The organism is Anaerolineales bacterium (assembly GCA_015075725.1).
In the GTDB taxonomy this organism is placed as follows: Bacteria; Chloroflexota; Anaerolineae; order Anaerolineales; family Villigracilaceae; genus Villigracilis.
In genome coordinates this window covers 1,441,791-1,499,165 of sequence record JABTTV010000001.1, presented here as the reverse complement: position 1 = coordinate 1,499,165, position 57,375 = coordinate 1,441,791, and the positions used below count along the sequence as shown (strand labels likewise).

General features: G+C 54.2%; 59 protein-coding genes (2 of these 59 running past the window's edge). 32 read left to right on the top strand and 27 right to left on the bottom strand.

Translation table 11 applies throughout. The features are described from left to right. From HS100_07185 to HS100_07165, 5 genes are all read right to left on the bottom strand, one after another. Positions 1–249, bottom strand: the start of a protein-coding gene (locus tag HS100_07185; GenBank protein MBE7433683.1) for a (Fe-S)-binding protein. Its footprint begins 1,077 nt before the window's first position; the window shows 249 of its 1,326 coding nt (coding positions 1–249); it begins with the start codon at positions 247–249; the stop codon falls past the left edge of the window. A 7-nt stretch (positions 250–256) separates the two neighbouring features. After that, entirely contained in the window at positions 257–895 is a 639-nt protein-coding gene (locus HS100_07180) for a hypothetical protein (protein ID MBE7433682.1), read from the bottom strand. A 55-nt stretch (positions 896–950) separates the two neighbouring features. Beyond that, positions 951–1,187, bottom strand: coding sequence for a sulfurtransferase TusA family protein (locus HS100_07175; GenBank protein ID MBE7433681.1), 237 nt, complete (start codon positions 1,185–1,187; stop codon positions 951–953). Positions 1,188–1,263: 76 nt separating this feature from the next. Continuing rightward, the gene (locus HS100_07170; GenBank protein MBE7433680.1) at positions 1,264–1,746 is read right to left on the bottom strand and encodes a DsrE/DsrF/DrsH-like family protein; all 483 of its coding nucleotides are present in this window, start codon (positions 1,744–1,746) and stop codon (positions 1,264–1,266) included. A gap of 47 nt (positions 1,747–1,793) precedes the next feature. Then, positions 1,794–2,126: a winged helix-turn-helix transcriptional regulator gene (locus HS100_07165; GenBank protein ID MBE7433679.1), complete on the bottom strand. Its 333-nt coding sequence runs from the start codon at positions 2,124–2,126 to the stop codon at positions 1,794–1,796. 277 nt (positions 2,127–2,403) lie between these two features. Between HS100_07165 and HS100_07160 the strand changes: the two genes are divergently transcribed. Beyond that, on the top strand, positions 2,404–3,162 hold the full coding sequence (locus HS100_07160; protein MBE7433678.1) for a hypothetical protein: 759 nt from the start codon (positions 2,404–2,406) through the stop codon (positions 3,160–3,162). An 82-nt stretch (positions 3,163–3,244) separates the two neighbouring features. On the opposite strand, the gene HS100_07155 is transcribed toward HS100_07160, so the two are convergent. The 3 genes from HS100_07155 to amrS are packed head-to-tail and all read right to left on the bottom strand — an operon-like array spanning position 3,245 to position 6,188. Next, positions 3,245–4,123 (bottom strand): GNAT family N-acetyltransferase, encoded by an 879-nt coding sequence (locus tag HS100_07155; protein MBE7433677.1) that lies wholly within the window; start codon positions 4,121–4,123, stop codon positions 3,245–3,247. A 1-nt stretch (position 4,124) separates the two neighbouring features. After that, on the bottom strand, positions 4,125–5,078 hold the full coding sequence (locus HS100_07150) for an NAD(P)H-binding protein (GenBank protein MBE7433676.1): 954 nt from the start codon (positions 5,076–5,078) through the stop codon (positions 4,125–4,127). 45 nt (positions 5,079–5,123) lie between these two features. Next, positions 5,124–6,188, bottom strand: coding sequence for an AmmeMemoRadiSam system radical SAM enzyme (gene amrS, locus HS100_07145; GenBank protein MBE7433675.1), 1,065 nt, complete (start codon positions 6,186–6,188; stop codon positions 5,124–5,126). A gap of 18 nt (positions 6,189–6,206) precedes the next feature. Between amrS and HS100_07140 the strand changes: the two genes are divergently transcribed. Then, on the top strand, positions 6,207–6,848 hold the full coding sequence (locus tag HS100_07140) for a molybdenum cofactor guanylyltransferase (GenBank protein MBE7433674.1): 642 nt from the start codon (positions 6,207–6,209) through the stop codon (positions 6,846–6,848). Positions 6,849–6,860: 12 nt separating this feature from the next. Here the strand turns inward: HS100_07140 and HS100_07135 are convergent, their stop codons facing one another. Next, complete coding sequence (locus tag HS100_07135) at positions 6,861–7,283, bottom strand: universal stress protein (protein MBE7433673.1); 423 nt, start codon at positions 7,281–7,283, stop codon at positions 6,861–6,863. Positions 7,284–7,358: 75 nt separating this feature from the next. Between HS100_07135 and HS100_07130 the strand changes: the two genes are divergently transcribed. Beyond that, positions 7,359–8,618 carry a cysteine desulfurase-like protein gene (locus HS100_07130; GenBank protein ID MBE7433672.1) on the top strand — a complete coding sequence of 420 codons (1,260 nt, stop codon included), beginning with the start codon at positions 7,359–7,361 and terminating at the stop codon, positions 8,616–8,618. Between the two features lie 160 nt (positions 8,619–8,778). On the opposite strand, the gene HS100_07125 is transcribed toward HS100_07130, so the two are convergent. From HS100_07125 to HS100_07085, 9 genes are all read right to left on the bottom strand, one after another. After that, on the bottom strand, positions 8,779–10,728 hold the full coding sequence (locus HS100_07125) for an alpha-glucosidase C-terminal domain-containing protein (protein ID MBE7433671.1): 1,950 nt from the start codon (positions 10,726–10,728) through the stop codon (positions 8,779–8,781). Positions 10,729–10,733: 5 nt separating this feature from the next. Next, positions 10,734–11,642: an ROK family protein gene (locus HS100_07120; protein ID MBE7433670.1), complete on the bottom strand. Its 909-nt coding sequence runs from the start codon at positions 11,640–11,642 to the stop codon at positions 10,734–10,736. Beyond that, positions 11,639–13,237: a maltose alpha-D-glucosyltransferase gene (treS, locus tag HS100_07115; protein MBE7433669.1), complete on the bottom strand. Its 1,599-nt coding sequence runs from the start codon at positions 13,235–13,237 to the stop codon at positions 11,639–11,641. The genes HS100_07120 and treS overlap by 4 nt, the downstream gene beginning before the upstream one ends. A gap of 65 nt (positions 13,238–13,302) precedes the next feature. After that, positions 13,303–14,652, bottom strand: coding sequence for a beta-glucosidase (locus tag HS100_07110; GenBank protein ID MBE7433668.1), 1,350 nt, complete (start codon positions 14,650–14,652; stop codon positions 13,303–13,305). A 44-nt stretch (positions 14,653–14,696) separates the two neighbouring features. Beyond that, complete coding sequence (locus HS100_07105) at positions 14,697–15,800, bottom strand: carbohydrate ABC transporter permease (GenBank protein ID MBE7433667.1); 1,104 nt, start codon at positions 15,798–15,800, stop codon at positions 14,697–14,699. A gap of 1 nt (position 15,801) precedes the next feature. Continuing rightward, positions 15,802–16,965 carry a sugar ABC transporter permease gene (locus HS100_07100; GenBank protein MBE7433666.1) on the bottom strand — a complete coding sequence of 388 codons (1,164 nt, stop codon included), beginning with the start codon at positions 16,963–16,965 and terminating at the stop codon, positions 15,802–15,804. Between the two features lie 92 nt (positions 16,966–17,057). Next, positions 17,058–18,410, bottom strand: a complete 1,353-nt coding sequence (locus tag HS100_07095; protein ID MBE7433665.1) for a carbohydrate ABC transporter substrate-binding protein — start codon at positions 18,408–18,410, stop codon at positions 17,058–17,060. Between the two features lie 248 nt (positions 18,411–18,658). Next, complete coding sequence (locus HS100_07090; GenBank protein ID MBE7433664.1) at positions 18,659–19,669, bottom strand: LacI family DNA-binding transcriptional regulator; 1,011 nt, start codon at positions 19,667–19,669, stop codon at positions 18,659–18,661. 73 nt (positions 19,670–19,742) lie between these two features. Next, positions 19,743–20,441 (bottom strand): metal-dependent transcriptional regulator, encoded by a 699-nt coding sequence (locus HS100_07085; GenBank protein ID MBE7433663.1) that lies wholly within the window; start codon positions 20,439–20,441, stop codon positions 19,743–19,745. Positions 20,442–20,622: 181 nt separating this feature from the next. Between HS100_07085 and HS100_07080 the strand changes: the two genes are divergently transcribed. The 5 genes from HS100_07080 to HS100_07060 all read left to right on the top strand — a co-directional run bounded on the left by HS100_07080 (position 20,623) and on the right by HS100_07060 (position 26,627). After that, positions 20,623–21,705 carry an extracellular solute-binding protein gene (locus HS100_07080; GenBank protein MBE7433662.1) on the top strand — a complete coding sequence of 361 codons (1,083 nt, stop codon included), beginning with the start codon at positions 20,623–20,625 and terminating at the stop codon, positions 21,703–21,705. Between the two features lie 132 nt (positions 21,706–21,837). Then, positions 21,838–23,472, top strand: coding sequence for an iron ABC transporter permease (locus HS100_07075; GenBank protein ID MBE7433661.1), 1,635 nt, complete (start codon positions 21,838–21,840; stop codon positions 23,470–23,472). After that, on the top strand, positions 23,469–24,509 hold the full coding sequence (locus HS100_07070) for an ABC transporter ATP-binding protein (GenBank protein ID MBE7433660.1): 1,041 nt from the start codon (positions 23,469–23,471) through the stop codon (positions 24,507–24,509). The genes HS100_07075 and HS100_07070 overlap by 4 nt, the downstream gene beginning before the upstream one ends. A gap of 177 nt (positions 24,510–24,686) precedes the next feature. Beyond that, positions 24,687–25,991, top strand: coding sequence for a BCD family MFS transporter (locus HS100_07065; protein MBE7433659.1), 1,305 nt, complete (start codon positions 24,687–24,689; stop codon positions 25,989–25,991). A gap of 6 nt (positions 25,992–25,997) precedes the next feature. Further along, positions 25,998–26,627, top strand: coding sequence for a helix-turn-helix domain-containing protein (locus tag HS100_07060; protein MBE7433658.1), 630 nt, complete (start codon positions 25,998–26,000; stop codon positions 26,625–26,627). Positions 26,628–26,759: 132 nt separating this feature from the next. Here the strand turns inward: HS100_07060 and HS100_07055 are convergent, their stop codons facing one another. The 5 genes from HS100_07055 to HS100_07035 all read right to left on the bottom strand — a co-directional run bounded on the left by HS100_07055 (position 26,760) and on the right by HS100_07035 (position 31,978). Continuing rightward, positions 26,760–27,581, bottom strand: a complete 822-nt coding sequence (locus HS100_07055) for a hypothetical protein (protein ID MBE7433657.1) — start codon at positions 27,579–27,581, stop codon at positions 26,760–26,762. 13 nt (positions 27,582–27,594) lie between these two features. After that, complete coding sequence (locus tag HS100_07050) at positions 27,595–27,744, bottom strand: hypothetical protein (protein ID MBE7433656.1); 150 nt, start codon at positions 27,742–27,744, stop codon at positions 27,595–27,597. 160 nt (positions 27,745–27,904) lie between these two features. Next, positions 27,905–30,454, bottom strand: coding sequence for a DEAD/DEAH box helicase (locus HS100_07045; GenBank protein MBE7433655.1), 2,550 nt, complete (start codon positions 30,452–30,454; stop codon positions 27,905–27,907). Between the two features lie 5 nt (positions 30,455–30,459). Continuing rightward, positions 30,460–31,470: a flippase-like domain-containing protein gene (locus HS100_07040; protein ID MBE7433654.1), complete on the bottom strand. Its 1,011-nt coding sequence runs from the start codon at positions 31,468–31,470 to the stop codon at positions 30,460–30,462. Between the two features lie 103 nt (positions 31,471–31,573). Further along, a complete protein-coding gene (locus tag HS100_07035; GenBank protein MBE7433653.1) occupies positions 31,574–31,978 on the bottom strand; it encodes an Rrf2 family transcriptional regulator in 405 nt (134 codons plus the stop codon). A 266-nt stretch (positions 31,979–32,244) separates the two neighbouring features. On the opposite strand from HS100_07035, the gene HS100_07030 reads away from it, so the two are divergent. The 4 genes from HS100_07030 to HS100_07015 are packed head-to-tail and all read left to right on the top strand — an operon-like array spanning position 32,245 to position 35,957. Further along, entirely contained in the window at positions 32,245–33,240 is a 996-nt protein-coding gene (locus tag HS100_07030) for a substrate-binding domain-containing protein (GenBank protein ID MBE7433652.1), read from the top strand. Next, positions 33,237–34,214: a phosphate ABC transporter permease subunit PstC gene (gene pstC / locus HS100_07025; GenBank protein MBE7433651.1), complete on the top strand. Its 978-nt coding sequence runs from the start codon at positions 33,237–33,239 to the stop codon at positions 34,212–34,214. Before HS100_07030 ends, pstC begins: the two co-directional genes overlap by 4 nt. After that, positions 34,211–35,155, top strand: coding sequence for a phosphate ABC transporter permease PstA (gene pstA / locus HS100_07020; GenBank protein ID MBE7433650.1), 945 nt, complete (start codon positions 34,211–34,213; stop codon positions 35,153–35,155). The genes pstC and pstA overlap by 4 nt, the downstream gene beginning before the upstream one ends. 43 nt (positions 35,156–35,198) lie before the next feature. After that, complete coding sequence (locus tag HS100_07015) at positions 35,199–35,957, top strand: phosphate ABC transporter ATP-binding protein (protein MBE7433649.1); 759 nt, start codon at positions 35,199–35,201, stop codon at positions 35,955–35,957. Between the two features lie 80 nt (positions 35,958–36,037). Here the strand turns inward: HS100_07015 and HS100_07010 are convergent, their stop codons facing one another. Further along, positions 36,038–36,736, bottom strand: coding sequence for an isoprenylcysteine carboxylmethyltransferase family protein (locus tag HS100_07010; GenBank protein ID MBE7433648.1), 699 nt, complete (start codon positions 36,734–36,736; stop codon positions 36,038–36,040). Between the two features lie 47 nt (positions 36,737–36,783). On the opposite strand from HS100_07010, the gene HS100_07005 reads away from it, so the two are divergent. The 11 genes from HS100_07005 (at position 36,784) to HS100_06955 (ending at position 46,779) form a co-directional block, all read left to right on the top strand. Next, positions 36,784–38,088 (top strand): nodulation protein NfeD, encoded by a 1,305-nt coding sequence (locus HS100_07005; protein MBE7433647.1) that lies wholly within the window; start codon positions 36,784–36,786, stop codon positions 38,086–38,088. Positions 38,089–38,191: 103 nt separating this feature from the next. Next, the gene (gene lipA / locus HS100_07000; protein MBE7433646.1) at positions 38,192–39,163 is read left to right on the top strand and encodes a lipoyl synthase; all 972 of its coding nucleotides are present in this window, start codon (positions 38,192–38,194) and stop codon (positions 39,161–39,163) included. Positions 39,164–39,297: 134 nt separating this feature from the next. Next, positions 39,298–39,828 carry a hypothetical protein gene (locus HS100_06995; protein MBE7433645.1) on the top strand — a complete coding sequence of 177 codons (531 nt, stop codon included), beginning with the start codon at positions 39,298–39,300 and terminating at the stop codon, positions 39,826–39,828. Between the two features lie 6 nt (positions 39,829–39,834). Beyond that, positions 39,835–40,131 (top strand): hypothetical protein, encoded by a 297-nt coding sequence (locus HS100_06990; protein MBE7433644.1) that lies wholly within the window; start codon positions 39,835–39,837, stop codon positions 40,129–40,131. 38 nt (positions 40,132–40,169) lie between these two features. Further along, a complete protein-coding gene (locus HS100_06985; protein ID MBE7433643.1) occupies positions 40,170–40,604 on the top strand; it encodes an NADAR family protein in 435 nt (144 codons plus the stop codon). Between the two features lie 347 nt (positions 40,605–40,951). Beyond that, the gene (locus HS100_06980; GenBank protein MBE7433642.1) at positions 40,952–41,752 is read left to right on the top strand and encodes a sigma-70 family RNA polymerase sigma factor; all 801 of its coding nucleotides are present in this window, start codon (positions 40,952–40,954) and stop codon (positions 41,750–41,752) included. Between the two features lie 50 nt (positions 41,753–41,802). Continuing rightward, positions 41,803–42,255: an SRPBCC domain-containing protein gene (locus HS100_06975; protein MBE7433641.1), complete on the top strand. Its 453-nt coding sequence runs from the start codon at positions 41,803–41,805 to the stop codon at positions 42,253–42,255. Positions 42,256–42,266: 11 nt separating this feature from the next. Further along, the gene (locus HS100_06970; GenBank protein MBE7433640.1) at positions 42,267–42,668 is read left to right on the top strand and encodes a hypothetical protein; all 402 of its coding nucleotides are present in this window, start codon (positions 42,267–42,269) and stop codon (positions 42,666–42,668) included. A gap of 330 nt (positions 42,669–42,998) precedes the next feature. Beyond that, entirely contained in the window at positions 42,999–44,126 is a 1,128-nt protein-coding gene (gene phnD, locus HS100_06965; protein ID MBE7433639.1) for a phosphate/phosphite/phosphonate ABC transporter substrate-binding protein, read from the top strand. Positions 44,127–44,201: 75 nt separating this feature from the next. Then, complete coding sequence (gene phnC, locus HS100_06960) at positions 44,202–44,954, top strand: phosphonate ABC transporter ATP-binding protein (protein MBE7433638.1); 753 nt, start codon at positions 44,202–44,204, stop codon at positions 44,952–44,954. Between the two features lie 946 nt (positions 44,955–45,900). Then, on the top strand, positions 45,901–46,779 hold the full coding sequence (locus HS100_06955) for an ABC transporter permease subunit (protein ID MBE7433637.1): 879 nt from the start codon (positions 45,901–45,903) through the stop codon (positions 46,777–46,779). A gap of 36 nt (positions 46,780–46,815) precedes the next feature. Here HS100_06955 and HS100_06950 read toward each other — a convergent pair whose 3' ends face one another. From HS100_06950 to HS100_06940, 3 genes are all read right to left on the bottom strand, one after another. Beyond that, positions 46,816–47,598, bottom strand: coding sequence for an alpha/beta fold hydrolase (locus HS100_06950; GenBank protein ID MBE7433636.1), 783 nt, complete (start codon positions 47,596–47,598; stop codon positions 46,816–46,818). After that, positions 47,595–47,879 (bottom strand): hypothetical protein, encoded by a 285-nt coding sequence (locus HS100_06945; protein ID MBE7433635.1) that lies wholly within the window; start codon positions 47,877–47,879, stop codon positions 47,595–47,597. The genes HS100_06950 and HS100_06945 overlap by 4 nt, the downstream gene beginning before the upstream one ends. A gap of 143 nt (positions 47,880–48,022) precedes the next feature. Next, positions 48,023–48,628, bottom strand: coding sequence for a hypothetical protein (locus HS100_06940; protein ID MBE7433634.1), 606 nt, complete (start codon positions 48,626–48,628; stop codon positions 48,023–48,025). Positions 48,629–48,809: 181 nt separating this feature from the next. Between HS100_06940 and coaBC the strand changes: the two genes are divergently transcribed. The 9 genes from coaBC to HS100_06895 form a co-directional block, all read left to right on the top strand. Continuing rightward, a complete protein-coding gene (gene coaBC, locus HS100_06935) occupies positions 48,810–50,015 on the top strand; it encodes a bifunctional phosphopantothenoylcysteine decarboxylase/phosphopantothenate--cysteine ligase CoaBC (protein MBE7433633.1) in 1,206 nt (401 codons plus the stop codon). Position 50,016: 1 nt separating this feature from the next. After that, the gene (locus HS100_06930) at positions 50,017–50,748 is read left to right on the top strand and encodes a metallophosphoesterase family protein (protein ID MBE7433632.1); all 732 of its coding nucleotides are present in this window, start codon (positions 50,017–50,019) and stop codon (positions 50,746–50,748) included. A gap of 112 nt (positions 50,749–50,860) precedes the next feature. Then, positions 50,861–51,799, top strand: a complete 939-nt coding sequence (locus HS100_06925) for a DUF4349 domain-containing protein (GenBank protein MBE7433631.1) — start codon at positions 50,861–50,863, stop codon at positions 51,797–51,799. Between the two features lie 394 nt (positions 51,800–52,193). After that, complete coding sequence (locus HS100_06920) at positions 52,194–52,790, top strand: 4Fe-4S dicluster domain-containing protein (protein MBE7433630.1); 597 nt, start codon at positions 52,194–52,196, stop codon at positions 52,788–52,790. After that, positions 52,787–53,800 carry a CoB--CoM heterodisulfide reductase iron-sulfur subunit B family protein gene (locus tag HS100_06915; protein MBE7433629.1) on the top strand — a complete coding sequence of 338 codons (1,014 nt, stop codon included), beginning with the start codon at positions 52,787–52,789 and terminating at the stop codon, positions 53,798–53,800. The genes HS100_06920 and HS100_06915 overlap by 4 nt, the downstream gene beginning before the upstream one ends. Then, positions 53,797–55,794: a CoB--CoM heterodisulfide reductase iron-sulfur subunit A family protein gene (locus tag HS100_06910; GenBank protein MBE7433628.1), complete on the top strand. Its 1,998-nt coding sequence runs from the start codon at positions 53,797–53,799 to the stop codon at positions 55,792–55,794. Before HS100_06915 ends, HS100_06910 begins: the two co-directional genes overlap by 4 nt. 12 nt (positions 55,795–55,806) lie before the next feature. Continuing rightward, a complete protein-coding gene (locus HS100_06905; protein MBE7433627.1) occupies positions 55,807–56,310 on the top strand; it encodes a hydrogenase iron-sulfur subunit in 504 nt (167 codons plus the stop codon). Continuing rightward, positions 56,307–57,299, top strand: coding sequence for an oxidoreductase (locus HS100_06900; protein ID MBE7433626.1), 993 nt, complete (start codon positions 56,307–56,309; stop codon positions 57,297–57,299). Before HS100_06905 ends, HS100_06900 begins: the two co-directional genes overlap by 4 nt. Before the next feature lie 52 nt (positions 57,300–57,351). Beyond that, positions 57,352–57,375, top strand: the 5' portion of a protein-coding gene (locus HS100_06895; protein MBE7433625.1) for a hypothetical protein. 228 nt of this gene lie beyond the right edge of the window; the window shows 24 of its 252 coding nt (coding positions 1–24); the start codon lies at positions 57,352–57,354; its stop codon lies beyond the right edge, outside the window.

Below are 57,375 nucleotides of genomic sequence, written 5' to 3'. Positions count from 1 at the left end.
TTCGTCAAGTTTTTTCGCGCGCGTCCAAACGGGGAACAGCCTGCTGATGAAATCGTGTTCGTAGCGGTACACATTCCGCAACTGCTCGGCACGATAGGCCGGGATGTGTTCCACTTTCGGTTCGGCGCGGTAATAGTGACAAGCCTCCGCGCAAATACCGCAGCGGGCGCAGGCTTCGAGCGCGGTCTCCAACGGCTGATTGAGCTGCGCTTCAAGGGTTTTCAAGGCAAGTTCGATCGTTTCGGTCATGGCAACCTCATTTCAGCGCTTCGCGGTACGGAGTACCGTGGGGGAATACGGCGCGCCGCCCGAAGAATTTCCCAAAGAAAGTGCGCGAAAAGAAGAAATAAAGGCAGTGACGGATCTTTCCGAGCGGAATGTACGCGAACGTCACCGCGCTGACGATATACATCGGAACGACAAACGCTTCAAAGACCAAACCCAAGCCTGTTACGGCGATAAAAAGCGTCGTCAGCCAGACGGCAAAATGGTCGTCGGGCAGGGACAAACCGCGCAGGTTATGTTCGGCGAGTCGCATGAGTCCACCCGCGGCGCCGAGCAAGGCTCCGGGGATCAGGACCCAGAACAAAGTCGAGGAAAGAAGCGGGGGGAGGAATCCCCACAACGGGCTGAGGATCACCGTCCCAATGGCAGTAAAGATCCCGATGTGAAATCCTATCCCGCGCAGGTATGCGATCAGGTGAATGCGCGTGGATTCTTTTGCCCAGGGCATCATGCCTGTTGTGAACGCGTAGGCGATCCCGTGCGGGATGTTTCCCTTGACCGGGGATTTGTCGATGGGCAGAGCACGGCGTTTGGTCTCGGCGTAGCGAAGGTAGATTCCGAAGAGACCGGCCGCAAGTCCCACGAGAGCGAGCAGTTGGAAGATGAGCATCTGGATTCCTCCGTTATGACAGGACTCTCTTGATCAGTCCCGTCATGACACCGATCTACTTGAGTCTCTTCACTACGAACTTGAAGATCTTGTCCTGTTTTTCGAGCGTGACCAATTCATGGCCGGTGGAACGCGCCCAGGCTGGGATGTCTGCCATGACGCCGGGGTCGGTGGCGATGGCTTCGATCAATTCGCCGACCTGCACCTGTTTGATCGCCTGCGCGATCTTGACGACGGGCATCGGGCACAACAAACCTTTGAAATCGAGGGTGAGTTTTGGGGTCTCGGTCATTTTGAATTCCTTTTGATTATGCGTAGCAGGCTTTTAATGCTGATGTCGCCGAAGAGGGCGCACACTACGCAGCAGGTTAGATGAAGAACTGGATGCTGGATTCCTTCGCGTGTTCCAGCATGGTGGCCACGCCGACGGGTTCGGTCGTTTCGGCGATCAGATGATCGCAGTTGATCTCCATAACGTCCATGCTCATCTGGCAAGGCATCAATTTAACCCCGAGATCGATCGCCGCCTGACGAAGTTCGGGCAGTTGCGTGACGCCCTTCTGCTTCATCATCAGTTTGAACATCCAGCGCCCCATGCCGCCCATGTTCAGGCGGGAGGGACCGATGGCGTTGAGTCCGCCGCGGTTCATCACACCGAGCATGCGGCCGAACAAGCCCTTGCCGGTGAATACGCCGTCGCGTTGAATGGCTTTCAATCCCCAAAAGGTGAAGAACATGACCACTTCCATGCCCGCCGCCGCCGCGCCGGATGCTATGATGTATGAAGCCATCACCTTGTCCAGGTCGCCGCTCAAGACTACCAATGTAAGTTTTTCCTTCTTCTCGAACATTTCAGCCTCCATTTGATTTGATCGCGCTCCCGCGAACACGGGATGCGTTATGCCAGCGCTTCGACCAGTTCTGCACGTTTCGCCAGCCCATCGCGCATCACTGCCCGCAACAGATCCAGAGCCTGGATCAAACGTATATCGGCAAGGAAATATTGGATGACCGTTCCCTGGCGTTTGAAGACCACCATGCCGCGCTCGCGCAAAACCTTCAGGTGGCGCGAAACCAGCGGTTGCGGCATATTCAACTCGTTGCACAGTTCGGTCACGTTGCGGGTACTCTGCGACAGAGCGTAGAGGATCAAGATGCGGTTCGGGTCTGCCAAGCCAGCGCAGATTTCGGCATGTAATTGAGTGATTTCGCTTTCAAGAGTTGAGTTCATACGTTCACCTTGGCATCTATCCGGATATTCATATATTCTTGTGAAAATTGTAACAATCAGGTTATACCCTTTCAAGTATGTTCAATCACCTTGTCAGGGTGATGGATGTAACAGGAGTAATTTTGTGATATTCGTCATCAAACAGAACTGGTCAAACCATTCCAACAGGAGGTGGGCAATGGTTCTGCAAGGATTCCCCATTGACAAATTAGAACAAGTGTTCTATATTTATAGGCAGACACCCTTTCCGTATCTGGTTCCAAAATGGAGTGATCCCATGAACCGTTCCTTCCAAATCCAACTGACGCCATTCTTGAAGAACATGTCGCTTAAGCGCGGCGCGATCTTTGGCGGTTTGATTCTCTGCGCCCTGTTCGCGTTCGAGATCTTCAACTTCGGCACCACCTCATTCGCCTTGCGCGATGTATTGGGCGATCTGAAATTCGGGGGCATGTACTGGTATTCGGTGCTGGCATTTGCATTTTGCGCCATCGACTTTGCCGGCATCGCCCGCATATTCACTCCGGAGCAGGGACGCGATGAACCAGCCGAGGTCTGGTATCTCTTTGGAGCATGGCTCCTTGCCGCCGCGTTCAACGCCATGCTCACCTGGTGGGGCGTGTCGGTCGCCATTCAAAACCACAATGCATTGGGCGGCTCCCTGGTCGGCCAGGAAGCGATGACGAAACTCGTCCCCATCTTAGTCGCGTGCATGGTCTGGCTGATCCGTGTACTGTTGATCGGTACTTTCTCACTGGCTGGCGAGCGTCTCTTTACGCTTGCGGATATTTATGACCGGAACTCGGCCTATCGCAATGCCCCGGCATCTTCCTACCCCGCGCCTCAACCTCGGACCGTTCAACCCTTCCCGCGGCAGGAAGTGAATCCTCCCCCAGTCAATTATCCCCGCCCCACGTCCAAGCCGCGTCCTGCGCCCATGCCGTCCTACGGCGTCAACCGCCCCGAACCGACGTATCATCCCGTCGGCATGGCAGCAATGAGCAACCGCGATAACAATCCTTCCGTTCGGAGGTAATCCTTGCAAAGCAAGGTTTCGTTTCCTCTCCCCCATCCAACCGCTGGGCCGCCCGCAAGGGCGGCTCATGCGTTTAATGACGTTACTCGAACTCGTCCAGCGTGCTTTCCCCATGCGTCAATACATACATTCCGCGCGGATGTTCCCCGGTGCTGTCGTACACAAAATCGGTGACTATGTATCCCCTGGCAAAAGTGGTCTCGAAAAGTTCGCGGCTGAAGAAACGCCAGTCGCGGGCGAGGGCAAAATCCTTTGCTTTGAGTCCGATGAAATCGTGAGGAATCTCCGCCAGCAGGATGCGCTCCTCGAACGGAGGGAGATGCTCGGGTGGGCGGACCAATCCTGCGTCCGAAAATTGAGGCGGGTAAAAGGGGCGGAGTCCGCTTTTGGATACATGGGTCATTGTGAGCGTGGGGCGCGGATTCTTACTGAGGCGCTTTTCTACGCGGCGCGAATTGATCCACCAATCCACTTGAAAACGATCGGAGGGAAGCCCGGCATTAAGACCGTCGCGCATCTCGCCGTATTCGGAGCGGCGGTAGGTGCTGCAGACCGCGCCGAGCTTGGAGATGTTGAGACGCGCATTGCGGCTGAGCAATGGATCGTACGTCCAGGTGATGTGGTCGAGTCCCTGATGCCGCACCATCTGCCATTGCGCGCGTTTCAGCGCGAAGCCGATTCCCCCGTCGCGATATTCGGGATGAATGCCCATCATATGCGAGCAATGTTTGGCGCGGGGTCCGTCAGGCGTTTCCTCCAAACCGGGGAAGCCGAAAACAAAACCGATGATCTTCTCTTCTTCAAATGCGCCAAACACCAGCCCGCCGTTATGGACGGCGGTGATGAGCATGTGCATGGGCACGATGTCCGTTTCCGAGCCGGGCCACACCGCGCGTTGAAGTTCCTCCACGAGGCGGAGGTCTTCCGGCGTTTCAAGCAGGCGAATGTTCGGCAGCGACATCTTAATTCGTTTTCTGAGGGGAAAGGCGTTCCGTGATCGCGCTCCACAAGCGCTCATACCAGCGTTTATGTTTGAGATATTCGAGCCGGTAGGAGAAGCGCGCCGGCATCAAGCCGAAGTAACGCGGCATCGAATCGACGGCGGTGGTGCGATTGACGGCGAAATAATCGAGAAAGAAGGATGAGATGGGGAAACGCGGTAGGGCATTTTCGAGAAATACGGTTATGGCGCGCAGAGTGATTGGCGATAACGGCACAAGATACCGCCTTCTGCGCGTCACGTCCATGATGGTCTCGATGACCTGTTGAATGGTGAAGAATTCGTTGCCGCCGACTTCATAGACCTGGTGCAGCGTGGATTCGTTTTGGAGAGCCCAGATCATGCAGGTGACAAGGTCTTCGACCCAGACCGGCTGTACGACGACACGCCCGCCGGTGGGAATGGGAAAGAATCCGACCGAAGAACGGATGAGCCGCGCGATGTTGTTGGTGAAGTGATCCTCGGGTCCGTACACCAATGAAGTACGGATGATGGTATAGGGTGTTTTCCCCGCGCGGATGCTTTCCTCGGCGATCCCCTTTGCCTTGAAGGCGGGATATCCCGACGCACGCGCCGCCCCAAGATGGCTGAGATAAATGATTCGATTCACGCCCGCATCTGCCGCGGCATCGACGAGATTTTGCGTCCCTTGAATATCTGTGGCGAGAAGATTGCCGCGCGACCCTTGATTCTCCGCGCTGGCAAGATGGAAAATGGACACCACATCGCGCATGGCAGCGCGCAGACCACGCGTATCGGCGAGCGAAACCACCGCCACCTCCACAGGGACACCTTTCGGTAAACGCGGAGTCCGTGCCGATGGACGGATGAGCGCGCGCACCGGATAGCCCGTCGAAGATAACTGCCGCACAAGGGTGCGCCCGATAAACCCGGTTGCGCCGGTGATGAGAATCATGGAAAAGATTATAAAAGATTTGGGCGCTTTATAGGCTGCCGAGACCTATCGTTTCGACCACACACCGGGGATGGCTTCGCCACACTTCGGGCATTTCCCCTCCCCCGTCAATCGATTTTCCAGGATGAAATATCCGCGCCTCTTGACCAGCCGATGACTGCAATTCGGGCAGACGGTATCCTCGTACTCCCCGACCGTGCCGGGCAAATTTCCCGCGTACACGAATTTGAGTCCCGCCTCGCGCCCGATCTCCGCAGCGCGGATGAGAGTCTTCGCATCGGTGTTATCCGGATCGGTCATTTTGTAATCCTTATGGAATGCCGTGACATGCCAGGGAATATCGGTCGAGACTTCAGCAAGGAATCGCGCTGCATCCCACAACTCTTCGTCCGAGTCATTGAAGCCGGGGATGACCAGCGTGACCACCTCCACCCAGAGTCCATGTTGCCTTGCCCGTTTGATCCCGTCCAGCGTGCTTTGCAGGGTCCCGCCGAGTTTGCGGTAGTTCTTGTCGTCCATGCACTTGAGATCGACTTTATACGCGGAAAGATACGGCGCGAGGTAATCCATTACTTCAGCGGTGTTGTTTCCGTTGGAGACATAGGCGCACATCAAACCGTTAGCCTTCGCCACCTTGAAGATATCCACCGCCCATTCGCTGGTGATCAGCGGTTCGTTATACGAGGAAACCACCACCGAGGCCTTCACCTTGAGGGCATGGTCCACAATCGCCTGGGGAGTCACTTCGCGTATGAATTGAGCCGAAATATCCGATGCCGGGTCGCGCATGGCTTGCGAGGTGAGCCAGTTCTGGCAGTAACCACAATGGTAGTCGCAACCAAGCATTCCGAAGGTCAATGCATTTGCGCCGGGTAATACATGCGCGAACGGTTTTTTCTCGATGGGGTCGTTCTGCAGTGCAGCGACGTAACCGTGCGGAACCATCAACCTCCCGCCCTTGTTGAAGCGCACCTGGCAGATTCCCCGCTTCCCCTCGCGGATGAGACAGCGATGCCCGCACGCGAAACAGCGCACGGAATCATCGGCAAGTTTCTCATACAACTCGCCTTCGACGGTCAATTGGTCAAGTAGGGTAGCCAGAGGACTCATTTCATCTATAATATACCCATGTTATCGGTTGTAATTCAAGCCGGTGGGCAGTCCTCCCGCATGGGCGAGGACAAGGCGCTCAAGCCGTTTTTGGGAAGGCCGCTCATTCAGCGGGTGATCGAACGGCTTGCGTCCATCGCGGACGAATTGATTGTAACGACGAATCGCCCCGCAGACTATGAATTCCTTAACGCTTCGACAAGCTCAGCGCAGCGCGTGCGCCTCATGCCGGACCTCAAACCGGGCCGCGGCGCCCTGGGCGGACTCCACACCGCCATCGCATCCGCCAGTCATCCGTTCGTCGCAGTGGTCGCATGCGACATGCCCTTCGCGAGTAAAAATTTCTTCGAAAGCGCGCACAGGCTCATCATCGCGGAAGAGGTGGACGTGGTCATCGCCCGCGTCGAGGCGGAAAACGAAAAAAGCGCAGGGTACGAGCCGCTCCATGCCTTATATCGAAAAGAGACCTGCCTGCCAGCCATCGAATACGCAATTGAAAAAGACCTGTGGAAAGTGATCGTCTGGTTTCCACAGGTCAGGGTGCGGACGGTGACCGAAGAAGAATTGAAAATTCTTGACCCATCCGGTTTGTGTTTTTGGAATGTCAACACCCCCGGGGAATTTCAAAAAGCCGAACAACTTGCCGGACTAAACGACTGACCGACTCTTCGACTATCTGACTATCAAAACCGGGCAGGGCGCATGCGAGACGACCTTCTGACTCGTGCTTCCCAGCAGCAAACCTGCCAGCCTTCCCAGGCCGCGCGAACCCATCACGATCACATCACTTTTGCAGACGTTCGCCACTTCGATGATCGCACCGGCTGCGTCGCCTTCGATGATCTCGGTGTGGATGCCGCAAGGCACCTCGCCGATTTCCTTGACGGCCATGTTCAAAATTTCCTCGGCTTCACCTTTGCGGTTGGTGATCGCGATCTGCATATTCGGTTCGCCGAGATAAACCGGTATGGGATCATAGGCTACAACAATGCGAAACTCTTCGGGTTTCATCAGGCGCGCCAGTTCGGCGGCTTTGCGCGCTGCGCGGAGGGCGTGCTCGGAACCGTCCACAGCGAGCAGGATTCGTTCGAACATGGATGCTCCTTTCCGTGAGGTACAATTTAAGTATACAACCCAAATATCTGAAAAGCGTTGGAGGAGTTTTCTCTCATGTCATTGAATCTGGATGTCATTCGTCAGCAATTTCTGTCGCTGAACCGCCCGGCGATCTTCTTCGACAATCCCGGCGGGACTCAGATCGCAAAACAATCCCTCGACCGCATCACAAATTATCTGCTTGAGAACAATGCCAATCATGAAGGCGCATTCGCCACCAGCATTGCTTCTGATGCAATTCTCGACGAAGCGCATCAAGCCATGGCGGATTTTTATAACGCCGCCTCTCCCGAAGAGATTGTCTTCGGCAACAACATGACCACCCTCACCCTGCACTTAAGCCGCTCCATTTCGCGCGACTGGAAGGAAGGCGATGAAATCGTCTTGACGAGGCTCGACCACGACGCCAATGTCACGCCCTGGGCGCTGGCGGCGCAGGATAAAGGCGTGAAAGTCAACTGGGTGGATTTCGATGTGGAAGACGGCACACTCAAACTGGATGATCTACAAAAAGCGCTCGAACGCAAGCCGAAACTGGTGGCTGTCGGATATGCCTCCAATTCGCTGGGAACGGTCAACCCGATAACAAAGATCACGAAGATGGCGCACGACGTTGGCGCACTCGTCTATGTGGATGCGGTGCAATACGCCGTGCATGGTCCCATCGATGTGCAAAAGATCGGCTGTGATTTTCTGGTCTCTTCATCGTACAAATATTTCGGTCCGCATGCGGGAATCTTGTACGGCAAACACGACCTGCTTGAAAAGCTTTTCGCTTATAAAGTCCGCCCTGCCACGAATCATCTGCCCGGCAAATTCGAGACCGGCACGCAAAACCACGAAGGCATCGCGGGGGTTCTCGGCGCCATCGAATACTTTGAATGGCTGGGAAAGGAATTCGGCGGGCGTTATGTGGACGGCCTGCGCGAGGATGGATACAGCGGACGAAAACTTTCACTCAAACAGGCAATGACCGCCGTCCACGCGTACGAATTCGAGTTGAGCCGCGCGCTTCTTTCCGTGCTCGAAGCGGTTCCGAACCTGCGCATCTTTGGTCTCACCGACCCCCGCCGACTCGACGAACGCATCGCCACCTTCTCCTTCCGCATCGGGGATATGCACCCAAAAATTGTGGCGGAGAAACTCGCTGCGGAGAACATCTACGTTTGGGATGGGAACTACTACGCCATCAACGTCACCGAACGCCTTGGCTTGGAAGACAAGGGCGGCATGGTCCGCGTGGGAGCGGTGCATTACAACACGTTGGATGAAGTGGCGAAGTTGGGGGAGGTATTGAAAAGGATCGCTGGATAAAAGAAACATGTCTCACCCGGAAATTATGGTTTCGTGGGTGAGTTCGTTTTTAAGAGCAAATGGGGCGCGGATTATCGCTGAAAACGGGTTTTTTATAATCCTTTTCCACGTTCATCTGCGTCCCAAATTAAACTCTGGGTTAATTATGTTTTGAACTTCATCAACCAAACACCACAAAATCCAACGGCTCGAGGACAAGAGTATTCTTGGGGGAAACATGATTCCGTCCGTGAAGTTTCTTTAGCGAGGTGATCGAGTACTGTTCGATGACGCGGCGCATAATGGGTTGAGGCACTTCGGAGAAATTGGCAAAGACCACGGCGCGTTTGCCTGCATAGGTGCGCATATAGGCAAGGACGTGTTCATTTTCGGTCGGGATGACTTCCATTTCGCCGTCTGCAAAGACCTTGTGAACCTTTCGTAGTTCGATCAACGTGCGAAAACCGTGATAGATGTGTCCTTCGATGGAGTGGGGATTCTTTCTCCGCTTGTATTTCTCCCAATCCGCGCGCGGACGATGCACCCAGCGGCTGTCGCGTTCGCGGGCGGGGTCGTCGCGGTAGGAGTAATCGTTCAGGGTGCCGATCTCATCGCCAAGGTAAATGAGCGGGATCCCGCCCACGGTGAGAATGATCCCGTGGATCAACAGGATACGGCGGATGGCAAGTTCCACTTCTTTTTCGCCTTCTTCATGCAAAGCCTTTTCGAGCCCGGCAAGGGAGGCGCAGGTCCCGCTGATGCGGCAATCGCCGGTGGAGGGATTTTCCTGAAAGGGAAGCCCGCGCGCGAAACTGCCGGGGAAACGTCCGCGGTAGAACTCGTTGAGGAAACGGCGGTGGTCGTAGCCATTGATTCCCAATTGGGCAGCGTCTTCATCCGAAAATGTCCAACCGATGTCGTCATGCACACGGACGTAATTGATCCATGCCGTCCCCTGCGGGAGTTTAAAGCGGGTCGCAAGGGCTTGTGAAAGCAAGCGCGTCTTCCGCGTGGCAAGCGAGTTCCAAAGCAATGCCATTATGAGCGGGTTATAGGATACCTGGCACTCATCGGGCGAAACGTATTTCACCACCTCGTCGGGATGCACGATGGCTTCGGATTTGAAAATGAGCGCAGGGGCGGCGATGCGCGCCACGGCACTAAAGGCTTTGATGAGCATATGCGCCTGCGGCAGGTTCTCGCAGTTGGTGCCGAGTTGTTTCCAAATAAAAGCGACCGCGTCGAGCCGCAGCGCTTCCACGCCTTGATTCGCGAGGAAGAGCATTTCCTCCGCCATGCGGTTGAAGACGGCCGGGTTGGCATAGTTCAAATCCCATTGGTAGGAGTGGAAGGTAGTCCACACCCAATGTTCTTTTTTCCTGATGATGAACGGTGAAAAGGCGCCTGCATCGCCTTCGGGAAAGATTTCCCTGAGATTCTGCTGGTAGCGGCCGGGCAGGTCACGGTCCGGGAAGATGCGGTAGAAATCCATGTGGTCTTCATCGCCCTGTTTGGCACGTTCCGCCCAGAGATGTTCATCCGAGGTGTGATTGAAGACCAGGTCCAAAACAAGGCTGATGCCCGCCCGGCGCAATTCACGCGCAAGTGAAGACAGTTCCTTCATCGTGCCAAGTGCGGGATTCACTTCGCGGTAACTGCTGACGGCATATCCGCCGTCGTTCTCGCCTTCGGGGGATTTGAAGAGCGGCATGAGGTGAAGATAGGTGAGACCGAGTTCCTTGAAGTACGGGATTTTCCTGCGGATCCCATCGAGGTCGTCCGCAAAAAGATCCGCATAACAGACTGCTCCGAGCATTTGATTGGATTGAAACCAGAGCGGGTCGCGCTCGCGCGCATCGTCGAGTTCGCGCAGGTCGAGCGGGCGGTTGAACCATGAACGCGCCATGCTTGCCACAAGGTCTTCGAGTTGATAGGCAAGGTCGTAACGGTCGCCATACAACTCAGCATACAACGCCAGCAGGGAAGGGAAGGTCTTATTGAGTCGGCTTGTGAATTGCTGCCAACCTTGCAGGTCCCTTGCGATCAGGCGTTTAAGGTCGGCTTCCACTCGCGGAAGAATTGATCTCAATAGTTTATGAGAGTTACGTTCGAGGAGTTTGGATTGATTCATTGAATTTATTGTAACGCTTCTTCAGCCAGGGCAAACGCGCCAAGTATACCCGAACGGTTCCCCAAGCCGGGATGGACGATATAGGTTTCGATATTTTCAAGGATAACGGGAGATTGAACATACCCGTTGATGTAGCTGCGCGTCTTTTCCTGGACCTTTGGCAGGAGATGCTCCAGCGAGCCGACTCCTCCGCCGATAATGATGCGCTGAGGCGAGAGGGTCATCACATAATTGCTGAGCGCCTGCGCAATGTAATCGGCTTCGAGGTCCCATACCGGGTGATCTGCCGGGAGCAAAGAGCCGCGTTTGCCCCAGCGCTTTTCGATGGCAACGCCCGACGCAAGCCCCTCGAAACAATCGGCATGGAACGGGCAGGCTCCCTTGAAAGGATCCCTTTCCGTATCGTGCCGGACGATTACATGGCCCATCTCCGGGTGGATCAATCCATGCAGGAGGTTCCCCTCCACATATGCGCCTCCGCCGATGCCCGTGCCCACGGTGAGATAAATAAAGGTTTTCAGTCCCTGCGCAGCACCCCAGCGCCACTCGCCCAGGGCGGCGCCGTTCACATCGGTATCGAGTGCGACGGGAACATCGAACGAGTCGCGCAGCATGCCGACGACATTTGCGTTCGACCAGCCGGGTTTGGGCGTTGGCAGAATAAAACCGAATGTGTGTGAAGCCGGATCCGGGTCGAGCGGTCCGAAGCAGGCAAACCCAATGGCGGAGAGCTTGCCCATAATCTCCTCCTGTTGTTTGAAGAAGTCGACCACCTGCGCCATGGTTTCTTCAGGCGTGGTCGTTTCAAACCTAGCCTCAGCCCGGATATTTTTCGGCGCCGCGCCGACCGCGCAGATAAACTTCGTGCCGCCGCCTTCGATGGCGCCGTAGAGAGGACCATGATCGTTCTTCATCGCTGCATCTGCATCCAATGGTAGGCATAAGGCGCGATCTCAAGGGTTTCGGTCAGGGATTGTGAACGGCCCGTGAACAGGTCGATACAGGGCATTCGAAAATCCAATGGGATGTCCACGCATTGATTCGAGCCGCTCAGGTTATTGAAAATAAGCATCACATCCCCGCCATGTTCGCGCACATACACAGCAACCGCCGGATTGCCCGTCTCCACCCATTGCATTTCACTGCCGCCAAATGCGGCGTGTTTTTTTCGCAGGGAGATCATCTTTTGCAGGGTATGGAACAGCGAGTTCGGATCCTTCAACTGGCTGGCAACGTTGATAAGTTCGTATCCCATCGATCCGCGCACCGGCTCGGTAAACGGTTCGGCAAGCGTGAAACCCGCATTAAGTGAATCATTCCATTGCATCGGCGTGCGGACCCCGTTGCGGTCCGGCAGATCGAGGTTGTCGCCCATGCCGATCTCATCGCCGTAATAGATGATGGGCGCGCCGGGCAGGGTGAATAATAATGAGTTCGCCAGTTCGATCTTGCGGCGGTCGTTATCGAGCAATGGCGCGAGTCGGCGGCGAATGCCAAGGTTGAGTTTCATGCGCGGCTCGGGCGCATATTCCTTCCACATCCACTGACGTTCTTCTTCGGTGACCATTTCTAAAGTCAATTCATCGTGGTTGCGCAGGAAGGTGCACCACTGACAATTTTCGGGAATGGAAGGCGTGCGGCGCATGATCTGCGCCATATCTTCGTAAAGTCCCTTTTTGATCGCCATGTAAATACGCGGCATGATCGGGAAGTGAAAGCCCATGTGGAATTCATCGCCGTTGCCGAAGTAGGGACGCACATCTTCAGGCCATTGATTCGCTTCGCAAAGCAGAATCCGCCCGGGATAATGCTCGTTCATGAAGGCGCGTAATGTTTTCAAGTACACGTGAGTTTCGGGCAGGTTCTCACAATTGGTCCCTTCGCGCTCGAAGAGATACGGAACCGCATCGGCGCGGAAGCCGTCGATTCCCATATCCAGCCAGAAGCGCGCCACGTTGAGCATTTCGTCCCGCACTTTGGGATTGTCAAAGTTCAAGTCCGGCTGGGTGGAATAAAAACGATGCCAGAAATATTGACCGGCTTGTGCGTCCCACGTCCAGTTCGATGTTTCGGTATCCACAAAGATGATGCGCGCATCTTTATATTTTTCGTTCGTGTCGCTCCACACGTAATAATCGCGATAGGGCGAGTTCCTGTCGGAGCGCGCGGCTTGGAACCAGGGATGGGCGTCGGAGGTGTGATTCAGGACAAGGTCCATGATGAGGCGGATATTGCGTTGATGCGCCGCCTCGATCAGGACTTTGAGATCGTCCAGCGATCCGTAGGCCGGGTCCACGCTGTAATAGTCCGCGATATCATAGCCGTCATCGCGCAAAGGCGAAGGGTAGATGGGCATGATCCAGATACAATCCACACCGAGGGTTTGCAGATAATCGAGCTTCTGCGTCAGCCCGCGCAGGTCGCCGCGCCCGTCGCCGTTACTGTCTTTGAATGCACGGACGGAAATTTCATAAAAAACTGCGTTCTTGTACCAAAGGTTGTTGGTCATAAATTTAGTGTCATTGCTCCAGACGGCATCCTCGCCGCCGAGGACGGCAGCATAAGTGAAATTGATTAGACCGTAATGGAATTTTGTCTGATGACTTCCCCGAACCAATACGCGCTTTGCTTGGGAGTACGTTTCAGGGTTTCGAAATCCACACGCACCAGACCGAAGCGTTTGCTGTAGCCGCGCTCCCATTCGAAGTTGTCGAAAATGCTCCAGACGAAATATCCATGCACATTCGCCCCTTCCTGAATTGCTTCATGCAGGGCTTGCAGGTGTGCCTGCAGGAACCGGATGCGGTCCCAGTCTTCTACAAAACCTTCCGGGTTCGGAGCATCCGGCATGGCACAGCCGTTTTCCGTAAGATAAAGGACGGGGTTGCCGTAATTCTCCTTGAGATACATGACTTCGTTCTTCAACCCCATCGGGTGGATGCCCCAATTCATTTCCGTTCGTCCCCAACCGGCGGCTGAATACGGCGTAAGGCGGGCTTTGTTCAATCCGCCGAAAAGGTCGAACGAAACAAGGTCGGTATTATAGTGATTGAGACCGAAAAAATCGATCGGCTGATGAATGATATCCAGATCGTTCGCGTGAACCTTCGGCTGGTGGACGCCAATGTAGTCGAACAACGCCTGCGGATACGTTCCTTTGAAAACGGGATCGAGAAACAATGCATGGGTCTCGTCATGGACGCGCTGCGTCGCCGCCACATCCTCTTTGCTGTCGGAGGCGGGAATCAACCCGTTCAAATTAAGGATGAATCCGATCTTTCCATCATGCCCGCCCTGCCGGTAGACTTGCACGGCTTTGCCGTGCGAAAGCAATAAATGATGCGCGGCTTGATATGCTTGCGAGTAATCGCAAATCCCGGGCGCGTGCAATCCTTGAGCATGACCCAAAAAGGCGGCGACCCATGGCTCGTTGTGGGTTGCCCAAAGTTTTACCCGGTCTGCCAGATGGTCGAAGACGATGCGGGCATAGTCGGCGAAATAGTCGGCCGTATCGCGCGAGGTCCATCCACCCAGGTCTTGAAGCGCCTGGGGAAGATCCCAATGAAAGAGCGTGCCCTTGGGTAGTATGCCTGCATTCAGAAGTTCATCCACGAGGCGGGAGTAAAAGTCCAGTCCCTTTTTGTTGACCGTCCCGCGTCCCTGCGGCAGGATGCGTGCCCAGGCGATGGTGAATCCATAACAAGGAATGCCCAGCGACTTGATGATCGCCACATCCTCCTTGTAACGGCGGTAATGATCACAAGCCACGTCGCCATTATCGCCGTTAAGAATGTGCGCCTCCCAACGGGTAAAACGGTCCCAAATACTCTCGCCTTTACCGTCCGCATTGTATGCGCCTTCGATCTGGTATGCCGAGGCGGCCGCGCCCCAAAGAAAATCTTTTGGAAAATTCAATATTCTCATGATAAAAAAAGTGGACTGGTCTGCCCAGTCCACTTGTCTCCAGATTAACCTTTGACTGAGCCCGCCAACAATCCGCGCACGAAGAACCGCTGCAAGGTGAAGAAGACAGTGAGCGGCAGGATCATGGACACGAACGCGCCAGCCGTCAGCAGGTGCCAATCCTGGCCGCGTGCCCCGACGATGGCGGCCATACGCTGGGTCACAAGTTCGAATTCGGGGTTGCCACCCAGAAAGATCAACGCCACGAGGTAATCGTTCCAGACCCATAGGAACTGGAAGATGGCAAAGGAGGCAAGCGCGGGTACGGAGAGGGGTAATACGAGCGTTGTGAACACCGTGAAATGGGAGGCGCCGTCAATGAACGCCGATTCCAAAATATCGCGCGGCAATGAGCTGATGTAGTTGTAAAGCAGATACGTTGCCAGCGCCAGACCGAACCCGGTATGCGCAAGCCAGATCGCAAGAAAGGTTCCATTGAGGTTCAATGCCCTATAGTCGCGCAGGATCGGCACCAGGGCGATCTGGAGAGGCACAACCAGAAGAGCAACGACCATGATGAACATGCTGCGGCGACCAGGGAATTTCATCCATGCAAAGGCATAGGCCGCAAATGCGGCGATCAAGATCGGGATGACCGTGGATGGAATCGCCACTGCCAGGCTATTAAGGAAGGCATTGACCATGTTGTCACCGGGGACCACTTCCACCGAGCCATCCGGCCGTCTGAATTCGAAATCCTGCCCGCCAAGGACCTGTTCGTAATTATCGAGGGAAAAATCCCAATCTATCGTCCATGCATTTTCCTGCACTTCGACCTTTCCAAGCCGCTTATTGCCAATCCAGGCTACTCGTTTGCCATCCGGGGTTTCAATGCCTTTACGGAATTGATCGAATGTGCCGGAGACGCCTTCGATCTCCATGACTTCATCAGGATTGAGACCTAGCGCCTTCGGGTCCAATTCGCTGACCGGCCGCCATTCACGATGTGGAAAAACGTTCCACCAGCCTGTTGTGGCGATCTTATCCCTGTTGCGAAAGGACGAAATGAAAATGCCAAGTGTTGGGATGGTCCAGATCAGAACAAGGAGGAGAAGCGTGAGATTGACCAGCCATTTGCCAAGCCGCTTTTGATTTTTTCCGCTGCTCATCTTAGAATGCCTCCTGTTCCCTGAAGCGTTTCAAGTTGTAGATCATGACCGGGATCACGGCGATGAGAAGCACAATGGCGATCGCCGAGCCAAATCCCGAATTGCGGTTTGTGAATGACTGGCGGTAGAACTGCGTGGCAATGACGTGCGTGCCGAATTGCCCTCCCGTCATTACCCAGACAACGTCGAATATTTTGAGGGTAAAGATGATAATCGTGGTCCAGACCGAGATGAGGGTGCCCTGAATGTAAGGCATCATGATGCGAAAGAAGATCTGAAATTCATTTGCGCCGTCGATGCGTCCAGCTTCCAGCAGCTCCTCCGGTATGCCCTTGAGCGCCGCGGAGAAAAGCACCATTGAAAAACCTGCCTGCAGCCAGACCACGATCACGATTAGGAATAGGTTGTTCCAGGGCGATATGGCCACCCATTGCGGCCACGCCTCGGGAGTTCCGCCAAGGCTGGTGACAATGGAATTCAATAAACCGATTTGTGTCTGACCTTCGGGTCTGTATTCGTAGATGAAATTCCAGATAATTCCTGCGCCCACGAATGAGATCGCCATCGGCAAAAAAATGAGCGACTTTGCCAGTTTCTCGAAACTGCTGCGGTCGGCAAGCACCGCAATCAGAAGTCCGAAGATGACCGAGAATGTGCTTCCGAAGATGATCCACATCAGGTTGTTACGGAAGGCTTCGACCATCAAATCCTGGGTGAAGACGGAAGCATAATTGCCGAAGCCAACGAAAGCAGCACTGGAGATCTGCTGGATGAAACTCAACCCCTCCGGCGGGCCGTCGCGTCCGAACAGGCTGAGATAAAATGTGCGCAGGGTCGGAATTGCCAGGTACCAGGAAAGGATGGCGATGGCGGGTCCCACGAACACAAAAGGAAGCAGTCTTCCCTTCCATTGGTCGGGAAGCTTTTCTACAAGCCAGTTGAAGACCCAATACAAAATGCCTACGCCGCCAACACCCCATATGATGGCAATCAGGACGATGATCTCGCGCGGGGCATTACTGTCCCGCAGGAAAAGGAATCCGAGATAGAGAACATAAAATGAAATCAACGGGATGCTTACTGCCAATAAAACACGTCCGATTAGGGCAAGTATCCCCGCAACAAACGATTGATCCCCTGCTACTTTGTTGTTCGGTGATTCCATGGTCATCTCCTTTAGCTAAATAAGAAGAAGGATAAAAATGGGGGTGGAAGGTTGTTGGACCTCCCACCCCAGCATTTTACTACTTCACTTTATTATTTCGGCCAGGTTGCATCGATCGCCTTCATGGCGGTATCAAGATCTTCGGAACCCGCCACGTAGCTGGAAATGTGCTCCCAGAAGGAACCGGCACCAACTTCGCCGGGCATGAGGTCAGAGCCATCGAAGCGGAAACTGGTCGCCTGCGCTACAAGTTCGGCGATGCCCTTTTCCAGTTCGACACCGTACATATCGGGTGTGACGGTCTGGTGAGCAGCCAATGCGCCGCCGCCCTGGAGCCAGCCGCTTGCCGACTCAGGCACGGTGAAGTATTCCATCAGCGCGCGAACTTCGGGGCGGTCGTTGAACATGTACATAGAGTCGCCTGCCACGAGGAACGGTTTCCCATAAGCGGGGTCCACGGGCGGGAAGTAGAAGAAGCCATAATCCTCGCCTGCCACAGTGCCTTCAGGGAAGAAACCGGTGATGAAGTTGCCCTGCTTGTGCATCCAGCATTGCGGAGGATCTTCGAACATCGGCGCGGGAGAATCGCCAAAGAAGGTTGTGACAATGGAGGATCTGCCGCCGTAAACATAAGCATCATTGAACCAGAGTTCGCTCCAGGTTTCGATGGCTTTCTTCACCTCGGGGGAATCGAAGGACAGTTCACCAGCGACCCATGCATCGTAATTTTCCAGGGACGTGGTGCGCAACATCATCTCTTCGGTCCAGTCGGTGGCAGCCCAACCGGTGGCGGCGCCGGATTCAACGCCGATACACCATGGGGTATCGCCGTCGTCGGCGATCTGTTGGTTCAACGCCATCAACTCTTCCCAGGTTTCGGGGATCTCATAACCAGCCGCATCCCACGCCTTCTTGGGATACCAGACCAGGCTCTTGCCGTTGAAGCGGTGGAAAATACCCATTTCAGCGCCGTCGAAGGTGACCATGTCGCGCCAGCTCTGGTTGTACTGCTGGGTAAGCCACTCATCCGAGAGATATTCGCTGACGGGAACTATATCGCCACCAGCAACAAATTGTGCGGCTTTACCGGGCTGCGGGAAGTCTACAATGTCGGGAGCATCGCCAGCATCGACACGGACAGAAATGGTGGCTTCGAATTCCTTGTTGCCAATGTAGTTGACCGTGATGCCGGTCGCTTCTTCAAACGCCTTTACACTCTCGGCGAATTTCACACCATCGGGATCGTTGCCTTCGAAGGCTCCATCAACGGTGACGGTCGTGCCCGAATAGCTTCCCTTGAGGGCTTCTTCCAAAGCGCCCCCCGCCGGGTACGGAAAGTCAACTTCGGTCGCGGGAACTTCAGTTGGAGCGGGGGTTCCGCATGCCGCAAGAAGCAGGGAGGCAGCCAGCGTCAAAGCGAGGACTTGCCATAAAACTTTTTTCATTCTTCTCTCCTTGAAAAAGATTGGAAATGGATGGTAATTTGGTTGTCAGGTTTGGGGGAATGGTGATCAATATCCGGGGCACCTCCTTCAGCAAGGGAATGATCCGATGGTGCTATCAATTGAAAGAGTTTTTATGAAAGCACTTTCACCAATAAGTATAGCACATCCATTTATTAAGTCAATAAGCAATTTATGAAGTCTAATTTTTTTGAGAAGAAACGCACAAATCGAACTCCCCCAATAAATAGCTACGCGGTTGCACGCTCAATGAGATTCAAGGGAAGATTAATATGCTGCAATGCCCGATTATGCCCGCCTGTACGCATCAATGCCATTTCTGCAGAGAGTCGCCCCGATTCATCGAGATGCTGGCGAATGGTCGTCAGGTCCACATAATCCGCCATATCGATATCATCGAAACCGATGATTGCCAGGTCATCGGGGATGCGGAGATTCAACTGGCGCGCGACCTTCATTACACTCAACGCCTGTATATCCGACGCAGCAAATAATGCGGTCGGACGGCCGCTCATGCTTAGGAGTTCGTACGCCGCCTGCCGCGAGTTCTCATGCGAATAAAGCGCCTGCTTGATGTTCTTTTTTGGCAGTGGGATCCCGGCTTCTTCCAATGTTTTTTTGAAACCTTCCAGTCGGGACTTAACTGGATGAATGGCATACCGCTCAGGCGGTTCGATATCTCCAAGAAAGCCGAATGACTTGTGTCCTTTCTTGATCAGATACTCCGCCACCATCCTCCCACCCTGCTCGTCATTGATGACAATGCTGTTTAATTCGTCATGGGAGAATTCGATCAGCACCGTTTGCATTCCGTTTTCGATCAGCCGTCGTACATCTTTATCCTCGATGGCCAGCGACATGATGATCAACCCATCCAGGTTGCCCATGATCGGGATGGAGGAGATATATCCTTGGAGATGTTCCACCGAATCTACAGGGTAGATCACCAACTCATAATTCTCGCGAGACAAAGTCCCTGCCGCGCCGCGCAAGCGCTGCACAAACGAGGGTGCCGTAAAGAACGGAGTGATGACGCCAACCCGGTTCGAATACTTCAACGCCCGCGCGCGCGCTTCCGCCTTTGGGACAAAACCGAGGAGATCGATCGCATCGATTACCCGTGTGCGGGTTTCGGGATTTACTTTATCGGGCGCGTTCAGTACACGGGAAATGGTGGAGATGCTCACGCCCGAAAGTGCGGCAACATCGTAGATTGTGGGTTTTTTCTTGGTCTTTGGCATGATGAAGTGAAAGCCGTGTGAAAGCACTTTCAGTCTAACACGGAATTGAGCAAGTTTCCAGTAATGGCAGAGATTATTTTGCTGGTTTTACGATAGGGGTATTCCCCTCGCCCAGTCTGGTCACTTCCACCCAGAGGGATGCCGCGAGTTCGTAGCCGATCAGGTGGCCTTGCGGCTTCATTTGCAGCCTTAATGGACCTTTGAATGGGGCGCAACTCAACAGGTGGAAGGGTTTATCGGGAACGAGTCCCAATTCGCCAATATAAGTCAATTTCTCCAGATCATGTGTGCGCACACGGCTGATGACACAATCGGAACCCGATGGCACTTCAATGAGCGGTACATCGTTGACCACTGGCATAACGCCGTCTTTGGATGGAATCGGCTCGCCGTGCGGGCAGCGTGTGGGATACCCAGCGAGTTCATCCATGCGATCTTCGAGTTCATCATTGATACCCTTCTCGAAGGTGTCAGAAAGTTCGTGCGCAGCTGCCCAATCGTATTTCATCACTTTGACGAGAAAGACTTCAGTAAGCCGATGTCGGCGCAGGGATGGCATGGCGATCTTCTCACCTGATTCGGTCAGGCGCACACCACGATACGGCTCATGAACAAGATAGCCAAGTCTTTGCAAACGTTTGACCATGCTGGCGATCGCCTGCGCAGATGACTCAACATGAGAGGTTAAAAGCGAAAGCGGAACCTGTTCATGATCTTGTTGCAATCTATAAATTTCGGCAGCATAACGCTGCATGGCAAGGCTGGCGGTCATACGGTAAATCGCGCTCCAGAATCTTCAATCAGGTTGAAAATCTTTCACAACCCGATATAGATAAAATTTAATACAAATATCTAGATTATTCAGATCGCGGTCATTATACTACGCCCGTTTCAAGGCAGATAAAAATTATCTTATTTATCCGCCCACTTCATATTAAGGAGATCGCAGTACGATGCAAACCAGCAAGAAACTTTTACCCCTGTTATTTCTGATGACTTTATTGGTCAACGCATGTGGCGGCGCAGCGACGGATACTGTCAGCGAAGAGCAAGCCACCGAAGCAGCACCCAGCACCGAGGTCAGCGGTGAAGCGGAAGTATCCGGCGATCTGGTCATTTATTCGGGTCGTTCCGAACCGCTCATCCAGCCGGTCATCGATGCGTTCAAGGCGAAGTATCCGAACGTGAATATTTTGCTCAAGGCGGGCAGCAATAGCGAATTGGCGAATGCGCTCATCGAAGAGAAAGCCAACCCGCAAGCCGATGTATTCATCACCACCGAGTTGCTCACTGTGCAGTCGCTGACTGCCGAGGGTGTCTTTCAATCGTATGCGCCCGCAGGTGTGGAGAACATCCCTGCTGAATTTGTTGGCGAAGGCAATGCGTGGACGGGCTTGACCCGCCGCGTGCGTGTGATCATGTATAACAAAGACTTGGTGGCTGAGGATGAAGCCCCCGCCTCGATCTTCGATTTGACCGACTCCAAATGGCAGGGTCAGGTCGCCGCTGCAGGCTCGACCAACGGCGGTATGCAGGCACAGGTCGCTGCCATGCAGCAATTGCTCGGTGACGAAGCGACCGAAGAATGGCTCAATGGTTTGATCGCAAACGAAGTGACCTTCTTCGGCGGTCATACTGATGTGCGCAAAGCAGTTGGCGCCGGTGAGTTCAAGATCGGTTTGGTCAATCACTATTACTATTATTTGCAATTGGCAGAAGGCAGCAATGTGGGCGTGGTTTACCCCGACCAGGGCGAAGGACAGGTCGGTTTGTTCACCAATGCCACCGCCGCCGCGGTTGTAAACGGCGCTTCGAACCCCGCTGCTGCGCAAGCCTTTTTAGATTTCCTCGTTTCGGAAGAAGGACAGAAGTTGTTTGCCGAGCAGAATTATGAATATCCCTTGCTCGCAGGTGTGGCGATCAAAGAAGGCGTGCAGCCGCTCGATGGTTTCCGTCTCGCCGAAGTGGATGTGGTGAAAGCCGCCGCGAATTTCGATGCGATGTTCGATCTGATCGAACGCGTAGGCTTGCCTTAAAGAATTTATTCACCACAGATAAACACGGATAAACGCTGATTTCTTGATAAATCCTTTTCATCTGTGTTTATCTGTGGTTTAAACTTGTTTATCTTCTCAAGTTTCCCTGCTACAATGGTGCGCTAACGCACAATGGAACTCACCCGCACAAACATTACCTACCAAAAAATACGTTCGAAGATCAGCCCGCGGCTTGCATTCGCTGCGGGCTTGGTGGCTTTATTTGTGGCAGTACCGCTCATTTATATTTTCGTCCGCGCCATCTCTGCCGAACCCGAAGCGTGGACCCGGTTGTTTCAGGAACGCATTTGGAAGTTATTCGCCAACACCCTGGGGCTTGTGCTGGCAGTGACGGCAGGCGCAATGCTGACCGGCGTGACGATGGCGTTCCTCACCGAGCGAACCGACCTGCCCGGGGCAAAAATCTTCCGCTGGATGTTAGCCATGCCGCTGGCGATTCCAGCTTATATCGGCGGTATTGTGCATTTAGCGTTGTTACGTCCACGCGGCGGGGTGATACCGAAATTATTGGAAGATATGTTCAGTCAGCCCGTGTTCACGCCCAGTCCGTTGGGATTCGGCGGCGCGGCGTTCATCCTAACCTTGTTCATGTTCCCGTATGTTTACCTCTTAAGCGGAGCCGCCTTCCGCACACTGCATGCCTCACTCGAAGAAGCCTCTCGTGTTTTTGGTCGCACGCCCTTGCAGACTTTATTTCAAGTGACTTTGCCTGCGCTGCGCCCCGGCTTGACCGCTGGTGCATTGTTGGTGGCGTTGGATATTCTGGCAGAATACGGCACGGTAGCCTTACTACGCTATGAAACGTTTTCATCTGCAATTTTCGTACAACTCTCCGGTCGCTATGACCGTTCGGCGGCTTCGGTTCTGAGCGGCATTCTCGTCGTTTTAGCGATTGGCATTTTATGGAGTGAGCTGCGCCTGCAAGGTCGTGCGCGCTTTACTCAAATGGAAAGCAACTGGCGCCCGGCTCCGCTGATGACGTTGGGTAAGTGGCGTGTTCCGGCATTTTTGCTGGTGCTGGGTGTGGTCTCTGCCAGTTTGCTTCTACCTGTTGGGGTCTTGCTCGTCTGGAGCATTCAAGCCTTCCTTGACCCTGAAACCATGCGGACGTTGTTCAGTACCGGCTCACAAGGATTTGGCAATTACATTTGGAACAGTTTGTGGAGTTCCTCAATGGCGGCCTTCATTGCGGTTGTGCTTTCTTTGCCTGTGGGATTGTTGTCCGTTCGTTACCCAAATCGATTCTCAAAATTCATCTCGAGGCTCAGTCAGGTCGGCTATGCCATTCCCGGCGTGGTCATTGCATTGAGTTTGGTATTGCTGGTCAATCGGTTTCTTCCGTTCCTGTATGCCACGCCATTTGTCGTCGTCATAGCCTATGTGCTGCGTCACATGCCGCAAGCGGTGCGCGCCAGTGAGTCAGCCTTGAATCAGCTTTCGCCCTCGCTCGAAGAAGCCTCACGCGTGATGGGGCGCACGTCATTCCAGACTCTTTTTCAAGTGACTCTTCCGTTGATTCTGCCGGGCTTGCTGGCGGGCGGATCGTTGGTCTTCTTAACCTCGCTCAAAGAATTACCGGCTACACTTCTGCTGCGCCCGGCAGGCTTCGATACGCTCGCCGTCCGCGTGTGGGTGTGGGCGGGCGAAGGCTTTTACTTCCAAGCTGCGCCCGCCGCTTTATTGCTCGTGCTTGTTTCTGCATTGCCGTTATCCTTCCTTCTTCGCAGGGAGCAGATTTTCAAATGACCACGCTCGAAGTGCGGAATCTCGCCAAACGATTCAATGGCTCACCGAATGCGGCTGTGAACGATATTTCCTTTGAGTTAAGCGACAACGAGATCCTCGCGCTTGTCGGACCGAGCGGCTGTGGGAAGACAACCACGCTTCGGCTCATCGCCGGGCTTGAGCGGCCGGATGCAGGCTCGATCAGGCTGAATCGGATTCTGGTCGCGTCTGAAGCGGTTTTCGTTCCTCCCGAACTACGCGGCGTTGGAATGATCTTCCAGGATCACGCGCTCTTCCCGCATCTAACCGTTTTCGATAACGTGGCGTTTGGCTTGCGCAGCAAGCCAACAGCGGAAGTCCGAACGCGGGTGGGCGAGATGCTGCACATGGTAGGTCTGCTTTCCCACTCCAAACGATATCCGCATGAACTCTCCGGCGGTGAACGGCAGCGTGTGGCGTTGGCGCGCGCGCTTGCACCGCGGCCAGTGCTGGTTCTCATGGACGAACCCTTCAGCAGTCTCGACGCCGACTTGCGCGCCGGTGTGCGCGAACATGTGCGCGGCATTCTCAAATCGATGCAGGCGACAGTCGTCTTCGTAACGCACGACCAGGAAGAAGCGCTTTACATGGGTGACAGACTCGCCGTGCTGAAAAAAGGGGAATTGGAACAGATCGGCACGCCGGAAGAAATTTTCCATGAATCGAACACACGCTTCGTCGCGGAGTTCATGGGCGACAGCGATTTCCTCAAAGGGAAAGTGACCCACGACGGTATTCAAACCGCCATTGGGCTTGTCAGGCAGATCGTTGACATGCCTCTCTCCACCGCCGTTGAGATCGCCATCCGCGCCGATGATATCGACTTTCACGTGGATGGTTCCGGCAACGCCCTCATCATCGACCGTTTCTTTCGCGGCGCGTTCAATCTCTATCGTCTGCGCCTCGATACCGGGCAGGTCATCCACGCCATCAATCCGCACACGAACATTCTGCCCGTCGGCTCACGTGTGCAGGCATTCGTCAGCGCGGAGCATTCTCTAACTGTCTTTACTCAGTAGTGCGTCCCATACTCCCGAATCCCCTCACAAAACTCTAGTAAAATTCTACGCAAATCTATATAGTATTAAAGAAAGTTACGCCTACAATAGTCACTGAGGTGAGGGCGAGTAACAACCGCCCTTGCTTTGTTTAACCAACTGCAAGACCATTCGACGATCCTGACTGAAAGACCAACCATGCTCATCAAACGTCTTCAACTCGCCCTCATCCACACCGCGGTCGCCATGACCCTCGTGCCGATCAACAGCACGCTCAACCGCGTCATGATCTTCGACCTCGGCATCTCAAAAACGCTGTTTACCGTTCTCGCCATCTTTCCATATTTGCTCGCGCCGATCCAGGTCGCCATCGGTTCTTTCTCAGACCGGCATCCCATCGCCGGGTATCGCCGCACACCGTACATCCTCGCCGGGCTCGTGCTTTGCGTGATCGGCGTTGCTGTTTCCCCGCAGATCGCAATCCTTATCACCGAGAACTTCACGCTCGGCATCGTTGCGGGAATCCTTGCTTTTGGGGCTTGGGGTATGGGCTACAATCTTTCCGCGGTCTGTTACCTTTCGCTCGCTTCGGAACTTTCCGGTGAAAAAGAACGCGGCAAAACGATAGCGACCATGTTCACGGTCATGGTCATCGGCTTGATCGCGACGGGCCTCAGCCTCAGCAGGATGGTTCCAACCTTCGACTTGATCGCCCTCGAACAGGCATTCCTCGCCGTCGCCGCCTCCGCCCTGACCCTGGGCTTGATCGGCCTCTTCAAACTTGAGCCGCCCTTTGGCTTTTCCTCCCAACCGGCCCGCGCCGACAATTACACCGTCAAACAAATGGCCACCGCCATCACTGAAAACCGGGTCGCAAAGATCTTCTTTGTTTATTTATTATTGCTGCTTGCTGCCATCCTCGGGCAGGACGTCCTGCTCGAGCCCTTTGCCGCCCAGGCTTTCGGCATGACCCTCGAACAAACCTCGCGCATCGTCTCCATCACCAACGGTTTTACGCTCATTGCCTTTCTCGTTGCAGGCTTTCTCGACGGGCGTGTGAAAAAGAAATACACGGCGCAATCCGGCAATCTCGCGGCTTTGACCGGTTTCATCATAATCGTCATCAGCGGAATGACCGCCAGCGCGAGCGCCTTCTACATCGGCATCACCCTGCTTGGATTCGGCACAGGCATTTCCACCATAGCAAATCTTTCCCTGATGTTCGACCTGACCGTCCCCGAAAAGGTCGGCTTGTACATCGGCGCATGGGGTTTCTCGAACGGACTTTCACGCCTGGTCGGCTTGCTCATGGCGGGCGTGGTCGCAGACCTTGCCACACAAATCAGCGGAAATTCATTGAACGGGTATCTGATCGTATTCAGCATCGAGGCATTGATGTTATTGTTTGCAGCGGTCCTGTTGTATCGAATCGACGTCGATGTCTTCCAGAGGAAGGCGCACGAGCCCGCTTTTACTGAAAAAGTCGCATTGGCGGCTGAGTGACGTGTCATGACCCAGAATGAATGGCTTTCTCTCGCAGGGGCGGCAGATCTGCTTGGAGTTCATCCGAGCACAGTGCGGCAGTGGTCGGATAAGGGCATCCTACCCGTCCACAAGACGCAGGGAGGGCACCGCCGCTATAAGCGTGGGGAAATTCTCCTCTGGGCCGAATCAACCCAAAGGTCCAGAGAGGAGGCGATTGAACCCGAGGGAATGATGCAGGAGATCGTGAGGAATGTCCGCATGCAGATCTCGGAGGGGCGTCTGCAGGAGGAAACCTGGTATCAAAAACTGGACGAGGATGCGCGCACACAATATCGCGCGAGCGCTCGTTCGCTCTTCCAGGGCTTGATGACCTATGTGGCAACGAACGGAAAGGAAGCTTCGCACGAAGCCCATGCCATCGGCTACGAATACGCCTCGCGGGCGCGCCGCTACAACCTGAGCTATGTGGATGCGGCGAAGGCATTCCTATTCTTTCGCGATACGCTGGTCGAGTCTGTCATTAAGGTGTTCACTGAGGCAAATGTCCCGGCACGGCGCGCGACCGAAATGTACACCCGCATGCATGCCTTCACGGATGACATCCTCATCAGTTTGTTGGAAACGTATCGCAAGCTGGAAAACGCAAACCATTAATGCTTGTCATCCCGATAGCGAAGGATCTCTATGACAATATTAGTGACCCTTCGTGGCGCTTTGCACCACTCAGATTGACACACTTAAAATTAAAAAGAGCCGCAGAATGACTCCGGCTCTTTTTGATTCAACTTAATCCGCCGATGCTGGTGCGGGAACCGACTCGAGCATTTCATGCGGCTGGGGCTTTGCGGCAAGCTGGAAGCCCGCGTACATCAGGATGGCAGAGAACAACTCCCCAACATACAGGTATTCTCCATACCCGAGGCGGGTGAGCGTGCTGGCAAATCCGATCAGCAACGCTCCGGCTGCGATCAGGACATTTGCGATCACGCGATTCGGCATTACGCGCTTCCGCCAGAACAGGAACGCCGAGTAGATCGCGCCGCCCACAAGCGTGATCAGACCATAGATGTTGAAGAACGGGGTTGTAAGACGCACCGGGGTACCAAGCGGGAGCAGTCCGCGTACGGCGGTCACTTCTTCACCCCGATAAGTGGTGGTGATGGTCAACGCACCGGCGGGCGCGGACTCGCCTTCATCGAGGACCTTCGTCCCATACTGCTCGCTGATGATCTTATCGGTCGTGAAGACGGCTTCATCCAGTTTCGGTATGGCTTGCAGCATAAGATAGCCCGCAAACAAACTGCCGATTATAAGGAGTGCGGTCACGCCATGCACCCAGGGCTTACGGACAAGTAAATACATCGTCCCATGACCCAGCCAGGCGGCATTCAATGCCGCGCCGAACAAGTACCATGCAAAGAATATCCATTTATTCCACGCCAGGGCAAGGTAGGCTTCGGCAAAACTCCCAGCGCCGAACATGGCCAGACCGATGCCCCAGAACAGGAAGTGCGCCTGACGACGCACAATATATCTTCGCAGGACGCTGACCGTAAAGACCAGCATGATAAGGGTCGACAAGAAAGGAAGAACATGATTGATCGACATGATTTTCTCCTGTTTAGAATTTGATGAAGCCAAGCAGTACGCCCGCCGCGAAGATGATCAGCCCAAGCATGACAAGTCCCATGAAGACCAGCGATGCAGGAACGACCTTCTCGAAGAAAAAAGAATCCTTTGGCATGTGCGACTTCCCGTTTTTATCGGTCATGGCTCACCTCGATACAGTTGATATTTTCCCTCTTTCGGACGAAATCACAACTGAGATTGTAGAAGTTTGGATTAAATATGTATAAAGATGGTCTGTTTTGTACATGATGCAAGTCACAAGTTTCATGAATATTCATCATGCGGTTCCCCCAATGTGAAAACTATTTCAACAACTGTTCCAGGATCGCAAGCGTCTCCGCCCTGCCCCCATGCCCGTTCTCCCCGCCAGGACCCACGCACGAAGGGCAGCCGTCTTCGCAGGCGCAATCGTTTACGAGTTCATGCGCACGGCGGATCAATTCATCGTGCAATTCGAATAATTTCGCACTGAAACCGATTCCCGCCGGGACGAGGTCATACAGAACTACAGACGGCAGACCGCCGACCGCGGACCATGCTGGTTCGGTGTAAATTCCGAGGTCGCCCGCATCGCACATCAAGAACAACGGGGCAAGGTTGCCCAGCACGAATCCCAATCCCGTCAAACCGCTGCGGATACGCACATTTTGCTCCACTTTGCGATGGCAGCTTTGACAGAGTGTGGTCAGATTTTCGAGGCGGTTGGCTTGCTCATGATTCACTTTTCCATCCTGAATAAAAGCACGGAAGGGAATCTTGTGATGCACATCATGTTCGCGATTCGTCTCCGCCGCGCCGCATACCTGACATTTGAACTGGTCCCGTTTTCTGACAGAGAGTCTTACCTTTTGCCAGTCCGGTCCGTAGTTGTTCGGGTCGTTTGTCCATAAGCCGGCATCGCGCAATGTTTTCAGCGCGGATTCAGAAAGAGTCAGCCAATAACCTGTTGTTTGTAACTCGGAAGGCGGCATGTCGAGCGGCTCCTGCCCGAGATTCTCGTTCGTGAACCAGCGCAGTTTGCGAAACCCAACGACTTGCGTGGTGACTTGGATTTCGCCATACGCCTTCTCCCCGCCGGGGACGGCGGCTTGAGCCTGCAGAGCCGTGATCTGAATCTCCGATTGCTGCTGGGCTTCGGTGTAATAGTCCAAGCCAACAGGCACAAGGTGGGCAATGTGATTATCGATGTCGAGTTCCTGCACGAAATACTGCTGGGCTTCGTGCATGTAGATCGCGCCGGGATGGACCATCCAGTTCGCCGATTCGCCGTCCACTGTGCCAACGGTCATCGGTTTGCCATCCGCATCGGCGGATTGCAAGACCACGCCTTGCGGCGATGCGGAACGCAGTGAAATGTTCGCAGCGGGATAGGCATCCTGCATCCAGAAATATTTTTCGTTCGAGAAATGCGCTTCGTTATTGGAAAGCAGAAACTGAAGATACTCTTCGATCAACTCCCAGGACAACGAGCCGAAGCCCTCGCCCTGTTGAAATGGCAGTTCGAACATGGCGCAGCGCAGGTGATTGAGCAAAATCAACAGATGATTCGGGTTGACCAGCGCCATTTCGGGCGAACGTTCGAAGAAATATTCAGGATGATGCGCCAGGAACTGATCGAGCGGGTTGGAATTGGTGATCAAAACCGCAGCAGCTGGAGTATCCCCGCGCCCGGCGCGACCGGCTTGCTGGCGCGCGCTGGCTATCGTACCGGGATACCCAACCATGAGCGAAGCGCCCAACCCGCCGATGTCAATGCCGAGTTCGAGCGCATTTGTTGCGACAACGGTTTTGACAGAGCCGTCGCGGAGTCCCTGCTCGATCTCGCGGCGCTGGGTTGGAAGGTAGCCGCTTCGGTATCCCCGAATGAAAGAGGAAACAGGAAAGAAATCTCCATTGGCATTTTTTCTTCTTTCTTCCTCTTTTCCTTCCTGCAAGTGAGTCAACAGCATCTCGACGCTTCTTCGGGTTCTGGCAAAGACCACGGATTGAATGTCGTGTAAAAGCAGGTGAGTTGCGAGCCTCACGCCTTCGAGCAGGCTGCTTTTCCGTAACCCCAGGGCCGGATTCAAAACAGGCGGATTGTAGATGATGAAATGGCGTGCCCCTCGCGAGGAACCATCGTTATCCACCAATTCGACCGGTCCTTCGATCAGATTCTCCGCGAGTTCCTTTGGGTTGCCAATCGTTGCTGATGAAAGGATGAACTGCAAATTTGCGCCATGAAACTTCGCCACGCGTTTGAGCCTGCGAATCACATTCGCGACATGCGAACCAAAGACGCCCCGATACGCGTGGGCTTCGTCAATAACCACAAATTTGAGGTTGGAGAAGAAATCGCTCCAGTTGGCGTGATGCGGGAGGATGCCTGTATGGAGCATGTCGGGGTTGGTCAGGATGATGTTGGCAGTTTTTCGAATGACGGGGCGATGGGACTGGGGAGTGTCTCCATCATAGATTGCCGATTTTAGATTTGCGATTGAGGATTGAAAAGATTCGAGGTTCGATTGTTGATCCTGGGTGAGCGCTTTGGTGGGGAAGAGATATAACGCGCGAGATTGCGAATCTTCGATCAACTTTGCGAGGACGGGCAGGTTGTAGGCAAGGGTCTTTCCGCTGGCGGTGCCGGTGGCGAGGATGAGGTTTAGTCCGGCGCGGGCATGAGTCCAGGCTGTCAGTTGATGGGAATAGAGCAGGGAAATGGTCCGGGAAGATAAGGCATCTCGAAGCGATTCAGGCATATCGTTCGGGAAAGGATGCGTCTGTGCGGCGCGGGGTGGAGTCGCCTGCCAGGCAACAAGGTTTGGCGCAGTTTCTTCATCCTGTTTCCAAAAATCCAGAAGCGATGAAAGCATGAGAGTCAATCCACAGGTTCGCTGCGTTCCTTGTGAAGAGTGCGGAACGCCCACGCGCCGACTCCCAGCGGAAACCAAAAGGTGGCAGCGCGATAGAGCAGTGTGATGACGACGGATTGACTCCAATTGACGTTGAGCGAGGTCAGTGCAATGGGCATGATGCCTTCGACGATGCCAATGCCGGATGGCGTGGGTGAAACGATGAGAAAAAGATACGCCATCGAAAACCCGGCGATGATGGTGCCCGCCGAGAACGGGACTTCGAATGCAAGAAAGGAGCAGACGAGAATCATCATCAACAATCCCTTGTCGAAGATACCCCACAGGACGGGGCGGACCAGGCTGGACGGTTTTTCCGTCAACCCTGAGAAGCCGTCCGCTATCTCATGGGCGAACTCGTGTGCGCGATCTTCGCTGAGATAATTTTCCCCGCGAAAAAGATGCACGATGCGGTTGACTCCGCGTGCAAATTTCGCGAGCAGGTTCCCCAGTTTTTCGGCGGACCGATACCCGATGTATAGAACAGATCCGTAGGTGGCGGCGATTCCAAACAGGAAGAGCGAGGCGGAGATTTCCCCGGCGTTCAAATCATTGCGGCGGATGAGAACGATCAATCCCAACGCAAGGATGACGAGAAATGCCGCCTGGTCGAGCAGGAGGAATAACGCCGCCGCCACCGTGACCTTTCCGGTGGGATGCCCGCGACGATGCGCCTCCGCCGCGAAGAGGGCGACTCCGCCCGCCCCGGCAGTTGGCGCCACGACGTTGATAAAGTTCGCCGCGGTGGCGATACGGCTCAATGTGAATACATCTTCATGCACGCCAAGTAAGTGAAAAACGGATTGGTACATGCGCCCACTGGAGATGAACCAAACGATCTGAACCAAAAGCGCAAGCGCGAAGAAACCTATGTGCGCCTTTTGCAAAGTGAGAAGAATGGTTTCGAGTTCGCTGAAGCTAAGCGAAACCACAATCACACCGAGGAAGAGGATAATGAATACAAAAAATTTATTCATGTATTTTGATTGTAACAAACCCCATCCCAACCTGTATTTCAAAATTAAGACCTGGCAGATGCGTGTCCCATGTTATGGGATCAGGTCGGACCGACCTTCTATGTCACTTTGCCACATCCGCTATCGTAGTCTTCTCCAGTTTATTCGAGACATAATCCCGAATGTCCTTGAAGACCTTCGTCAGTTTCTTCTCTTTTTCAATAGGTGTTGATTCGTAAAAATTCTCGCTGACCGATTCTGTAGGGGCGAGAGCGCCATCGAATAAGCGAATGACGTCGGCAAGAGGGATCTGGTCAGGGCGTTTGGCGAGACGATAACCGCCTTTTTGCCCCTTGGCGCTGCGGAGGAAATGAGCGCGTTTGAGCGCCAGCATGAGTTGCTCCAAGAATTTGGGTGGGATTCCCTGAGCAGTAGCAATGACATCAATGGAGATGAAACTTTCATTTTGATTGCGGGCAAGATAGACAAGGGCGAGGAGGGCATATTCGCTGCGGGTGGTTAATTTCATTTCAATACTCTACCTTCTTGATTAGACCTACTGGGGCAGTATAGTATAAAAAATGTGTCTGTCAAGTTGGGGTGATTCTGCCTGTGGCGTGTTGGATTCGGTATTGACAAAATTCAGCCGCTGAATTATGATAATATACATAACCTATTAGTCTAGTAGGGTTTTTCGAGATACTCGAGGTCTCGAAGTAAAAATCTTTTTTTTTACTCTAAATCCATACTTACTCAATAGGCTTTATATAAAAATAAATGGATTGGAGAAACAATATGCGAAAACAAACCATAACCTGGCTGTCTCTTCTTTTGCTTTTGGCGGTGTCCCTTACAGCGTGTGGGACCGCCGCGCCTGAAGCAGCAGCCGTCCCTGAGTCTGAGGCGGGCACTTCATCCGAATTGAGCGGCACACTGTCCATCTCTGGTGCGTTCGCCCTCTACCCCATGATGACCGTCTGGGCAGAAGAGTTCACCAAACTGCATCCTGATGTGCAATTCGATGTGCAGGGCGGCGGCGCGGGCAAAGGCATGACCGATACCATCGCTGGCGCAGTGGACATTGGCATGATCTCGCGCAGCATCAAGGAAGAAGAAACCGCGCAAGGCATCTTCTGGGTGTCGGTGACGAAGGATGCGGTCTTCCCGATCATCAATGTTGAGAATCCAGTGGCAGAGCAATTGATGGCGCAAGGCATTACACAGGAAACCTACAACAAGATCTACATCACAGGTGAGATCACAACATGGGGTGAAGTCGTTGGCGACCCGTCCATCACCGATAAGATCAATGTGTTCACCCGCTCTGACGCGGCAGGCGCAGCCGAGCAATGGGCAAAGTATAGCGGCGGCGAAGCACAGGAAGACCTGCTTGGTATCGGTGTGAACGGTGAACCCTCCATGCTCGACACCGTGTTGAAAGATCCGCTTGGCATTGGCTTCGGCAACCTCAACAGCATCTTTGATCTGAGCAATGGGAATCTCGTTCCTGGAATCCTCATCCCTCCGATCGATATCAATGAGAACGGTACAGCAGATGCAGGCGAAGTTTATCAAGTAAAGGAAGATGCCTTCAGCGCAGTGGCAAACGGAACGTATCCCTCTCCCCCCGCCCGTTTTGAAAACCTTGCCACACTCGGCAAACCCGAAGGATTGGAACTTGAATTCATCAAGTGGATCCTGACCGATGGTCAACAGTATTTGGAAGCGGCAGGCTATGTCCCGCTAACCCCGGAGCAACAAGCCGAGTCTCTCGCGAAGCTTGAACAATGAGCGAAATCGAATTGACCCAAATCAAAACGGAAGGGCGGCTAAGCCGCCCTTCTACGCCGTCTCGCGCCAGAACGAATCGAGCCGCACAACGCACATTTTTTATCATCACACTTGTGCCTGTGGTGCTCATCATCATTGTGGCAACGGCATTGGTCGTGCGCGCTTACCCCATTTTGAATTCTTACAGTTTTAGCGAATTGTTATTTGGCGATATCTGGCGACCCAACGATGGTCAATTCGGCTTTCTTCCGTTCATTCTTGGCACACTGTGGGTGACAACCGTTGGCGTATTGCTTGCTGTTCCGCCTTGCTTACTGGTTTCGGTCTACCTCGCGGAATATGCCCATAACCGTCTTCGTACCATCGCCAAACCCATTCTGGATGTGCTCGCCGCCATCCCGCCCGTCGTCTATGGCGTGTGGGGATTGCTGTCCATCGTGCCGTTCGTGGATGACGTGCTTGCGCCTCTCTCTGAACGTTGGCTTGGTTCTATTCCCTTTTTAGCAGTTACCCAGCCGACAGGATTCGGAATCCTCGCAGGCGGAATCGTGCTCGCTGTGATGATCGCTCCGCTGATTATCTCGGTTATCTTTGAAGTGCTCTCCACTGTCCCCAATGACTTGCGTCACGCGGCTCTCGCCGTTGGCGCGACTCAATGGCAGACCATTCGCACTATCGTCTTGCCGCAAGTCCTGCCCGGCATTGTTGCCGCCATTGTGCTGGGAGCCTCGCGCGCGTTGGGCGAGACCATCGCCGTGCTGATGGTGGTGGGAAACGTCCCGCAAATTCCTACTTCTGTTTTTGATACTGCCTATCCGCTGCCCGCGCTGATCGCCAACAACTATGGCGAGATGATGTCCATTCCGCTGTATGATGCGGCGCTGCTCGGGGCGGCTTTAGTTTTATTGGTGGTCATCCTCATCTTTAACATTCTTTCCACGCTGGTACTCCAGCGTTTCTTGAGGCGTTCATGAAAAACAATAACTATGCTCAAGGCGGCGTCCCCGCCGCCGCTTCCGCCGAGGACGGCGGAAGGAGCAATCGGATTAAATTTCAAAAGAAACATTTCGAACGGCGTCACATCGTCGAACTATTTATCAAAACCATTATGAGAATCGCCCTGCTGATCGTCGCAGGCGCGCTTGGTTTAATTCTCTGGACGATCATCTCACGCGGACTTCCTTCGCTTTCATGGGAAATGGTCTCGCAAGTCCCCAAAGGCGGATATTACATGGGCAAAGGTGGCGGCATTCTTAACGCCATCATCGGCTCGGCATATCTCGCCACAGGTGGAACTTTCCTTGCCATGCTGTTGAGCGTGCCGATTGCGCTCTATCTCAAAGCCTATCTCGGTAAATCACGCTGGGGTGAGTACGTCCGCCTCTCGCTGGATGTGTTGTGGGGCATACCATCGATTGTGTACGGCGCGTTTGGTTTTGCATTGATGATCTTGCTCGGCATGCGTGCCTCACTGCTTGCAGGCATCATCGTTCTCGCGCTCGTCGAACTGCCCATCATGACCCGCGCCATGGATGAAGTCATCCGCCGCATGCCCGCCGACCTGGAACATGCCGCCCTCGCGCTCGGTTCCACCAAATTCGAAGTGGCGCTCAATGTCGTCACCCGCCAAATGCTGCCGGGCATCATCACCGCCATTCTGCTTGCCTTCGGCCGCGGCATCGGTGACGCGGCCTCGGTGCTGTTCACCGCAGGTTACACCGACCGAATCACCACCTCGTTGATGAATCCAACTGCGTCTCTCCCTCTGGCGGTCTTCTTCCAACTCGGTTCCCCCTACCCCGAAGTCCGCGAGCGCGGATATGCCGCTGCCCTGATTTTGACCATCATCGTCCTGCTCGTCAGTTTTGGTTCGCGCTGGTTGTCGGCAAGATTAAATCGGTACACGATCAAATAACGATTATTGCATCACCTATTACATAATTCGTAAAGGATTGAACATGGACAACACCCACATCCAAGTTAATAACCTCAACGCCTATTACGGCAAGCAACACGCCCTGAAAGATATTAATATTGAAATCCCAAAGAACCAGATCACCGTCATTATGGGACCCAGCGGCTGCGGCAAAACCACTTTATTAAAAACCTTCAATCGCTTCTTTGAACTGACCGAGGACGTCAAACTCACCGGCGAAGTACTGGTGGACGGCGAAAACATCTACGACCCTGCGGTGGACGTGACCGAAGTCCGAAAGGTGGTTGGGCTGCTGGCACAGCGTCCTTCACCCCTGCCCATGTCCATCTACGACAATGTCGCCTACGGCATGCGCATCCACCAGATGAAGAAAGAACGCGCCGAATATAAAAAATCCGTGCGGCATTATTTGGAAATTGCAGGCTTATGGGAAGAAGTCCAAAAGCGGATGCACGACCCCGCGACCTCTCTTTCCATCGGACAGCAACAGCGCCTCTGCCTCGCCCGCGGCCTGGCGGTCGAACCGGAAATCATCCTCGGCGACGAACCCACCTCCGCGCTCGACCCGATCTCCTCACAGAACATCGAAAGCCGTTTGATCGAATTGAAGAAGGATTACACCATCGTCATTGTGACGCACACGCTGCGTCAGGCAAAGCGATTGGCAGATCATGTCATTTATATGTATCTCGGCGAAGTTGCAGAAGCCGGTCCTGCGCACGATGTATTCAACAACCCCAAACACGAACGGACGAAGCAGTATTTGGAAGGATTGTTCTAATTTTTTGATATGTCACTCCGACAGAGAGTCTCTGGTATTGCAGTTGAGACCCTTCCCCATCGCTCAGGGTGACAACATAACTACCAAATCCCCGGGAACAAACGGTACTTTGTTATCCGCGCGTACTCTTTGTAACCGGGGAGTTCGGTTTGCAGGGTTTTATCTTCCAGCGATGTCCTGACCACGAGAACGAAGACCAGCAAGACCGCAGGGATGAGCGCCCAAAGCGAGTCGAGCAGAAAGGGCATGGCGAGATATGTCCATAATGCGCCGCCATAGCCCGGGTGACGGATGAAGCGGTAGGGTCCCGTTGTAATGACATGATGTCCGCGGTCGGTTTGAATGCGGACAACGCCGGAGAAGAAGCGGTTCTCGATCAATGCCCATGAGCCGAAGATAAAGCCAAGCAGGATCAGGATCAAGGATGCGATTTTGATGGGCGGCGAAAACGCGGAAGTCCAGCCGAAAAGTTTATCGAACCCAGCCACGACAAGGATTGCGATGGAGCCGAAGGCCAGCATGGGGGCAAGGATTTTGTCCCAGGGCTTTGCATCCGTCAATTCGATGGAACGCGAGCGTTCCGCCAGAATATCGGGGTGTCGTCTCGCCGCCAGGGCGCGACTGAGGATGAATCCAAAGATGCTGATGATCGCGTATGTCCACGCCTCCAGCCAATCCCATACGCCGGATATGATCATCGGCAGGAATGGGATGACAAATACCACAATGACCATCAATAGGATCGAGCGCAGTGTGAATGTTCGCTTAGTTTCAGTCATGATGCCCTCCACAACCAGTATAATGGTTTCAGGAATCAGAAACAACCATGAAAACCAGACGCATCCTTCTTTTTCTTATTATCATGTTGGCGTTTGCTCAAACCGTCCTTGCGCAAGGGAACAATCCTGTCGCAGTGGTCCTGACCGCAGACGGTCCCATCATGCCGCCAATGCTCGAATACATCAAACGCGGCATCGAAACCGCAGACCAACGGGATGCGGAAGTGCTTGTCATCCAACTCAACACGCCGGGTGGAAGCGTGGATACCATGCTGGAGATCATTGCCGCGATCCGCGACAGCGACGTGCCGGTGGTGGTGTATGTTGCGCCGCGAAACGCCATCGCCGGGAGCGCGGGCGCGATGATCACGATGGCGGGTCACGCCTCGGCCATGGCACCCGAGTCATCCATCGGCGCATCCAGTCCCATCACAAGTTCCGGCGAAGACCTCAACAGCACTGCGGATGCAAAAGCGAAGGAAATCGTCAAAGCCTCGATCCGCCCGTTTGTGACTCCGCGCGGAGAAAAGGCGTTGGAACTCGCCGAGGCGATGATCGATGAAGCCAAAGCCGTCACCGCCGATGAAGCGCTGGAGGCGGGTCTCATCGATTTCATTGCCAACGACCTCGACGACCTTCTGGAAGGCTTGAACGGTTTCACGGTCGCGATGAAAAACGGCCCGCGCACGCTTGAAACTACCGGCATCGAAGTCCAACCGCTGGACATCAGTTTCATTGAACAACTCCTGCTTCTGCTCACCGACCCGAACATCGCGTTCTTACTACTCGCTATTGGCGTGCAGGCGATCCTCATTGAACTTTCCAGCCCCGGCGGCTGGGTGGCGGGATTCATCGGCGCGGTCTGCATCACCCTTGCAATCTATGGGTTGGGCGTATTGCCCGTCAATTGGTTCGGCGTCATCTTTCTCATCATCGCATTCGTTTTATTCGTGCTCGATATCAAAGCGCCCACGCACGGCGCATTGACAACGGCGGGGGTCGCGTCCTTTATCGTCGGCGCGCTGGTTCTGTTCAACTCGCCGGGCACGCCGGAGTTCCAGCGTGTGTCGGTTCCCCTCGTGGTCGGAACTGGCATCTTCCTCGGCCTGATCTTTTTCGCCATCATGATGATCGCATTACGTTCGCTGCATAAACCAATATCCATGGGGGCGGAATCCTATGTCGGGAAAACAGGATCAGCCAAAACGTTCGACGGCGAGGCGGGACAGGTCCAGTTGGAATCCGAACTCTGGAGCGCGGAAAAATCCCCCGAGTCCGGCGAGATTCGTAAGGGTGATAAAATCGAGGTCGTCGAAGTTCGTGGTTTGAGATTGATCGTAAAGAAAAAATGATTTTCATTTAATTGCGAGGCGCAGGCAAAGCAATCTTCTAATTTATGATGGGATTGCTTCGACGCTCCGCTCCTCGCGATGACATGCGCTTCAAAAGGACCTTATGCCTGTCACACCAACCCGAGACCGAGTCTCCCCGCAAACGGATTCGCGCCCCCTCCGCCGCCCGGATTGGATCAAAGTCCGCGCGCCTTCGGGCGAGACCTATGAATGGCTGCACGGATTGATGCGCAAGAAGGAACTGCACACCGTCTGCGAAGAAGCCATGTGCCCGAACCTCGGCGAATGCTGGGGCAGCGGCACTGCGACGTTTTTGATGCTCGGCGATGTTTGCACACGCACCTGCGGATTCTGCGACATCAAACACGGCAAGCCCGCTTTATTGGATTGGAACGAAGCCGAGCGTGTGGCGCAAGCCGTCAAAGCCATGGAGTTGAAACACGCTGTCATTACATCTGTGAATCGCGACGAACGAAGGGATGGCGGCGCGCCTATTTTCGCGATGGTGATTCGGAGAATTAGAGAATTGCTGCCGGGATGTTCCATCGAAGTCCTGATACCTGATTTCAAAGGCAGCATCGAAGCCTTGAAGATCGTCATGGATGCGCGGCCTGAAATCCTCAACCACAATGTGGAAACCGTGCCGCGATTGTTCAAGCAGGTACAGCCGCAGGATAACTACGAGTGGGCGGCGGCGACCTTATCAAATGCCAAGAAACTCGATCCCGATGTGCTGACCAAGAGCGGAATCATGCTTGGGCTTGGCGAAACCATGGACGAGGTCAAAGCCGTGATGCGCGACCAGCGCAGTTGGGGAGTGGACATCCTGACCATCGGTCAGTATTTGCAACCGAGCAAAAAGCACATGCTCATGGATCGTTACTACACCATGGAAGAGTTCGCCGAACTGCGCGAGTATGGTTATTCAATTGGTTTCAAATGGGTGGAATCAAATCCACTGGTGAGGTCATCGTATCATGCTGCGGAGCAGGTCCGCGCGTTGAGCGTGGTGCATCGCAAGTTGTATGGGGAGAAATTACCAGTGATCAGTGATCAGTGGCTCCCGTCGGCGTAAGGTCGGCGGGGAATTTTTTATACGTCATGGTCATGTGCATTCTTTGGGCATATAATTTCTCAGTCGGCAATTATCCGGAATGATTTTGAAAGAAGTAACATCGGTATTGGCAGGCATCCTCACAAGAGAATTTTATGGATGAAAAGAAACGCGAGGCAATCCTTGATTTTGCGGGTACACATAATCTCAACGACTTAAACAAAGCGCTCGGTTTCGATGTACAAAAAGAACCAAAGTCAGTACTATCTTTGCTGGAGGATGCCGTCAGATCCCAAAATGCCGATGATATTGAATGCGCATTGATCGTCCTTTCTGCGGCGGGATTTTTTCCGGCTGCCGCGCCTGTTCTGATTACGATCCTGGAGTTGCCCTGGCATCGAAAGCATGAAGATGCTGCCCATGCTTTGCAAATTTTAAAAGACCCAAGAGCCGTTGATGCACTTTATCGAGCAGCGCTTGCAAACCATGACTATCTTGCTTATGATGAGTTTGGTAGCCTGGCGAGAAAATGCACCTGGGCTTTGGCAGATATTGGCACACCGGAGGCTTTCGAGAAACTGCAACTGCTCGCCAAGTGCGGCAATTCGATGATCGAAGGTTACGCTCAAAAACGAATCGACGCGTGGCAGAAAGAAACGACAAGGAAAGGGATCAAAGGGTCATAATTCCACATGGCGCTGACTTTCCACCTGAAGCAGGGCGATATTGTGCTTGGCACTCTCAAAGAGACAGACAACGACTTTCCATGGCGTTACTGCACATTCACGCCAACGGATGCGTTCCAAAGCGTCAAACCGCTCTTCGATCGAGCACGAGAACAGGTGGAAGCCGAAGAGTGGGAACAGTTTGATAAAGCCTATCAACAAATCGAAGCGCTGGGGCTTCGCCTGGTTGACCCGTTGAGCGGGGATGAAATCAGGGAGTTCCTGCTGCACATCGAAGGCGATTCGGCTTCGTTTCGATATTGACAAACGACACATCTTAGCACGCGGCTCCTACCGCCGAAATGGCCATCTACTTCTACTCAACAAAAGATCAATATGGAGCGTTCTCCAACTTCTCCCGGCATCCATTCGAACTGGATGGCTTGATCTGGCCCACCAGCGAACATTATTTTCAAGCGCAGAAGTTCGAAGATGATGAGTATCGTGAGAGAATAAGATCAACGCCTTCGCCAATGATCGCCGCGCGTCTCGGTCGCAGCCGCAAGGTGCCAATCCGTTCTGATTGGGAGGAGAGGAAGGATGAATTCATGTATCGCGCGGTGTTGGCTAAGTTCCAGGCGCATTCTGATTTGAAGCAGCTACTCTTATCAACCGGGCAAGAGGAGATCATCGAGAAAACGACCAGGGATTATTACTGGGGATGCGGCGCCAATGGGACTGGCAAAAATATGCTGGGTAGAATTTTGATGCAGGTTCGAGAAGAACTGCGAAGTTGAGTGTGATGCCCGGAAGTTGTATGGAAGCCTGGTGAATAGTGAGCAGTGATTAGATGGTAGAATACCCGCCTTAACTGACAAGCGGCGTGGATTCCTTATCCAAGAGGTAAGAATGTTTCCAAACTCCTTTAACATCCCCCTGCTCTCCCGCCTGACACCGTCGACTTCCATCAACCCCGGCCTTGATTTCGCTCATATCGCGCGGGGCGCCGACACGGTCCGTGAATAGACCAGTGACCCTCTCATTTCAAACCAAAACCACCCCGCGCCCAGGTCTTTGCAGATATCGTGCAATGGCTGGAGCGGCATAACTAATCTTCGCCCACGAAAAAAAGCATTTTCCCAGCATGTCAACCGACGACCTCTCCATCCAATTCCCAACCTTTCAGCGCGAACTCAAGTCCTTCCTCCTGCGCCTCACCGCCAGCGTGCAGGATGCTGAGGATATCGTTCAGGAAACATACCTCAAAGCGCAATCAAAGATCAACACATTCAGGGGCGAATCGTCATTGAAGACGTGGGTGTTCAGCATCGCATCCAACCTCGCCAAAGATCTGCTTCGGTCACAAAAACGCTGGCCTGAAAACGTGACCGATATCTGCCGGGAGGAAGCCCTCGGCAACCGTGAGTTCTTCCAGGAAGCGATGCACATTCGGCAAACGTCGCCGCAGGGGAATTTCGAGATCAAGGAACACATCGCCTTTTGCTTTACCTGCATTTCCAAATCGCTTCCGCTGGAGGGGCACCTCGTCATCCTGTTGAAGGAAGTGTACGACTTCAAGGTCAAAGAGATCGCGCAGATCCTGCAGCTCTCCGAGGCGATGGTGAAATATCACCTGCACGTCAGCCGCAAGAAGATGATGGACATATTCGACCAGCGCTGTTCTCTCATCAACAAGCAGGGCATCTGTCACCAATGCACCGAGTTGAACGGCATCTTCAACCCGAAGCAAGAGGTGCAGGAGGAACTGGTCAAGATCGAGATGGTACGCGCGGCGGAAGACCGAAACCGGGACGAGTTGTTCGATTTGCGGATGAACATCCTGCAGGAACTCGATCCGTTCATGTCGGGGGCGGCGAAATTGCAGCTTCATCACCTCGAACACAACCGCCAGGTGATGGAAAAATACCTCCAAAATAACGATTAATTTCCTATCGTTTTTCGACCTCCAGTCGTCCAAATAGAAAGGAGATCGAAATGGAACAAAAAGCGAAAACAATTAGAAAAACCTTCAGCCGGGAGACGTCGGTTCACGCCTCGATTGCGGCTGATCCCGCCATCGTTTGGGCGCTCCTCACCCACGCCGCGGACTATCCGCGCTGGAATTCGACCGTCACATCGATCCAAGGGGAAATCAAGGCAGGTGGGGCTATCGAACTCAAATCCACGTTGGATGCGAAGCGGACGTTCAAATTGAAGGTCAAGGAATTCGTGCCGGAGAAACGACTCGCATGGGGCGACGCGATGGGAAGCCGCGTGTACAGCCTGGAAAAATCGGGGGGCGGCACACAATTTTCAATGTCGGAACGAATCGGCGGTCCGTTGTTCCCGCTATTCGCCGGGATGATCCCCTCCTTCGATGAATCCTTCGACAAGTTCACGGCAGACCTGAAGAAGGAAGCAGAGACGATCCAAAAATCGAAAAAGTAAGGAGACTCGAAATGGAAAAGAGAACCAAAGACAAACCCTGGAAGTTGAAGACCCCGCCGTTCACGTCGGATTACACCATGCATGTTGAAACAAAGGATGGAAAGGAGATCCTCGTCTGCACGGTGGGCACAACGGTCTTGCACTACGATTTTCGCGCCATCAAAGACCTGCACGAGATGCTGAAAAAACACGGCGATTGGATGGAACTCGGAAGCAAGGACGAGAAACAGGAAGCCGTGCCCGGCACCGTCGAACACTGGGCGCGTTCGCCGAAGAATCCCATCGGCGGTTGGTATGGACTCAAGAAAGGCTTCCGCGGGCGGTTTGCCATGTACATCCCGCCATTGATGGAGGCACTGGGTCTCGCGGAAGTGGAGCACAACCCGCGTAATAACCGAATGAGAGCGAAATAGGTTCCAATCTGAAAGAATCTCCCGTTGACCACAAATCGGCGGGAGATTTATTTTGTCAAACGCCTCCGACTCGCCTATTACAATTTGTGAACAGGTCGACAACCCAATCAGACCGATGAATAGATTTTACAAGTTCATGCCTCATCATGCATTAATTCAGATATAATGACGAAGATGCCGCAAAATGCAAGGACAATTTTCAACCCTTACAGGTGGATGGTGCTTCATTTTTTAAGGGTTGCGTACTTGTTAACCATGTTAACAAGCGGTATCATCAAGCAGTCGGGGCGAATGCCCCAATTTCCCAATTCATTTCAAGAGGAGAAAAAGATGAATAAACGTTCCCTGTTCGTCCTGCTGACCCTCATCGTGACCGCCTCGATGTTGCTCAGCGCCTGCGGCGCGCCCGCCACAGAACCGCCCGTCGCGACGGAAGCCCCCACCGAGGCTCCCACCCCCGAACCCACGCCTGAAATGCCCGCCATCGGATCGGAAGAGCATCCGATCAAGGTGCTGTTCGTTCCCTCGGTGGATGCTCAAGTGATCGTAAGCGGCGGTGAAGTAATGGCTGCCGCTTTGAACGAAGCCACTGGCCTGACCTTCGAAGTCTCCGTTCCGACCTCGTACGCCGCCACCATCGAAGAAATGTGCGCCTCTCCCGCCGATACAATGGGCTTTATCCCCGCTGTGGGCTACGTCCTTGCGAATGACCTGTGCGGCGTGGACGTTGCGTTCAAGGCTCTGCGCGGAAGCAGCAAGACCTCCGTCTACTGGGCAGCGATTATCGTAGCCCGAGACAGTGAATTCCAGACCTTCGAAGATCTCAATGGCGCCAAGTTCGGCTATGGCAGCGCCCTTTCCGGTTCCGGAAACCTTGCTCCTCAAGGCATGTTCGAGCAGTACGGAATCGCCCCGAGCGAATCGGTTGAGACCGGCGGACATGGTCAATCAGTGACTGCCGTCTATAATGGCGAAGTGGACTTCGCCTCGGTTTTCTACAATGCGCCTGTCAACCCCGAAGGCAATGATGCCTGGACCGAAGCGGATTGGTTCGCTGGATCCGTTACTCCCGAAATGTGGGACGTTCCCGCCGATGTTCTCGACTCCTGTGCGCCCGATGCTACCGCCGAAGCCTTGATCTGCACCGGCTGGGAGATCGTTGATGCCCGTGCCTTGGTCCGCACCGAAGCCCCGGATGTAGCGCAGAAGGTCCGCATCCTGACCCTCTCGCCCGAGATCCCGAACGACACGCTGTCCTTCGGTCCCGAATTCCCGGCGGACGTGCGCGCCCAGATCGAGCAAGCCCTGCTTGACTTCTCCACTACCCAAGAATGGGCAGACACCATGGGAAGCCGCGACTTCTACAACTGGGTCGGCATCACGACCGCCACAGATGCGGATTACGACCTCATCCGCGCGGCGATCAAGAGGCTCGGATTGACCCTCGACGATGTCTAGACCTGATCAATAATTAAGATAATTACGGACGGGGAGTTCCCCGTCCGTAATTTCATCCTAACTCTATGGAAAACCATGCTCAAGATTACCAACCTAACCAAAGTCTATGAAGGCGGGGTGCAGGCTCTTAAAGATGTAAGTTTCGAGGTGCCCAAAGGTCAATTTCTGGCGGTCATTGGCTTAAGCGGGTCGGGCAAATCCACTCTCTTGCGCTGTATCAACCGTTTGATCGAGCCGACAAAGGGAAAAATACTCTTCAACGATACGGACATTACGGCGGCATCAGAGAACGAACTACGGGTGATACGCCGAAAGATCGGCATGGTCTTCCAGCAATTTAACCTAGTCCATCGCTCGACCGTTCTGACCAACGTTTTGGCTGGGCGTCTGGGTTATGTCAACCCGGCATGGAGTCTGCTCAACCGCTTTCCCAAAAACGATATTGAAAAGGGTTACAAGCAACTTGAACGGGTGGGGATAGCCGATAAAGCAAACATCCGCGCAGATGAACTGAGCGGGGGACAACAGCAGCGTGTGGGCATTGCGCGCGCCCTCATGCAGGATCCGGAAATGATCCTTGCAGACGAACCGGTCGCCAGCCTCGACCCCGTCCTCGCCCACAGCATCATGCAGTATCTTGACCTGATCAACAAAGAGGATGGCGTGACCGTCCTTTGCAGTCTGCATTTCCTGGACCTGGTGCATCGCTACGCAGACCGCGTCATTGCCCTTAATAACGGCAACCTGGTTTTCGACGGACTTCCCGGCGAGATCGACGATAAAAAGTTCAAAGAGATCTATGGCCGCGACGCCGAGCGGATCGGATAAGGGAGGCATCATGAAAAAAGAGCGAAATTTTCTGCGATCGCTGGGGCTGGGGCTGGCATTGCTTGCTGGATTCGTGATCTATGCCTATGGCTTCCAGGTCACGCAGGTGGATCTCGAAGAAACACAATCTCCGCGCCGCCAGGAACAACTATTTCGCATCCTTCGGGCATTAGCCAGACCGCACATCTTCGAGTATGAGCAGGAAACCCGCGCAGCAGTCACCTTTGTCATGCTTCCATGTCCTACAAACGGGTATGTGCCGCCTGAACAGGATATGAGCGGTCCTTATGCAGTAATCACGCCGGCCTGTACCGACCCGCAGGGAGAGGTCACCATCGAGGGATTCAATCTCTATCCGAACACGTCGGGGGGAATCCTTCTCGTTCCTGCGCAAGATGTCGAATTGCAATTTGGAGCATTTACCACCGATGCAGACGGTCACTTTTTGATCACAGCCACCCTTCCAAAACGGGAACGGGCTGAACCGTTCGAAGTCCAAGTTATTACTCGTCAGGACGTTGGCGCGCCTCGGCTGACCAAATCTGCATTGGATACCTGGGACAAAATTGTCGAAACAGTCTTCCTGGCCCTCCTGGCAACGACATTGGGAACTTTGCTATCCATCCCGCTTAGTTTCTTTGCCGCGCGAAATTTGATGAAAAACATCAAATCTTCGCTCACGAGCATTTCCTTATCCTTGATCCTCATACCCATTGGGCTTGCCCTGGGCACTGCATTGGCACGCTGGGCGGAAAGCCTGAGCGGGATACTCACTGATAATGTGCTTCTGACGTCGGTCGGTATTTTCATTGCGCCAACTCTCTCAATACTTGGAGCGCGTTGGGCCTTGCCGCAAGAAGAGTTGACGCGTCCATCGCTTCAACTCCGTATAGCGCGAATCGCCGTACTGGTCTTCAGCGCATTGTTCTTGATTGGCAGTCTTTTCATGCTTTCGAGTCTGTTGGTCGAAATTGGGAATTCCCTTATAGCACCGATGGGTGGTTTTGGTTTTATTAGCACGTTCATCTCCGATTTAGGGGAAATTCTCGGAATGGTCATTGTCTTGTCAACCGCGTTGGCTGGGGCCGGGGTTTTGAGCAGCGTTGCCAGCCAATTAGGCTTGTTCATCAGCGAGCGTACTTCACAAGGTTTGAACAAGGTCTTAAACCTTGTGCTTGCAACGATTGCCGGGGTTGTCTTGTTCGGATTAATGGGAGCAGGTGCAGAATGGCTGTATCTGATCGACGACCCAATTAAGACACTCTACTGGCCAGCGGGGATAGGAGGTTTTTTGGGTTTGCTCCTCGCAATTTGGAATAGCCCCAAGTGGCCTTTACCGATCGGGCTGACCATCTACTATATTGCCAGAACGATATTCAATGCTTTGCGATCCATCGAAGCGCTGATCATGGTTGTCGTCTTCGTTGTATGGGTCGGCATCGGCCCGTTCGCAGGCGTGCTGGCGCTCTCCCTGCATACGATCGCCAGCCTCGCAAAACTTTATTCCGAGCAGGTCGAGAGCATCATGGCAGGCCCGCTTGAAGCAATCCAAGCCACCGGCGCGAACCGCCTGCAAACCATCATTTATGCCGTCGTACCGCAGATCGTCCCGCCGTATATTTCATACACCATGTACCGCTGGGATATCAACGTGCGCATGTCCACCATCATTGGTTTCGGTGGCGGCGGCGGGATCGGTTTCCTGCTTCTTCAGAACATCAACCTGTTGAACTACCGTGCCGCCAGCGTCCAGATGATCGCCATTGCGATCGTGGTATCCATCATGGATTACATCAGTTCGGTGATGCGGGAGAAGGTGGTGTAGGCGCAAATCAGAGAAACGAGCCTGGGTTGATTTGACTCAGGCTTTTGAGTCTTCGACGCGTCGGATGAAGTCCCGCGCCAATTCGAACACATGCTGGCGCGCTGCATCACGCGTGACGACGTGACCTGATCCCGTTACATAAACCTTTGTCTTATCCGGCGCATTGACCAGCGCCGCGTATAACCTTTCCATATTGCCAGGCAATACATAGGCATCGTCTTTGGAGTGGATCAACAAGACCGGCTTGTTCACTGAAGGCAAAGCTGCGCGCATCTCCCCCAGCAGCGACTTCAACTCCGCGATCGAACGGACGGGATTCTGAGGGTAGGAAACATGATCCTTGTAGGCTTCCTTGTCGAACCATGATGCTCCCGGCGCCTCTTTCGACTTTGACAGGAACTTAATGAAGCGGCTGTTAAATTTGATATACCAGACCGGGTAATCCTTCGGGTCATTGGGCAGGAGGTAGGGCGTGGACATGGCGATGATTCCTGCGACATTCATCCGTGTGGACATCAGCAGGGATAAGATACCGCCCATCGAAAGGCCGGCGAGAAAGATTCGGTCAGCGAAACCCGAGAGCAGGTGAAAGCCATCTTCAACGGAGGCTGCCCAATCGGTCCAGCGTGAGGCGATCATATCCTCCGGGGTCGTGGCATGACCGGCAAGTCGAACGCCGAGGCAGGAATATCCCAGCCCATTGAGATAATCCCCCATCCAGCGCATTTCCTTCGGCGTGCCTGTAAAGCCGTGAATCAGTAAAATCCCCGTGCGATTGCCCGGGAGCAAAAACGGTTCGGCGGTTTCGATGATCTTCATGGGTTTCTCTCTTTGAGTATTCTACCCAATAATGGATAGTAGACTGCGAAAGCAACGCCGGGTAGAAGTTCGAAATAACTTACATAAGATGGTTTGGGAATCGCGAATGATGCTGCAAAAATCAATAGAAGCAGGACGACCCACATCCAGGGCGAGATTGCCCAAAAAATGATCTCTTCGTAATTCAACATCTTGAGCTTGGAATGGGTTATTATCATCAGGGCACAGCCGATGCCTTTCAATATATCCAGCCTTGGATCGCGTTTTTGCGTGTCGGTCACGGTTGAGATTATACTGCCGGGCTTAATCCCCAACCAATTTCACATACTATTGGAAAGGTTAAATAAAGCCGCCCTTCTTTCGAAAGGGCGGCTTGTTGATATATCGCTCTGTTGCACTGGACGGATTCTAACTTTTTCTCGATTTATTCATCAAAACCTTCTCCGTTCCCGCTTTCTTCGTAATAGTAACCTTCTCCAGGGTTAGTACTGGGATCCTGGGTCCAGGGAAGACCATTTACCTCGAAGAAGTAATCATAATAGTCTTCCCAATAGGGCGAATAGAAATTAATCATATCACCTTGAGAAGCAGGTCCTTCCTGGCAATGCTGTCCCTGGAAAATCCATGCATCGGGTTGGCCCTCGATCGGATAATCGTAAACGTTATAGCAGTACCCGCCAAACCCGCGCGGCCCGCCGCCTTCAGGGACTCTATCCCAGAAGACAAAACCGGCAAGGAAGACCTGGACAAATTGCCCGGCAAGCGCCCGCGAAGCCGTGCATTGCACCACGCCTTCCCCTTCCACGATGTTGCAATCGAGGGGGTAATACTGCCCATTGAACAGCACAGATCCGTTCTTGAAATCGCCTTCGGTGAAGTTACCCGTGTATTCGAAGACGAAGAGCACGCCGCCGCCGGGGTTGTTTCCGACACTGCGCAGAGTGAGAATTCCATTAGCGGCAAGGGCTGAACCGGTCGTGAGGGAAAGCAGGGTAATAAGAATTATGAAAGTCGCTGCTAATTTCTTCATGAATATACTCCTTATTAATTATGTAGAACGGACAATAAATGTTGATTTATTATATCTCAGTTCGGTACCCCAGCCTGGTTCGCGAAATATTGTCATGGAACTATCATCCGTATCCGGGATGGATGGGAGCCCTTCGGGTCCTCCCGCTGTTATACTTTCTGTTGGAAGTATAATCTCCCGTATGTCCATCCTGAAAGGCAAGCATGTTCTCCTCGGCGTGACCGGCTCCATCGCGGCATTCAAAGCGGCAGACCTGGCTTCCAAATTGACCCAGGCTGGGACGAACGTGGATGTAATCCTGACAGGCGCGGGGGAAAAATTCGTCACGCCGCTCACATTCCAATCCGTCACCGGGCGCCGCGCCTTCACCGACAAAGACCTGTGGGGCAATGAAGCGCACGTCATGCATGTCAGCCTTGGCAAGATGGCGGATCTGTTGGTCATCGCTCCCTGTACGGCGGATACGATGGCAAAACTCGCACACGGCATCGCGGATAACCTGTTGACCGTCACTGCGCTGGCGGCGACCTGCCCTATTTTGATCGCGCCTGCCATGGATGGCGGGATGTTCGACCACCCGGCCACGCAGGAGAATCTCAAAACGCTTCAGACTCGCGGTGTGCTGGTTGCTGGACCCGCCGCGGGGCACCTCGCTTCGGGTTTATCTGGCGTGGGGCGTATGATCGAGCCGATGGAAATTCTAGGTCATATCCGCCTTACGCTCAGTAAAAATGGAAAACTCGCGGGCAAAAAAGTCGTCGTTACCGCCGGCGGGACACAAGAATCCATCGACCCGGTAAGGGTGATCACGAATCATTCATCGGGCAGGCAGGGTTATGCGCTAGCGCAGGCAGCGATCGATTCGGGCGCAGATGTAACTCTCATCACTGCACCGACGGCTTTGACACCGCCTGTTGGAGCGATCGTTGTTCCCGTCAAAAGTGCGCAGGATATGCTCGATGCGTTGCTGATCGAAACGGGCGATGCGCTTGTCATGGCGGCCGCGGCCGCGGACTTCCGCCCGAAGGAAATGGCGAAGGATAAGATAAAGAAGCGGGACGGGATTCCGCAAATCCAACTCGAGGCCGCGCCCGACATTTTGAAAACCGTATCAAGCCAGAGCGGGGTCCAGAAGCGTTTCAAGGTCACGGTCGGGTTTGCGGCGGAGAGTCGCGATCTATTGCAGAACGCATCCGAGAAGTTAAAATCCAAGGGATTGGATTTCATCGCTGCAAACGACGTCTCGGCGAAGGATGCGGGATTTGCAGTCGAGACGAATCGTCTTACGTTGTTGTTTGCAGATGGGACGCAGGAAAGACTGCCGTTGATGAGCAAAAGCGAAGCGGCGGAAAGAATCATCGAGCACATAGCGAGGCTCTTGGAGTAATATGCGAATTTTGGTGATGTCGGATATTCACGCGAATTACAACGCGCTGGAGGCGGTATTGAAGGATGCCGGCCAGGTGGATGAGACCTGGTGTCTCGGCGATCTTGTCGGGTATGGTCCCGACCCGAACGCGGTGGTGGAGGAGGTGCGCGAGATAAAAAACCTCACCTGCCTGATGGGCAATCACGATGTGGCTGTGATCGGCAGAATGTCGCTCGAAACCTTCAACGGCGACGCCAAGCGTTCGCTGATGTATCACGAGCAGGTGCTCTCCGCCAGCAACATGGATTTCATCCGGTCGCTGCCATCCAAGCCGAAAGTGCGGAGCGAGGCGACCATCGTCCATGGAAGTCCGCGCGACCCCTTGTGGGAATACATTCTCAATTCGACGACGGCAAGCCTGAACTTCGATCATTTCGATACGGATGTGTGTTTCGTCGGGCATACGCACATCCAGTGCAGTTTCACCCTCAAGGAGAGGACGGGACAGGTTGCCGCTGAACATGCCAAGCCGGATGCGGCGCTTCCCCTCCATCCGAAGGTGATACTCAATCCTGGCTCGGTGGGACAACCCCGCGACCGCGACCCGCGAGCCGCCTACGCCATCTACGACACCGAGGCGCGCACCTGGACTCCCAAACGGGTCATGTACGATATCGCCGATGTGCAAAACCGCATCCGTGAAGCGGGCTTGCCCGAGAAACACGCCGCCCGGCTCGCCGAAGGCTGGTGATGGATTCCAAAGTCTCCAGACTCTGGACAATAATGAGTTGTGAAGGGAACCATTTGCCCAAATTCGCCGTCCTTTTGGCAGAGAAATCACCAAAGGAAAAGGAGAAGTAGAAATGAAACGCCTATTGCTGTTTATATTGATTATTGCCGCGCTTATTCTGGCTGCATGCGTTGGAGCGCGGGCTCCCGCCGCGGTGGAAGCGCCCGCAGAACCTGCCTATGATGTCGCTCCGCTTCCAGCCATGGAAGAGGGATTTGCCGCTGAACAAGCCCCCTCAAGCGGGGGCGGAGGTGTGGAAGCGGCGAATGTCGAGCGTCTGGTCATCCAAAACGCCGACCTTGCCATCGTCGTCTCGGATGTGGAAGGACGCATGGAAGAGATCCAGAAAATGGCGGAGGAGATGGGCGGGTTTGTCGTCTCGTCGAATCTCTACCAGGGATATACAAGCACTTACATCCCCGTACCGGAAGGCACAGTCACCATCCGCGTACCGGCTGAAAAACTGGACGAGGCGCTGGAACTCATCAAGGAAGGCGCGGTCGAGGTCCAAAGTGAAACACGTTCCGGGCAGGATGTCACCGCTGAATATGTGGATCTGAAGTCCCGCCTCAAGACCTATGAAGCCGCTGAAAGAGAATTGACCGAACTCATGGAGAACGCGCAGGACACCGATGAAGTGGTCAACATCTTCAACCAATTGATGTATTACCGCGAGCAGATCGAGATCATCAAAGGTCAGATTCAATACTACGAGGAAGCCGCGGCGCTTTCCGCCGTCAGCGTGCGTTTGATCGCGGAGGAGACCATCCAGCCGGTGACCATCGGCAAATGGGAGCCGAAAGGCGTGGCGCTCGAAGCCATCCAGGACCTGCTCAACTTCTGGAAGAACTTCGTCGACTTTATGATCCGCTTCATTCTCTATACCCTGCCTGTTTTGGTGACCATCGGCATTCCGTTATACCTGGCATTCCTCGGTTTGCGCTGGGTTTTCCGCAAGATGCGCGGGAACAAAAAGAAAGCCGAGCCCCAGCAGGTTGAAGAAAAGAAGTAATTTGCGGTATGCACCAAGAGGACGGCCATCGGGTCGTCCTCTTTTGTTTAAGCGCTTTGCCGCCATTCTTGTGGGAATATCCCGGGGCGTAAGTCATATTGGGGCATCGGACAAGGTTCAAGACTGCGATAGGAGGCGATGTGATTCGTTCGGATGATCCGGCATGCAATTGAATATCATTGGGTATTTTATTTCGATCAGGGAGGTAGGGGATCGGAATGATTCTCCTTGTCGGGATGATTATCAGGGGTTTATGATTATTTTTGTTACTATTTATTGTGACAACTTTCACTAGTATGAATATTGGGGGTAGGTTACGCGTAACTGCGAATGGATGACTTCGGTCATGCCGAGCAGCGGCTGGTCGGGTTTTGGTTGAAGCACGGAGGCTCCTATGCCCCATATGACAGACGAACGGGTCCGGGCGGGTTTAACCCACGAGGAGGACCTTTCCCTATTGCATGAAGTCAGCATGAAGACTGCGGGTGTATCGCGGCTGGAGATGTGCATCCAATGCGGAACGTGCGGGGGCTCCTGCCCCGCCGCCAAGGATATGGACCACACGCCGCGCATGCTGTTCGCGATGTTGCGGGCGGGGATGCGCGAGGAAGTGCTGCGGAGCAACACGCAATGGATCTGTGTCTCGTGCTATCACTGCGTGGTGCGCTGCCCGCAGGAGGTACACATCGCGGACGTAATGTACACGCTCAAGGGCATGGCAATCAAGGAGAAGTTGTACGAAGACTCCACCGCGCCCGATTTTTCGCAGACCTTCGTGGACATGGTCGAGACGTATGGGCGCAGTTTCGAAATGGGACTGGCATCGCGCCATTACCTGAAACACTTCCCGCTCAGACTGCCAGGCATGATGCCGATGGGGCTTGGGATGATCACGAAGGGGCGCATGGCGCTGATGCCAAAGAAGATCAAACAGATGGACCAGTTGAAAAAGATATTGGACCACGCCAAGCAACTGGAGATGACTTCATGAACAAATATCTTTTATATCCGGGTTGTTCGATGGAATCCAGCGCAAAGGCGTACATGGAGTCCATGAATACGATCCTTGAGCCGCTGGATCTCCACTTCGAAGAGATCGATGATTGGAACTGCTGCGGCGCGACGGAGTATCTCGGCATCAATCTGATTCCCGCGTATTCGCTGATCGCGCGCAACCTGGCGCTGGCGACGAAGCAAATGCATCCCGCAAACGGGACAGGTGGCACGCGCACCGTCGTTGCGCCGTGTTCAGCGTGTTATCTGAACCTTGCGAAGGCGGATCACTACATGAACGAGCGACCGTCGCTGGGCGAAAAGGTCAATGAGGCGCTTGCGGCGGGCGGACTGCACTATGAGGCTGGCACGCTGGATGTTCGCCACCTGATCGATATTCTGGTCTATGACGTGGGGCTGGAGAAAATACGGGAGGCTGTTGTGCATCCGTTGACGGGACTCAAGGTGGTGCCGTACATGGGCTGCATGTTGCCGCGACCCGATTACCAGCATCGCTGGTCGGACCATGAGCATCCCACCGAATTGGACGACCTGTTGCGCGCGCTCGGCGCGGACGTGATCGATTATCCGCTCACGACGGAATGCTGCGGCGGACACATGACCCAGATCGGCCCCGAAACTGCTTTTGAACTCATACGCCGGCTCGTGGCGGACGCGGATGAGCGTGGCGCACAGATGATGGTCACGGTCTGCCCGATGTGCCAGATGAACGTGGATGCCTACCAAAATGAGATGAACAATTACTTCGGCACGGATTATCACATTCCGATCCTGTTCTTCACGCAATTGATGGGGCTGGCGTTCGGGAAGGAACCCGGTGAGTTGGGGATCGGCGTGGAACTGGTCAGTTCGCGGAATGTGCTGGCGGGCATCGGCGTGGAAGTGCCTGTCACGCAGGAACCCGCCGCGCCGAGGAAGAAGGATGAAGGGCTGCCCATGCCGCGTCGCTGGACCAAGCATGAGGGCAGGAAGGAGGCGGTGAAATGACAGAGAAAATCGGAGTCTATGTCTGTCACTGCGGGTCGAACATCGCTGGCGTGGTGGACGTCGAAGATGTCGCCAAATGGGCGGCGGAGAAACTTGGTCACCAGGGCGTGGTCATTGCGCGCGATTACAAGTTCATGTGCTCCAGTTTGGGGCAGGAGTTGATCGAGAAGGATATCAAGGAACTTGGTTTGACGCGCGTGGTGGTTGCCGCATGCTCGCCTCATTTGCACGAGAAAACCTTCCGCATCGCGGCGCAGAACGCGGGCTTGAACCCGTATCTGGTGGAACTTGCTTCGATCCGTGAGCAGGTTTCATGGGTGCATACGGATAAGGCTGTCGCGACGGCGAAGTCAAAGGCGGTGGTATCAGGTGCGGTGTCGAGGGTGATCGAGAATGCCCCGCTGGAGGAGATCAAGGTCCCGATCAATCCGAACACGCTGGTGGTGGGCGGAGGGATTGCAGGCATTCAATCCGCTTTGGAGATCGCGAATGCTGGATTCCATGTGTATCTGGTCGAACGCGAACCGTCCATCGGCGGACACATGGCGCAGTTCGACAAGACCTTCCCGACGCTGGATTGTTCGGCTTGTATTCTCACGCCGCGCATGGTCGAGGCGGGGACGCATCCGAACATCACTTTGCTGACGTGGAGCGAAGTGGTGAACGTGGCGGGATATGTCGGCAATTTCAACGTGACGATTAAAAAGAAGGCGCGCTTCGTCAACGAGGAACTGTGCACAGGCTGCGGCATCTGCCAGGAGAAATGCCCGAAGAAGGTCATCGACGATGTGTACGAAGCGGGGTTGGGATACCGCAAGGCGGTCTACACGCCGTTCGCGCAAGCCGTGCCGAACTATCCCGTGATGGACAAGGAAAACTGCATCTATTTTGAAAAAGGGACCTGCAAGGCTTGCGAGAAATTCTGCCCGACCAACGCGATCGATTTCAACCAGCAGGATCAGTTGTTGAATATCGAAGTGGGCAACATCATCCTCGCCACGGGCTATGACCTGTTCGATGCGCGGCGCGTTAGCAATTACGGCTATGGGCGTCTGCCAAACGTGTTCACCAGCCTGGAGTTCGAACGATTGTCCAACGCGGCGGGACCGACCAACGGCAATATCGTTTTGCGCGACGGCAAGACCGTGCCGAAGAGCGTGGGCATCATCCACTGCGTCGGCTCGCGCGACCGGAATTTCAACAATTACTGCTCGGTCATCTGCTGTATGCAGGGCTTGAAGTTCGCGCATCTCGTCCATGAACGCACGGGCGCGACAGTCTATAACTTCTACATTGACATGCGCACGGCGTATAAGGCGTACGACGAGTTCTATCAACGGGTGCTGGAAGAAGGGACTCTGTTCGTGCGCGGCAAAGTGGCGGAGGTCACGGATGCGGCGCGCTATTCCAACGAAAGAGGCAAACTGATCGTCCAGACCGAAGATACTCTGGCTGGCAAGCAGAGGCGCATCCCTGTGGATATGGTCATCCTTTCCAGCGGATTACAACCGCGTCACGATGCCAAGGAAGTCGGCAAGATGTTCGGCATCTCGTGCTCCACCGACGGCTGGTTCACGGAGAAACACCCCAAACTCGATCCCGTCGCCACAATGACCGAAGGTATTTACATCGTCGGTTGCGCGCAGGGACCGAAAGATATTCCGTCCAGCGTGGCGCAGGGCGCGGCGGCATCGGCGCGCGTGCTGGATAAGATCCTGCAGCGCGAAGTCGCGCTCGAGCCGATCAAGGCAACCGTGAATAAAGAGATGTGCTCGGGCTGCCGCATCTGCAACGGGCTGTGTCCGTTCAACGCCATCGCCTTCATCGCGGATGATAACGTCTCCGAGATCAATCCCGCGCTTTGTCAGGGCTGCGGCACGTGCGTGGCAGCTTGTCCTGCGGGCGCGATCAGTGGCACAGGGTTCAGCAATGAGCAGATCAATGCGCAGATCGACGGGCTGTTGATGAAGAATCTTGAACCAGTTGGAGCGTAAGGAGTTGATTCCATGACCGACCAATTCGAACCGACCATCATCGGCTTCACCTGCAACTGGTGTAGTTATCGCGCAGCGGATCTGGCGGGGACGGCGCGCATGAAGTATGCGCCGAATGTCCGCCTCATCCGCTTGATGTGCTCGGGACGCCTCGACCCGACCTTCGTCCTGCGCGCTCTCTCGGGCGGCGCAGACGGCGTGATGATCACAGGCTGTCATCCGGGTGAATGTCATTACATCGAACAGAACTACAAGGCGCTGCGCCGTTTTCTTCTGCTCCGACGTGTGCTCACAGGTCTGGGCATCGAACCGGAACGGGTCAAGCTCGTTTGGGCGAGCGCGGCCGAAGGAGCAAAATTCGCGGCGGAGACGACAACATTCGTGGAAGAGATCCGGAAACTGGGACCGCTTTGTTGGGGGAAGGACGAAGATGGAAGGATGAAGGATGACGAAGATATCGGAAATTCATCCATCAAAACTCATCCTTCATCCTTTGAAAAGGAGGTGCCGGCATGACACACGTCAAACCAAAATTTGCAATGTATTGGGCGGCGTCCTGCGGGGGCTGTGAGATCGCGGTGCTGAACACCCATGAGAAGATTTTGGATGTGGATGCCAATTTCGATGTGGTCTTCTGGCCCGTCGCCATGGACGCGAAATACAAGGACGTTGAGGCAATGGAAGACGGTTCGATCCTTCTCACGCTTTTCAATGGCGGCATCCGCAACGACGAGAATGAGCATATTGCGAAACTGCTCCGGCAGAAATCGAAGATCCTTGTCGCGTTCGGTTCATGCGCCTGCGAAGGATGCATTCCCGGGCTGGCAAATCTGAGCCCGGTTGGAGAGATCGTCCACACGGCCTTCAACACGATTTCGACCGATAACCCGCATGAGATCTATCCGCGCACCTCGTACGATGTACCCGAGGGCGAATTGCACATCCCCAAACTTGAAAAGACGTTACGACCGCTCGATCATGTTGTGGATGTGGATTACTACATGCCGGGCTGCCCGCCGGAGAGTCATCAGATCGCAGCCGTTCTGGACCTTGTCATCGACGTTCTGCATGGACGGGCAACTCTCCCGCCAAAAGGCTCCACGATCGGGGTGGGCAATTCGACCGTGTGCGATGAATGTCCGCGCGCGCGCAACGTGAAACTCATCAAGGAATTCAAGCGCATTCAAGACATTGCACCAGCCGACCCGGACTTGTGCCTGCTCGAGCAGGGAATCCCGTGCAACGGACCCGCAACATGCAGTGGATGCAATGCGCGCTGCCCGCAAGCGGGGGCGCAGTGCATTGGATGCTACGGACCGGCTCAGGGCGTGACGGATTACGGCGCGCGGCTGATCACCGCTTTCTCGTCCGTGATCGACGCAACCACACCGGAGGAAATCGAGCGAATCCTTGATGGCATTCCCGACCCGACCGGGCAAGTGTATCGCTTCAGCCTGCCCGCTTCGCTGCTCATGGCGAACAGGGAGGCTTTCAAGGCGAAATGATCCGTGCTATCGTAAGTATGTCAGTCCGTCTATTTTTTGAAAGGAGGATGGCATGACTGCGAAACCGATCGAAAAC

Coding starts and splice junctions, on each gene's coding strand:
- HS100_06905 (MBE7433627.1), top strand. CDS start 55,807: ATGACCGACCAATTCGAACCGACCATCATCGGCTTCACCTGCAACTGG.
- HS100_06910 (MBE7433628.1), top strand. CDS start 53,797: ATGACAGAGAAAATCGGAGTCTATGTCTGTCACTGCGGGTCGAACATC.
- HS100_06930 (MBE7433632.1), top strand. CDS start 50,017: ATGCGAATTTTGGTGATGTCGGATATTCACGCGAATTACAACGCGCTG.
- HS100_07120 (MBE7433670.1), bottom strand. CDS start 11,642: ATGAAGAACGATCATGGTCCTCTCTACGGCGCCATCGAAGGCGGCGGC.
- HS100_07160 (MBE7433678.1), top strand. CDS start 2,404: ATGAACCGTTCCTTCCAAATCCAACTGACGCCATTCTTGAAGAACATG.
- HS100_06975 (MBE7433641.1), top strand. CDS start 41,803: ATGGAACAAAAAGCGAAAACAATTAGAAAAACCTTCAGCCGGGAGACG.
- HS100_06970 (MBE7433640.1), top strand. CDS start 42,267: ATGGAAAAGAGAACCAAAGACAAACCCTGGAAGTTGAAGACCCCGCCG.
- HS100_07125 (MBE7433671.1), bottom strand. CDS start 10,728: ATGAATCAATCCAAACTCCTCGAACGTAACTCTCATAAACTATTGAGA.
- HS100_07140 (MBE7433674.1), top strand. CDS start 6,207: ATGTTATCGGTTGTAATTCAAGCCGGTGGGCAGTCCTCCCGCATGGGC.
- amrS (MBE7433675.1), bottom strand. CDS start 6,188: ATGAGTCCTCTGGCTACCCTACTTGACCAATTGACCGTCGAAGGCGAG.
- HS100_07085 (MBE7433663.1), bottom strand. CDS start 20,441: ATGACCGCCAGCCTTGCCATGCAGCGTTATGCTGCCGAAATTTATAGA.
- HS100_07045 (MBE7433655.1), bottom strand. CDS start 30,454: ATGCTTTCATCGCTTCTGGATTTTTGGAAACAGGATGAAGAAACTGCG.
- phnC (MBE7433638.1), top strand. CDS start 44,202: ATGCTCAAGATTACCAACCTAACCAAAGTCTATGAAGGCGGGGTGCAG.
- HS100_07015 (MBE7433649.1), top strand. CDS start 35,199: ATGGACAACACCCACATCCAAGTTAATAACCTCAACGCCTATTACGGC.
- HS100_06995 (MBE7433645.1), top strand. CDS start 39,298: ATGGATGAAAAGAAACGCGAGGCAATCCTTGATTTTGCGGGTACACAT.
- HS100_07030 (MBE7433652.1), top strand. CDS start 32,245: ATGCGAAAACAAACCATAACCTGGCTGTCTCTTCTTTTGCTTTTGGCG.
- coaBC (MBE7433633.1), top strand. CDS start 48,810: ATGTCCATCCTGAAAGGCAAGCATGTTCTCCTCGGCGTGACCGGCTCC.
- HS100_07070 (MBE7433660.1), top strand. CDS start 23,469: ATGACCACGCTCGAAGTGCGGAATCTCGCCAAACGATTCAATGGCTCA.
- HS100_07135 (MBE7433673.1), bottom strand. CDS start 7,283: ATGTTCGAACGAATCCTGCTCGCTGTGGACGGTTCCGAGCACGCCCTC.
- lipA (MBE7433646.1), top strand. CDS start 38,192: ATGCCTGTCACACCAACCCGAGACCGAGTCTCCCCGCAAACGGATTCG.
- HS100_06900 (MBE7433626.1), top strand. CDS start 56,307: ATGACACACGTCAAACCAAAATTTGCAATGTATTGGGCGGCGTCCTGC.
- HS100_07010 (MBE7433648.1), bottom strand. CDS start 36,736: ATGACTGAAACTAAGCGAACATTCACACTGCGCTCGATCCTATTGATG.
- HS100_07150 (MBE7433676.1), bottom strand. CDS start 5,078: ATGATTCTCATCACCGGCGCAACCGGGTTTATCGGGCGCACCCTTGTG.
- treS (MBE7433669.1), bottom strand. CDS start 13,237: ATGACCAACAACCTTTGGTACAAGAACGCAGTTTTTTATGAAATTTCC.
- HS100_07075 (MBE7433661.1), top strand. CDS start 21,838: ATGGAACTCACCCGCACAAACATTACCTACCAAAAAATACGTTCGAAG.
- HS100_07165 (MBE7433679.1), bottom strand. CDS start 2,126: ATGAACTCAACTCTTGAAAGCGAAATCACTCAATTACATGCCGAAATC.
- HS100_07180 (MBE7433682.1), bottom strand. CDS start 895: ATGCTCATCTTCCAACTGCTCGCTCTCGTGGGACTTGCGGCCGGTCTC.
- HS100_07035 (MBE7433653.1), bottom strand. CDS start 31,978: ATGAAATTAACCACCCGCAGCGAATATGCCCTCCTCGCCCTTGTCTAT.
- HS100_07005 (MBE7433647.1), top strand. CDS start 36,784: ATGAAAACCAGACGCATCCTTCTTTTTCTTATTATCATGTTGGCGTTT.
- HS100_07060 (MBE7433658.1), top strand. CDS start 25,998: ATGACCCAGAATGAATGGCTTTCTCTCGCAGGGGCGGCAGATCTGCTT.
- HS100_06985 (MBE7433643.1), top strand. CDS start 40,170: ATGGCCATCTACTTCTACTCAACAAAAGATCAATATGGAGCGTTCTCC.
- HS100_06990 (MBE7433644.1), top strand. CDS start 39,835: ATGGCGCTGACTTTCCACCTGAAGCAGGGCGATATTGTGCTTGGCACT.
- HS100_07155 (MBE7433677.1), bottom strand. CDS start 4,123: ATGTCGCTGCCGAACATTCGCCTGCTTGAAACGCCGGAAGACCTCCGC.
- HS100_07170 (MBE7433680.1), bottom strand. CDS start 1,746: ATGTTCGAGAAGAAGGAAAAACTTACATTGGTAGTCTTGAGCGGCGAC.
- HS100_07090 (MBE7433664.1), bottom strand. CDS start 19,669: ATGCCAAAGACCAAGAAAAAACCCACAATCTACGATGTTGCCGCACTT.
- HS100_06920 (MBE7433630.1), top strand. CDS start 52,194: ATGCCCCATATGACAGACGAACGGGTCCGGGCGGGTTTAACCCACGAG.
- pstA (MBE7433650.1), top strand. CDS start 34,211: ATGAAAAACAATAACTATGCTCAAGGCGGCGTCCCCGCCGCCGCTTCC.
- HS100_07055 (MBE7433657.1), bottom strand. CDS start 27,581: ATGTCGATCAATCATGTTCTTCCTTTCTTGTCGACCCTTATCATGCTG.
- HS100_06980 (MBE7433642.1), top strand. CDS start 40,952: ATGTCAACCGACGACCTCTCCATCCAATTCCCAACCTTTCAGCGCGAA.
- HS100_07130 (MBE7433672.1), top strand. CDS start 7,359: ATGTCATTGAATCTGGATGTCATTCGTCAGCAATTTCTGTCGCTGAAC.
- phnD (MBE7433639.1), top strand. CDS start 42,999: ATGAATAAACGTTCCCTGTTCGTCCTGCTGACCCTCATCGTGACCGCC.
- HS100_07105 (MBE7433667.1), bottom strand. CDS start 15,800: ATGAGCAGCGGAAAAAATCAAAAGCGGCTTGGCAAATGGCTGGTCAAT.
- HS100_06955 (MBE7433637.1), top strand. CDS start 45,901: ATGCTTTCGAGTCTGTTGGTCGAAATTGGGAATTCCCTTATAGCACCG.
- HS100_07110 (MBE7433668.1), bottom strand. CDS start 14,652: ATGAGAATATTGAATTTTCCAAAAGATTTTCTTTGGGGCGCGGCCGCC.
- HS100_06915 (MBE7433629.1), top strand. CDS start 52,787: ATGAACAAATATCTTTTATATCCGGGTTGTTCGATGGAATCCAGCGCA.
- HS100_06940 (MBE7433634.1), bottom strand. CDS start 48,628: ATGAAGAAATTAGCAGCGACTTTCATAATTCTTATTACCCTGCTTTCC.
- HS100_07040 (MBE7433654.1), bottom strand. CDS start 31,470: ATGAATAAATTTTTTGTATTCATTATCCTCTTCCTCGGTGTGATTGTG.
- HS100_07050 (MBE7433656.1), bottom strand. CDS start 27,744: ATGACCGATAAAAACGGGAAGTCGCACATGCCAAAGGATTCTTTTTTC.
- HS100_07065 (MBE7433659.1), top strand. CDS start 24,687: ATGCTCATCAAACGTCTTCAACTCGCCCTCATCCACACCGCGGTCGCC.
- HS100_07175 (MBE7433681.1), bottom strand. CDS start 1,187: ATGACCGAGACCCCAAAACTCACCCTCGATTTCAAAGGTTTGTTGTGC.
- HS100_07095 (MBE7433665.1), bottom strand. CDS start 18,410: ATGAAAAAAGTTTTATGGCAAGTCCTCGCTTTGACGCTGGCTGCCTCC.
- pstC (MBE7433651.1), top strand. CDS start 33,237: ATGAGCGAAATCGAATTGACCCAAATCAAAACGGAAGGGCGGCTAAGC.
- HS100_06925 (MBE7433631.1), top strand. CDS start 50,861: ATGAAACGCCTATTGCTGTTTATATTGATTATTGCCGCGCTTATTCTG.
- HS100_06950 (MBE7433636.1), bottom strand. CDS start 47,598: ATGAAGATCATCGAAACCGCCGAACCGTTTTTGCTCCCGGGCAATCGC.
- HS100_07080 (MBE7433662.1), top strand. CDS start 20,623: ATGCAAACCAGCAAGAAACTTTTACCCCTGTTATTTCTGATGACTTTA.
- HS100_07100 (MBE7433666.1), bottom strand. CDS start 16,965: ATGGAATCACCGAACAACAAAGTAGCAGGGGATCAATCGTTTGTTGCG.